This window comes from Streptomyces sp. NPDC088732, from assembly GCF_044751205.1.
Classification (GTDB): domain Bacteria; phylum Actinomycetota; class Actinomycetes; order Streptomycetales; family Streptomycetaceae; genus Actinacidiphila.
Map to the genome: position 1 here is coordinate 223,936 of NZ_JBIVLI010000012.1, position 55,243 is coordinate 279,178.

Genomic DNA, 55,243 nt, shown 5'->3' on the forward strand with positions numbered 1-55,243 from the left:
GGCGCGAGCCGGGACCCGGAGACGTACTTCCGGCAGTGGGGCGTGGACACCGGCTACGCGAACCGGGGCGGGCTGCGGGCTCCCGAGCGGCCGGCGCCGCCGCGCACCGTGCACCTGGTGCAGCGCAAGGCCGGCAAGGTCGGCGCGGGCCTGGGCAGGACCACCGGGTGGATCCACCGCACCGAGCTGAAGCACCGGGGCGTCACCATGGTCGCGGGAGCCGCCTACGACCGGATCGACGACGACGGGCTGCACATCACCGTCGGCGGCGAGCGCCGCACGCTGGCGGTCGACACCGTGGTCCTGTGCGCCGGGCAGGAACCGCGCCGCGACCTGTACGACGCCCTGCGCGCCGCCGGGTACGAGGTCCACCTCATCGGCGGCGCCGACGAGGCCGCCGAACTCGACGCGAAGCGGGCCGTCCGCCAGGGCACCGAACTGGCCGCGGCGCTGTGACCGCGGCCCGTCCGTAGGATGCGGGCATGTCGCTCCCGCACGCCATCCTCACCGCCCTCCTGGAGAAACCGTCCTCGGGGCTGGAGCTGGCGCGGCGCTTCGACCGTTCCATCCGCTACTTCTGGTCCGCGACGCACCAGCAGATCTACCGCGAACTCGGGCGGCTGGAGGAGGCGGGACTGATCCGCGCGCTGCCCGCGGCGCACCCCGCCCGGGGACAGAAGAAGGAGTACGAGGTGCTGCCCGCCGGGCGGCAGGAACTGGCGGGCTGGGTCGCCGCCGGTGACGAACCCCGGCCGATCCGCGACCCGCTGCTGCTGCGCATGCGCGCGGCGGCGGTGGTCGGGGGCCGCGGCCTGGCGGAGGAACTGCGCAGGCACCTGGCGCTGCACGAGGCCCAGTTGGCCGAGTACGCGGACATCGAGCGGCGCGACTTCCCGCCCGGCCTCGTGGCCGACGAGGACCGGCTGCGGCACCTCGTGCTGCGCGGGGGCATCGAACTGGAGACGTTCTGGACGCGGTGGCTCCGGGAGGCGCTGGCCGAGGTCGGGACGATGGACCTGGTCTGACGGGCCCGCCACGCGGCGCGGTCGGCGCGGGCGCCGCGTCGTCGCCGGGCCCGGTACCGGTCCAGGACGCGGTCGAGCAGCGTCTGCGGGTCCTGCGCGGGCATGTCCGCGACCCGCTCGGCCAGCAGATGGAAGAGGCCGCGCCGGTCGCGCGCTTCGCGGCCGACGAGGACCGGCTGCGGGACCTCGTGCTGCGCGGGGCCATCGAACCGGAGGCGTTCTGGACGCGGTGGCTCCGGGAGGCGCTGTCCGACCGACCCGCCACCCGGCGCGGTCAGCGCGGGCGCCGCAGGGCCAGCAGCGCCGCGTCGTCGCCGAGCCCGCCGCCCGTCCAGGCGTGGAGGTCGATCAGGACGCGGTCGAGCAGCGTCTGCGGGTCCTGCGCGGGCATGTCCGCGATCCGCTCGGCCAGCGGATAGAAGAGGCCGCGCCGGTCGCGCGCCTCGGACACACCATCGGTGTGGAGCAGCAGCAGGTCGCCCGGGCGGTAGGGCACGGACTGGGGACGGTAGCGGCCGCCGGTGAGCGGCAGCAGTCCGAGCGGCGCCGCGTACGCCTCCGGTACCACCTCCGCCACACCGCCGTCGTGGCACAGCAGCGGCGGAGGGTGGCCGCAGTTGACCAGGACGGCGGTGTCACCGGCGGGGGGTACGGTCAGCAGGACGGCGGTGACGAACTCCTCGGCTCCGCCGCGGCGCACCAGCGCGCCGTCCAGCCGGGTCGCCACCACGTCGAGGGCGGGTTCCGCGCGGGCGGCGTCGCGGAAGACGCCCAGCACGTCGGCGGCGGTCTTGACGGCGTCCAGGCCCTTGCCGCGCACGTCGCCGAGCAGGACCCGTACACCGAACCCGGTCTCCACGACCTCGTACAGATCCCCGCCGATCCGCGCCTCGGCCTCCGCCGCCACGTAGCGCACGGCCACCTGGAGTCCGCCCACCCGCGGCGGCGGGGGCCGCAGCAGCGCCCCCTGCGCGGCCTCGGCGACGCCGCGGACCTGCGCCAGTTCGCGTTCCCTGGCGGTGACGAGGACGACGGCCCCGGTGATGGTGAAGGTCACGGCCAGGACGGCGACCCCGGAGGTGACGTGCACCAGGGCGGGGACCCCTCTGTCGACCACGGCGAGGAGGAAGACCAGGCCGATCGCCACGACGCCCGCCAGCAGCGGCACGCGGGCCCGGCGGGACTTGACCCCGGCCAGCACCGGCAGTGCCGCCAGGACCGGTGACACGGTCGTCTCCGGACCGCTGATGATGTCGACGGCGACGCAGGCCGCGATGAGCGCGTACGAGGCGAAGAGGAACCACCAGGCCCACCGGGGCAGCGGCAAAGGGCGGGGGCGGGGGCGCGGGGTGCCGGGGCCGCGGGCCATGGGTGTCAGCCCTCCTGTCACCGCCGCCGACGGGTGCCGGCGGCGCCTGGTTCCATCTTCGCCGCAGCGGGCGGGGAGTGCGGGAATGAGCGGGGGGTGCCCCGCGTTGAGAGGGACATCCGATGGAAATGAAAACCATTGCGATGGCAGAAAGGACCCGCTCATGGCCCGCAGCGAGCAGCGCCCGGTGATCAGGCTCCGGTCGACCGCCGGTACCGGCACCACCTATGTGACCCGGAAGAACCGGCGCAACGACCCGGACCGCATGGTCCTCAGCAAGTACGACCCGGCCGTCGGCCGCCACGTGCCGTTCCGCGAGGAGCGCTGACCCAGCGCCGTCCCGGCAGAGCCCCACCGCCGTCCGTCCCACCACCGCACCTGACTGGAGGAGCGTCATGCAGCACGCGATCCACCCCGCCTACCGTCCGGTCGTCTTCCGCGACCGCAGCGCGGACCACGCCTTCCTCACCCGGTCCACGCTGACCAGCGACAAGACCGTCGTCTGGGAGGACGGCAACACCTACCCCGTGTTCGACGTGGAGATCTCCGCGGCGAGCCACCCGTTCTACACCGGCAATGCCCGGGTCATGGACACCGCCGGCCGCGTCGAGCGCTTCGAGCGCCGCTACGGACGCGCCGCCGCGCGCGGCTGACCCCGCCGCGGCCGGGAGCCGCGGGAACAGGGGAACAGGGGAACAGGGGAGCAGGGAGCACCGACGGCCGTCGCGGACCATCGCGGCGGCCGTCGCCGTGCCCGGGGCACCTCGGGGGATCAGCTCTTGCGGAAGCTGTACGCCTCCTGGGCCGCCGCCACGACGGCGTCCAGATCCCCACCGGCCGACGCCGTCACCACGGCGGCCACCGCGCCCTCCACGAAGGGCGCGTCCGCCAGGCGGGTGCGGGGCGGCAGACCGTCCTCCTCGGCCAGCAGGGTCTTGACCGTCAGCACGGCGCTCCCCAGGTCGGCGATGACCGCCACACCCTCGCCGCGGTCGACGGAGCGCGCCGCCGCGACGATCTTCTCCGCGTCGGTGCCCAGCCCGCCGTCGGGGGTACCGCCCGCGGCGGCCACCGGCACCTTCGCGCCGCCGCCGTTCAGCCCGGCGGCCATGTGAGCCACCGACTCCGCGACCGTCGCGCTGTGCGACACCAGCACCACGCCCACGGTCATTCCGCGCCCTCCCGCGACGTCATCGCGAGGACGCCGAGGAGCAGCGCCGAGGAGGTCGCCCCCGGGTCCTGGTGACCCGCGCTGCGCTCACCCAGATAGCTCGCCCGCCCCTTGCGCGCCACCAGAGGCGTGGTGGCGGTCGCGCCCTCGTCGGCGGCGATCGCGGCCGCCGACAGGGCCTCCGCCAGTCCCGCGCCCTTGTCGAGCGCGAAGGACAGCGCCTCCACGGCCGGGGCCAGCGCGTCCACCATCGTCTTGTCGCCCGGCGCGGCCCCGCCCAGCGTCGCGACCGCGTCGACCCCGTCGCGCAGCGCCTGGGCGAACTGCTCGGGGGTGACGTGCTCCGCGTCCCCGAGCGCCTTGCCGGCCTTGCGCAGAAGGGTGCCGTACAGCGGACCCGACGCGCCGCCGACCGTGCTGATCAGCTGCCGGCCGACCAGCACCAGGACGCCGCCGGGGGTGTCCGGCGGCTCCTTCTCGACGGCCGTGCGCGCCGCGATGAAGCCGCGCCGCATGTTGGCCCCGTGGTCGGCGTCACCGATGGGGGAGTCGAGCTCGGTGAGCCGGTCGGCCTCCCGCTCGATCACCGAGGCCGCTGAGACGAGCCAGCGGCGTATGAAAGCCGTGTCGATCGCCGCAGCCCCGGACGGTCCCTCGCTCATCTGTCGTGCTCCTCCTGCTTCTCAGGCGCCCCAGCACAGCGCCGGTGTGCTCACCGGCGCGTCCCACAGGCGCAGCAGTTCGTCGTCCACCTGGCACAGCGTCACCGAGGCGCCCGCCGCGTCCAGCGACGTGACGTAGTTGCCGACCAGCGTGCGGGCCACCGCGACGTGGCGGGCCGCCAGCACCCGGTGCACCTCGGCGTTGAATCCGTACAGTTCCAGCAGCGGCGTCGCGCCCATACCGTTGACCAGGAGCAGCACCGGCCCGTTCGGGCGCAGGTCGTCCAGGATCGCGTCGACCGCGAACTCCGCGATCTCCCCCGAGGTCATCATCGCCCGCCGCTCCCGGCCGGGTTCCCCGTGGATGCCGATGCCGAGTTCCAGCTCCCCGGCGGGCAGGTCGAACGTGGGGCTGCCCTTGGCGGGCGTGCTGACCGCGGTCAGCGCCACCCCGAAGCTCCGCGTCATCTCGTTCACCTGCCGTGCGACGGACTGCACGCGCTCCAGCGGCGCGCCCTCCTCGGCCAGCGCCCCGGCGATCTTCTCCACGAACAGCGTGCCGCCGGTGCCGCGGCGTCCGGCCGTGTAGAGGCTGTCGGTGACCGCCACGTCGTCGTTGACCAGGACTTTGGCGACCTGGATGCCCTCGTCCTCGGCCAGTTCCGCGGCCATGTCGAAGTTCAGCACGTCACCCGTGTAGTTCTTCACCACGAACAGTACGCCCGCGCCGCTGTCGACGGCCGCGGCCGCCCGCACCATCTGGTCGGGCACCGGTGAGGTGAAGACCTCCCCGGCACAGGCCCCGTCCAGCATCCCCCGCCCCACGAACCCCACGTGCAGCGGCTCGTGCCCCGACCCGCCCCCCGACACCAGACCGACCTTTCCGGCGACCGGCGCGTCCTTGCGGACCACCACCCGGTTCTCGATGTCGACCGTCAACTCCGGATGCGCGGCGGCGACTCCCCGCAGCGCATCGGCCACCACGGTCTCGGGGACATTGATCAGCATCTTCATTGGACGGTCCCTCCGGGGCACGGGATTCGTACACATGGCGAACAATCGCTGACATCAGCCTACGATCCACCGACTCCGGGGCAGGGCTGATTCCGCACAGAGTTCCGGATCGGCCACGTGGCCCGGCCGGGTTCCGCGGGGCCCGGACCGCGTGATCACGCCATTTGACGGCGGACGAGTTCGCGGAGCCGGCCCCCGGGGTCCGCGAGGAGGTCGGCGGGGCGTCCCTGCTCCACGACCCGGCCGTCGGACATGACGACGACGCGGTCCGCGTCCATGACCGTGGTGAGCCGGTGCGCGATGACGACGCGGCTGGCGCGCAGGGCGCGGGTGCTCTCGATGACGACCCGCTGCGTCTCGTTGTCGAGCGCGCTGGTGGCCTCGTCGAAGAAGAGGATGCGCGGGCGGCGGACGAGGGCCTGGGCGATCATGAGGCGCTGCCGCTGGCCTCCGGAGACCGTCGCGCCCCCGGAGATCATGGTGTGCAGCCCCATCGGCATCCGTTTGATGTCCTCCGCCAGGCCCGCCATCGCGGCCGCCTCCCACGCCTCCTCCTGTGTGAAGGCCTCGGCGCCGCAGATGCAGTCCAGGATGGAGCCGGTGAGCGGCTGGGCGTTCTGCAGGACGACGCCACACTGCCGGCGCACCGCGGCCTGGTCCAGGGCCGCGAGGTCCTGGCCGTCGTACAGCACGCTGCCGGCCGCGGGCCGGTCGAAGCCGATGAGCAGCCGCAGCAGGGTGGACTTGCCGCAGCCGCTGGGACCCACGATCGCCACGAACTCGCCGGGCCGCACCTCCAAGGACACGTCGTCCAGGACCAGGGGGCCGTCCGCGGACCAGCGAAAGGAGAGCCCCCGGGCCTCGATCGCCCCGGACAGCTCGCCGGGCTGGGTGCTGGCGCCCCGCACCTCGGGGAGCTGGTCGAGCACCGGCTTGATGTGCTCGTACATCGGCAGCGCGGCGGCGGCCGAGACCAGCGCCCCGGTGAGCTGGGTGACCGCGGTGAGCAGCATCGTCACGGCGGTGCTGAAGGTGAGGAAGCCGCTCGCGGACAGCGAGCCGCGGGCCGGTCCCGCCAGCAGCACGAACAGCAGCAGCGAGCACAGCGGGAGGTAGACCGCGTTGAGCACGCCCGTGAGGTTCCTGATCCGCCCGGTGCGCTGCTGGAGGTCCCGGCTGCGGGCGAACTCGCGGGCCCAGGCCGCGTAGGCGAAGCTCTCGGCGGCCGCGACGCGCAGCTTCGGCAGCCCGCGCAGGGTCTGGAACGCCTGGTTGTTGAGCTTGTTGCCCAGCTCGACCAGCTGCCGCTGCCACCGCAGTTGCCACAGCCCGAGGCCGAGGAAGACGGCGGCGATCACGATCAGCATGCCGATCGCGACCAGCGCCAGCGGGACGCTGAACACCAGCAGCAGGACGATGTTCATGGCGCCGACGGTGCCCGACTGGACGGCGACCGGGCCGACGCCGGCGAGGACGCGGCGGATGGCGCTGACGCCCATCGCGGCGCTCGCCAGTTCACCCGTCGAGCGCTCCGAGAAGAAGGACGTCGGCAGCCGCAGCAGCCGGTCCCAGACCGCGGGCTGCAAGGTGGCCTCGATGCGGCCCTCCACCCGCAGCAGCGTGAGGTTCTGCAGCAGCATGAAGGCCGCCGACACCACGCTGCTGACGATGATCGCGCACGAGACCTGCACGATCAGCCCGGTCTCCGCGCCGGGCACGTACCGGCCGAGCACCTGCCCGGTGGCGATCGGCACCAGCGCGCCGAGCAGCACGGTGATCAGCCCGCTGAGGATCAGGGCGCGCAGGTCGGAGCCGGTTCCGCGCAGGCTGAAACGCAGCAACCGCCAGGGGCGCAGGGGGTGTTCGGGCAGCGGCCGGTAGAACATCACCGCCTGCGGGGCGAACTCCGCGGCGTTGCCGGCCGTGACGCGGATGCGGCTGCCGCTGGCGGGGTTGACCGCGTCGTAGCCGCCCCGCCGCCACAGCAGCGCGACCGGCGTCCCCGACGCTGCCCGGTGCCCGACCAGCGGGCCGGCGTTCTCCCGCCACCACCGGCCGTCGAGCCGCACGGGGCGGGTGCGGATCCGCGACCCGACCGCGATGCGCTCGACCGGGTCGACGCGGTCGACCACGTCGACCCGGCCGACCCGGCCGACCCGGTCCCCGGCCGTTCCGCTCGCGGACGGGGACACGAGCGTGATCCCCGCGGCGCGGGCGACCACCCGGCAGACGGCCCAGGTCGTGTCGTCCGAGGCCGCCGAGGCACGGGACGGCGCCTTGCGGGAGCGGGCGATGGACGCGAGGAGCGCCTGGTCGGCCTGCTCGCGGACGGCCTCGCCGGCCCGGATGCCCGCGGCGGTGCGGTCCTCGTGGGCCTGCTCCAGCCGCTCGATCCAGCGGTCGAGCGTGGACAGCAGCCGGTACTGCTGGTTGACCATGCCCTGCCACATCGCGGCGTCGAGCAGCAGGTCGCCCGCCGCCTCGGTGCTGTAGGCCGCTCCGTACTGGACGCTGCCGGGGGCGACGGGGAGCCAGAGGATGTCGTCGTCCGCCACGGCCTCGTCCGCCGAGGTGCGGCCGTCCAGGGGGGCCTCGTACAGCACGCGCTGGCTGCGCCCCACACCGAGCGCGAACGCCTGCTCCAGCAGGCTCAGCGCCTGCTCCTGGGTGTCGTACGCCCAGGCGCCGTCGTACCCGGGGCGGTGCAGTTCGCGCAGCGGGACGCGGCGCAGGACGCAGGACGGCAGCGGGCGCCCGACGAGCGTGTGCTGCGGGCCCTCGACGGGTCCCAGCAGCAGGGTGCCCGCCTCCAGCCGGCCGAGGAAGTGCCAGTGCCCCTGCTGGGCCGCGTCGACGGCGAACAGGTCGAGGGAGCCCGCCACGACCAGCCACAGGACGTGCGGCCCCTCCAGGGGCAGGCTGCGCAGTCCCGCGCAGTCCACCGGCGTGCCGAGGCCGCCGAGGGCCGCGATCACCGGGTCGCCGGTGGTGCCGGCGGCGTCGGCAGCGTCGGCGGGTTGTACGGGGATCACGTCAGTGCTCCTTGACCAGGTGGGCGTAGGCCCCGCCTGCGGCGACGAGGTCCTCGTGCCGCCCGCGCTCCACGACGGAGCCGTGGTCGAGCACCACGATCTCGTCGCTGTCGCGCACGGTGCTGAGCCGGTGCGCGATCACCACGCAGGCGCAGCCGCGCCGCCGCAGGTTGTCGATGATGAGCTGCTCGGTCGTGGCGTCCAGGGCGCTGGTCACCTCGTCCAGCACCAGGATGCTGGGGCGGCGCACCAGCGCCCGCGCGATCTCCAGCCGCTGCCGCTGCCCGCCGGAGAAGTTGCGGCCGTCCTGCTCGACACGGCTGTGGATGCCGCCGGGACGGCGGGCGATCACGTCGTCGTACAGGGCGGCGTCGCGCAGGGCGGTCACCACGTCCTCGTCGGGGATGGACGGGTCCCACAGCGCCACGTTGTCGCGCACCGTTCCCTCGAAGAGGAAGACGTCCTGGTCGACGAAGGAGACGGAGGCGGCGAGCACACTGCGCGGGATGTCCTCCAGGCGCTGTCCGTCGATGCGGATCGCGCCCTTCCAGGGGCTGTACAGACCCGAGACGAGGCGCGAGACCGTCGACTTGCCGCTGCCGGAGCCGCCGACCAGCGCCACCTGCTGCCCGGGGGCGACCGAGAGCGAGAACCCCGTCAGCAGCGGCTTGTCGAGCGGGCTGTAGCCGAACGTGATCTCCTCCAGCGTCACGTGGCCCTTGAGCCGGCGGGTGCCGGCCTCGGCCTCGGGCCGCGAATAGAGCGCGTCCACGGGGAAGTTCTCCACGTCCTTGAGCCGGGCGACGTCCGCCGCGAAGTCCTGGATGCGTCCCGCGACACCGTTCAGCCGGGTCACGGGCGCGGTGAAGCGGGTGACCAGCGCCTGGAAGGCGACGAGCAGGCCGATGGAGATGTGGCCCTCCACCGCCCGCAGGCCGCCGATCCAGAGGATGAGCGCGCTGTTGAGCGTGGCGAGCGTGGGCGCGACCACCGACAGCCAGGCGCTCGGCACCCCCAGCCGCTGCTGCTCCTCCAGGGTGACCGCGTGCTGGCCCGCCCAGCGGCGGAAGTAGCCGTTCTCGCCGCCGGTGGCCTTCATGGTCTCGATCGACTGGAGGCCGGTGTAGGCGGTGTTGGTCAGCCGGGCGTTGTCGGCCCGCAGCTTCTGCGTCCGGGTCGCCCGCAGCCGGACCACGACCCGCATGGCGACGACGTTGAGCAGCGCGATCCCCACGCCCAGGACGGTCAGTTGCGGGTCGTAGCTCCACAGCAGCAGGGCGTAGAGGACGACCACGATCCCGTCCACCGCCGCGGAGGCCAGGTCGCGGGCCAGGGTCTCGGCGACGGCGTCGTTGGACTGCAGGCGCTGCACCAGGTCGGCGGGGCTGCGCTGGGTGAAGAAGGCGACCGGCAGCCGGAGCAGGTGGCGCAGGAAGCGGGCGCTGCCCAGCGTCGAGGAGATGACGCGGCCGCGCAGCAGGTTGGACTGCTGCACCGCGGTGAGGGCGGCGGTGAGCGCCACCATGGCGGCCATCCCCGCGAACAGCACACCGAGCAGCGAGGTCTGCTGCCCGATCAGGAACAGATCGATGTACGTGCGGCTGAGCGCGGGCAGCGCCGCGCCGACCCCGACCAGCAGCAGGCTGGCCAGCAGGGCCGTCAGCAGGGTGCCGCCGGTGCCGCGCAGGCGGGTGGGCAGTGCGGCGAGCACACCGGGTCTGCGGCCGCCGCGCTGGAAGTCCAGACCGGGTTCGAAGGTGAGGACGACACCGGTGAAGCTGGTGTCGAAGTCCTCCAGCGGCACGAAACGGCGGCCCTTGTCGGGGTCGTTGACGTGCACGCCGCGCCGGCCGAGGCGGCGGCCCGTGCCGTCGTAGACGACGTAGTGGTTGAACTCCCAGAACAGGATGGCCGGGGCGCGCACGCCGGTCAGCGCGGCCGTCTCCATCTGCATGCCCTTGGCGCGCAGCCCGTATCCGCGGGCCGCCTTGAGCAGGTTGCTGGCCCGGGAGCCGTCGCGGGAGACACCGCAGGCGATCCGCAGTTCCTCCAGCGCCACGTGGCGGCCGTAGTGGCCCAGCACCATGGCCAGGGAGGCGGCGCCGCACTCCACCGCCTCCATCTGGAGCACGGTGGGGGTGCGCACCGACGGGTAGCGGCGCGGTTTGCGGGACTTGGGCCGGGGGCGGGTGTCGCCCCGCCGGTGGCCGACCTGGGGCGGGGGAGCGGTCGCGGTCACGGGAGCAGCCAATCGAGCGGGCGCTGGGCGGCGAGGTGCACGGCGCCGTCGGCCAGGGTCATGGAGTCGAGGGCGTACGGCGGCCCGTCGGAGGACGACCACGCGTAGCCGGACGCGGTGCGGCGCGAGGTGTCCAGCCGCACCTGGACCGCGACGGGGCGCCCGGCGCGGGCGAAGGCCTGTGCGAGCTGGCCGTCCCCGAGGTAGGCGGTGATCTGCCGGGCCGTCTGCACGGTCCGCCCCACGGCCTGCACATGGCCGCGCAGCACGCCGTAGCGCTGCTGGGAGACCGATTCGACGGTCAGGTCGACGGCGGCGCCGACCGGCACGGTGGAGGCGCTGCCCGCGGGCACGTACAAGGTGGCGGTCAGCGGGTCGCCGGTGTGGGCGACGCGCTCCACGGCCGCCACGTCCGTACCGACGGTGACGACCGTGCCGATGGTGGCCGCCAGCGCGGTCACCCGGCCCGCGTCCACGGTGCGGATCAGGACGTCGCCGTCCGGGGTGCGCACTTTGAGCAGGGGCGCGTCGGCGGGCAGTCGCCCGCCTTCCTCGGCGAACACCCGGGTGACCTGTCCGGCCACCGGGCTTTGCAGCACATAACTGCCCTGGCCGTGTGTGAGAATTCCCGGGGCGTCCATTGTGGATGCGACGGAACCGGTGACCGCCCAGAATGCGGCGGCGGCCGTCGCGACAATCGCGACGGACATCACGAGGACGCCCCGCGGTTTTGCGAAACGCACCGGGAGATCGAGCTCCTCGGGCGATTGCAGCTTGGTGAGGGCTTTTTGTCGGAACTGCACTGGACTCTTCCCTCGGCCGTATTATTCGTTGTCGGTCGCCGGGGCCCTGTGCGTACAGCCCGCGGGCACGCCCGTGGGCCCCGGAAGGGAGGTTGCCGGGGCCCACGGTTGCGGTGCCGTCTCAGAGACCGGCGACGAGGCCGGTGGCCAGGCCGGTGACCGCGCCGGTGTTCAGGCCGGTGAGGCCCTCGACCGTGCCGACGACGCCGGCGACGGTGCCCGAGACCGGGGCGATGGAGTCGACGGTGCCGGTCACGTTGCTGACCAGGCCGCCCACCAGGCCACCGGAGACGTTGTCGAGGTCGGCGTCGGAAATCTCGCGGGTCTCGACCTGCGGGGTGAAGTTCATGATGGTGCTTCCCTTCGTGCTGACAGATATCGAGTGGCGAATCAGGGAGGACCTCCCGCCACCGCTGAGGATCCAAGCACGGGGTCGCGTGGCCCAGCCAATTGCCGGTGCGCGTGTTCGAATGTGGTTCGGATTGTCGACTTCACGTCGGGTCCCGAATTCCCACGGCTTGGTGCCAGGTTCTTCACGCGGAAGTGATGGACCGGCCCCGGCGGAACCGGGCACTCCGGATCAAAGGCCGCGCGGCGGAGGGTAGACCGGACGGCCGGTCGGGCGCGATATGTCGTCGGCGTGTGCGGTGTGCAGATTTACCGGAGGTAATGCGCCGGGCGGTAGCGTGGCACCCGGTGATCGACTCGGTTCGGGAGGTCTCGCATGCCCCACAGCGCACCGGTGGACGGATTCCGGCTCGCCTACGACCGCTGGGGTGCGGGCGCGCCGGTCGTGCTGCTCCACGGGTGGCCGGGCGACCGCGGCGACTACCGCGATCTGATCCCCCTGCTGGCGGGATTCTGCGACGTGGTCGTCCCCGACCTGCGCGGTTTCGGCGGCTCGGACAAGCACGCCGCCGAGCCCGCCGAGCAGTACGACTCCGCCGCCCAGGCGCGCAGCGTCCTCGGGCTGGTCCGCGAACTCGGCCTGCAGCGGCCGGTGCTGGCCGGCTACGACATCGGCAGCCGCGTCGCGCAGACCGTGGCGCGCGACCATCCGGACGAGGTGCGCGCGCTCGTCGTCGCCCCGCCGCTGCCGGGCATCGGGCGGCGCATGCTCGACCCGGGCGCACAGCGGGAGTTCTGGTACCAGTGGTTCCACCGGCTCCCGCTCTCCGAGGAGCTGATCGACGGGGACCCGGTGGCGGTGCGCACGTACCTGCGGCACTTCTGGACGCACTGGTCCGGGCCGTCCTTCACCCCCGACGAGGGGCGGCTGCTCCGCCTGGTCGGCTCCTACGGCCCGCCGGGCTCCTTCACCGCGTCCCTCGCCTGGTACCGGGCGGGCGCCGGCGCGGTGGCGAACGCGCTCGCGGAGACGGCACCGGCGGCGGAGGAGCGGATCACCGTGCCGACCGCGGTGCTCTGGCCCGAGTTCGATCCGCTCTTCCCCCGTGCGTGGTCCGACCGGCTGGCGGAGTTCTTCACCGACGTGACCCTCGAACTCGTCGACGGGGTGGGGCACTTCGCGCCCGTGGAGTACCCGGGGCCCTTCGCGGCGGCGATCCGCCGTGCGGTGGAGGGGGAGCCCTAGCCGATCTCCACCCCCGGTTCCACCCCTGGGTCCAGGTGCCGCGGGCCCCGCGTCGGCACGCTGGAGGGCATGACAGCAACCGAGTGGATCACGGACATCGCCCTCATCCTCGTCGTCTTCCGGCAGCTGCGGGAAGACCGCCTGCGCCCCCTGACGTTCCTCCTCCCGCTCGGGATCGTGGCCTTCGTGGCCCGCACGTATCTCGACACGGTCCCCACCGCCGGCAACGACCTGGTCCTGATCGGCACCCTGATCGGCGTCGGTGCCGTGCTGGGGGTCGCCGGCGGGGTCTACACCCGGGTCCGGGCCTCCGGCGAGCACATCCTGATCAAGGCCGGTGCGGTCTCGGCGGTCCTGTGGGTGCTCGGCATGGGCGCGCGGATGGGTTTCCAGATGTGGGTGGAGCACGGCGGCGGCGCGGACGACGTCGGCCGGTTCAGCGTGGCCCACCACATCACCAGCAGCCAGGCCTGGGTCGCGGCCTTCGTCCTCATGGCCCTCACCGAGGTGGTGACACGGCTGGCCACGATCTTCGTCCGGAGCCGGATGGTGGTCCGCACCCGGCGGACCGCGTCCGCCGCGCCCGCCCTCGACCACGTGGTGTGACCGTGACCTTGTCCGGAACACCGGTGGGCTATGGTCGGGCCATGCCCGCCGCCACGCCCCCCTCGCCCGGGCCGGCCCCGTCCCCGGGGGACGGCCCGCGGAAGGTTCCGGGGCGGGACCTGCGGGTGCAGTGGATCATCCCGGCCGCCGTCGTCGTCGCGGGGGCGCTGACCATCCGGCCGATGGGCCTCGGCGGCCAGGGCCTGGTGGTGCTCCTGCTCTTCCTGGTCAACTGCGCGGCGCTGCTGATCCGGACCCTGCCCGAGGCGAAGGTGCCCCAGCGGGCCGCCCTGGTCTGGTTCGCACTCGGCATCGTCGCGGCGGCCGCGCTGCTCGGCGCCGGCGACAGCGGGACGACCTACCTCTTCGCCTTCTTCATCAGCGGTCACCTCGGGTACCGGCTGGAGACCAGGTGGGCGCTGGGCCTCGCGCTGCTGTGCAGCGTGCTGTGCGGCGGCGTCCTGTACTACCGCCTGGGGCAGGGCCATGACGTACTGCCGTGGGCCCTCGGGCTCGCCGCGGGCGCCCCGGTGCTGGCGGGGATACTCAACCGCAGCCACCACGAGGCCGTGCGGGCCGCGCTCGCGGCGGCAGAGTCCGCCGAACGCGTCGCCCGGGCCGAGGCGCAGACGGCCGTGCTGACCGAGCGCAGCAGGATCGCCCGGGACGTGCACGACGTACTGGCGCACTCCCTCGCGGGGATCAACATGCAGCTGGAACTGGCCGACGCGCTGCTCGACACCGGGGACCTGGACAAGGTCCGCGAGGCCACCACCAAGGCGCACGGCATGGTCAAGGACAGCCTGAAGCAGGCGCAGTGGACCGTGCACGCGCTGCGCGAGGACGCCCTGCCGCTGGTCGAGAGCCTGTCCGCGATGGTCGAGTCGTCCGGCCATCGCGACGCGCTCGCCGTCACCGGCGCCGTCCGCGAGGTGCCGGCCCCGGTGACCCAGAACCTGCTGCGGATCGCCCAGGAGTCCTTGACCAATGCCGCCCGGCACGCCCCGGGCGGCGAGGTCCGCGTGGAGCTGGCGTTCGCCCCGTCCTCGACGGCGCTGACGATCCGCAACCGCCCCGCGACCCGTACCGTGACCACGGGCGCCGGGAGCGGGATGGGACTGATCGGGATGCGCGAACGCGTCGCCCTGCTGGGCGGGACCATCACCGCGGGTCCGGTCACCGAGGGACCGGACGAGGGCGGCTGGCAGGTGGAGGCAGTGATCCCCGATGAATGAGCAGACCGGGAACCGGACGCCGCTGCGGGTGGTCGTCGCCGACGACCAGGCCGCCGTCCGCGAGCCGCTCGCGGCCGTGCTCGCGCTGTCCGAGGACATCGACGTCGTCGCGGCCGCCGCGAACGGGGCCGAGGTGCTGGCCGCGGTCGCGGACGGGCCGGTGGACGTGGTGCTGATGGACCTGCGCATGCCCGTGATGGACGGGACCGAGGCGACCCGCAGGCTGAGCGAGGAGCACCCCGACGTGGCCGTGGTCGTGCTGACCACGTTCGCCGACGACGACTCGATCCTGGCCGCGCTGAGCGCCGGGGCCCGGGGCTATCTGACCAAGAACGCGGGCCGGCAGGACATCCTCCGCGCGATCGTGGCGGCCGCCGCGGGCCAGTCCGTGCTCGACCGCGAGGTGCAGAACCGGCTCCTCGCCACGGTGCGCCCCGGTCCGCAGGAGCCGGTGCGGCCGCTGCCCGCGGACATCACCCCGCGTGAGCGCGAGGTGCTCACGCTCATCGGCCGGGGGCTGCCGAACCGGGCCATCGCCGAGAAGCTGTTCATCAGCGAGGCCACGGTCAAGACGCACATCAACAACCTCTTCGCCAAGGCGGGGATCCGGGACCGGGCCGACGCCGTGCGCCGCGCCATAGCGGCGGGGCTGGCCTGATCTCCGCGCCGCGGCAGGCGCCCCGGACGGTCCAACGGAAAGTGTGTTCTGCCCTCTTGAGGGATCGTTGAACAATCCTTACATTGGTGGGCACGCCCGGTCCGCAGCACCGCCTGCCCCTGTGAGGTCGCCATGACAGCAACCCCGCGCCGCCCCCCGATCGTGAACGACGACCGTGCCCGCCGCTTCGTGCGCCGCGCTCACGTCAGGGCGACGGACTCCGAGTAGCGCCGTACGAGTTGCCGCTCCGCATCGTCCAGGTACGACGCGAGCAGCAGCTCGGCCTTGACCAGATCGGCGGCCCGCAGGGCGGTGAGCAGCTCGCGGTTGCGGCCGAGGTAGGGCTCGTGGAACTCGCGCGGATTGTCCATCGCGTGGAAGACCAGGCGGAGTTCGGCGAGGACGCCGGTCATCAGCTCGGTCAGCCGCCGGCTGTGCGCCAGGTCCACCACCGCGTGGTGGAAGTGGATGTTGGCTGTGCCGAGTGCTCGCCAGTCGTCCTCCCCGGCGGCGCGCTCGCCCTCCTCGACGGCGGCCTCCGCGGGCGTCAGGTCGTACGGCGGGGCGCCGAGATGGCGGACCACCGAGCACTCCACGAGGCGGCGCACGCGGTAGATGTCCACCACGTCCTGCACGGTCAGGACCCGTACGAAGACGCCCCGGTTGAGCTCGTGGACGAGCAGCTTCTCGTGCGTCAGCAACCGGAACGCCTCGCGCAGCGTGTTGCGCGAGACACCGAGGGCCGTGCCGATGGCGTCCTCGGAGAGCTTGGTCCCGGGGGACAGGAAGCCCTCGGAGATCCGGGTGCGCAGGATGTCCGCGACCCGGTCGGCGGTGCTGGAACGCCCCAGCAGGGCACGGTCGCCGGCCAGAACGGCCGGATCGAGCTCGGCTGCCATGTCACATCCCTCGTCTCACGGGCTCGCAGAGCCCCAGTCAATCGAAAACCCGGGGACGAGACAACAGGTTCCTTGTCGGATTGTTCAACGAGAATCTAGGGTGGCAACTGTGAAGGAATCCCTTCTGACCCCGTCGGCGGCCCGGACGATGTTCCGGGACGGCACCGCCCGGCCCACCACCGGCTGGTGCTCCGCCTACACGCAGGTCAACCTGATCGCCGTGCCCGCCGACTGGGCCCAGGACGTGGCCCTGTTCTGCCGGCGCAACCCCAAGCCGTGCCCGCTGCTGGACATCACCGAGCCCGGCGCCCGGAGCACCGCGCTCGCCCCCGGCGCCGACCTGCGCACCGACCTCCCGCGCTACCGGGTCTGGGAGAACGGGGTGCTGGTCGAGGAGCCCCAGGACGTCGTCCGCCACTGGCGCGACGACATGGTCTCCTTCCTCATCGGCTGCAGCTTCACCTTCGAGACCGCGCTGCGCGGTGCCGGGGTGCCGCTGCGCCACGTCGACCAGGGCCGCAACGTCGCGATGTACCGCACCAACCGCTACTGCCGCCCCGCCGGCCGGCTGTGGGGGCCTGTCGTGGTGTCGATGCGGCCGGTCCCGGCGGGGCTCGTCGGCACCGCGGTCCGGGTCACCGCGCGGATGCCCGGCGTCCACGGCGGCCCCGTCCACATCGGGAACCCGGCCGCCCTGGGCATAGCGGACCTGAACCGCCCCGACTACGGCGACCCCGTGCAGGCCGAGCCCGGCGACGTGCCCGTCTTCTGGGCCTGCGGGGTGACGCCGCAGGCCGCACTGATGGCCTCGCGCCCGCCGTTCGCCATCACGCACGCGCCGGGGTACATGTTCATCACCGACATCCGGGACGTCGACCAGCAGGTCGCGTGAGACGGCACCCGCAAGGTTGCGAGGAGAAGCGAGGAGAGCCGCACCACCCATGACCCACACCGTGATCGACCTCAACGCGGACCTCGGAGAAGGCTTCGGACGCTGGTCCCTGACCGACGACGAGGCCATGCTCTCCGTGGTGACCAGCGCCAACGTCGCGTGCGGTTTCCACGCGGGCGACCCCTCCATCATGCGGCGGGTGTGCGACCGCGCCGCGGCCGCCGGCATCCGGATCGGCGCCCAGGTCTCCTACCGGGACCTGGCCGGATTCGGGCGCCGGGCGATGGAGGTGCCCCCGGAGGAACTGGCCGACGAGATCAGCTACCAGATCGGCGCGCTGGAGGTGTTCGCCCGCGCCGCGGGCACGGGCGTCGCGTACGTCAAGCCGCACGGCGCCCTCTACAACCGCGTGGTCGCCGACGCCGGGCAGGCCCTCGCGGTCGCCCGGGGCACCCGGCTCGCCGGCCCCGCGCTCCCCGTGCTGTGCCTGCCGGGCTCCGCGCTGCACCAGGCGGCGGCCGAACTCGGGCTCCCCACCGTCGCGGAGGCCTTCGCGGACCGCGCCTACACCGCGGAGGGCACCCTCGTGCCGCGCCGCACACCGGGCGCGGTCCTCACCGATCCCGACCGGGTCGTCCGGCAGGCCGTCGCCCTCGCCCGCGACGGCCAGGTCACGGCGATCACCGGCGAGACCGTCACCGTCCGCGCCCGGTCCCTGTGCCTGCACGGGGACACCCCCGGCGCCGTGGGACTCGCCCGCCGGGTCCGCGCCGCCCTCGGCGAGGCCGGCCTGGAACTGGAGGCCTTCGCATGAGGCTGCTGCCGGTCGGCGAGGACGCGCTCCTGCTCGACCTCGACTCCTCCGAGCAGGCCCAGGCCTGCCACGCCGAACTCCTGCGCCGCCGCGACCGGGGCGCCCTCCCGGCGGTGCGCGAGATCGTGCCGGGGGACCGCACCGTACTGCTGGACGGCGTCCCCGATCTCCCCGCCGTGCGCGCCGTGCTGCGCGACTGGCCGGTGCCGTCGCTGCCGCCGGACAGCGGGCCCCTGGTGGACATCCCCGTCCGGTACGACGGCGCGGACCTCGGGGTCGTCGCCGAGACCTGGGGCGTGTCGCGGGACGAGGTCGTACGCCTGCACTCCGGCACCGAACACCGCGTCGCCTTCTGCGGGTTCGCACCCGGCTTCGCCTACATGACGGGCATGGACGAGCGGTACGCCGTCCCCCGGCGGGCCGAGCCCCGCACCTCGGTCCCCGCCGGCTCCGTCGCGCTCGCCGGGCACTACACCGGCATCTACCCGCGGGCGTCGCCCGGCGGCTGGCAGGTGATCGGCACGACCGATGCGCGGCTGTGGGACCTCGGCCGGGAGCCCGCGGCCCTGCTCGTACCGGGGACGCGCGTGCGCTTCACCCGGGTCGGGGACGCGGAGGGGGAGACGGACGCGTGAGCCACGGCACCCTCGTCGTCGTCCGCGCCGGGGCCCTCACCACCGTGCAGGACCTGGGCCGGTACGGGCACGCCGCGCTCGGCGTGGCCCGTTCCGGGGCCCTGGACGGGCCCGCGCACCGGCTGGCCAACCGCCTGGCCGGCAACCCCGCCGGAGCGGCCACTTTGGAGACCACGCTGACCGGGGTCGCCGTCCGGGCCGGCCGCGCCCTGACGGCCGTGGTCACCGGTGCCCCCGCGGCCGTCCGGGTGGACGGCCGCCCGGCGGCGTGGGCCGAGCCCGTGCACGTCCCGGCCGGTGCCGTCCTCGACATCGGCCCCGCCACGAGCGGCGTGCGCAGCTATATCGCCGTCTCCGGGGGCGTCGCCGTGCCGGAGGTGCTGGGCAGCCGCTCCGCGGACCTGCTGTCGGGACTCGGCCCCGCGCCGCTCGCGGACGGCGACGTGCTGCCGCTCGGCGCTCCCGCGGGTCCGCCCGTCCACACCGATCTGCCGCCCTGGCAGGGGCCGCCGGGCGAACTGGTGCTGCCGGTCCTCCTCGGCCCGCGCGACGACTGGTTCAACCGCGCCGCGCTGCGCACCCTCACCGCGGGGCACTGGACCGTCTCCCCGCACAGCAACCGCATCGCGCTGCGGACCGTCGGCCCCGCCCTGGAGCGGGCCGTGGCACGAGAACTGCCGAGTGAGGGCATGGTCGTCGGCGCGGTCCAGGTGCCCCCGGACGGCAGGCCCGTCCTGTTCCTCGCCGACTCCCCGACCACCGGCGGCTATCCCGTCATCGGCGTCGTCCCCGAACGCCACCTGGCGCCGGCGGCCCAGGCCGCACCGGGCCTGCCGGTGCGGTTCACCCTCCTGCGCTGAGCAGTGCGCGCGGTGCGGTTCATGTGGAGTAGAGCGTCTCCAGGTTGTCGTGGAGCTGGTGGGCCAGCGGCGGTGCGGCGTAGGTGTCGGTCATGACCTCGATGCAGCAGCCGGTGCCGGCCTTGTCCGCGGCGTCCATGGCCTGGTCGAGTTCGGCGAGGGTGGACACCCGGGCGGTGAACCAGTCGTCGCAGCCGAGGGCCTTCGGCAGTTCGGAGTACCGCCAGTTGGCCAGGTCGTTGTAGGCGACGTCCGGGTGCTTGCAGAGCATGCGCTCGATCAGGTAGCCGTGGTTGTTCAGGACGAACACCACCGGCCGCAGGCCGTACCGGCCGAACTGGCTGATCTCCTGCGCGGTGAGCTGGTGGGAGCCCTCGCCGGTGATCAGCACGACACGCCGGGAGCCCGCGGCGGCGACGGCCGCGCCGACCGCCGCGGGGGTGGCCCAGCCGATGGAGCCCCACAGGGTCTGGTTCTGGAACGTGGCGCCGCGGGGCAGCCGGGCGAAGGCCAGGCCCATCGAGACGGTCCCGGTCTCCGCGACGAGGATGTCGTCGGGCCTGAGGAAGCTCTCCCAACGGGGATACAGGTTCTCCGCGGTGATCGCGTCGCCGGCCTTGCCGCCCGCCGGGGTCATACGGCTCACCTCGGACGTCGGGCGCGGCCACTGCCTGCGGGGCAGCGCGCGGGCCAGAGCGCCGAGGAGGTCCTTCATCTCCACACTCTGGTAGGTCATGCCGTCGACACTGACGTGGTGGTGGCAGATGCTGATGGTGCGGCCGGGGTCGAGGTGGGCGGTGAACGCCCCGGAGTTGAAGTCGTGCATCAGCGCGCCGATCAGCACGACGACGTCCGCGTCCTCGACGAAGCGGCGGACGCTCTCGTTCATGAGCTTGCCGTCGTACATGCCGGCGTACGCGCTCTGGTCCTCGTCCAGGACGCCCTTGTCGGCCATCATCGTGGCGAAGGGCAGTCCGGTGGCGTCCAGGAACCCCTGGAGATCCGCGCCGAGGCCGGAGCGTTCGGTGAGGATGCCCGGCAGGGCGCAGGCGCTGTCCGCCTGGCCGAGCATGTCGGACACAGCCCGGACGGCCGCCTCCAGTTGCGCCGGGTCGCTGGCGGACGCGGGGATGGGGTGCGCCTCGCCGACCACGGGCATCTCCGCGAGGTCGGCGGGGAAGGCCATGTAGACCGGACGCCGGTGGTGGAGCGCCGCCGCGATCAGGCGCTCGGTCTCGGCCGCGGCGTTCTGCGGCGTCATGATGGCGCTCGCGCACACCACGGGCTCGGACATCTTCCGGAAGAGGTCGAACTCGCCGTTGCCCAGGGTGTGGTGGACGAGCGAGTGGTGCGCCTGGACGGGCATCTTGGGCATCCCGACCAGGTGGAAGAGCGGGAGGTGCTCGGTGTAGGCGCCGGCGATGCCGTTGATGGCGCTGAGCTCGCCGACGCCGTAGGTGGTGCAGACCGCGCCGATGCCGTGGATCCGGGCGTACCCGTCGGCGCTGTAGGCGGCGTTGAGCTCGTTGCAGCTGCCGATCCACTCGATGCCCGGATGCTGGGCGATGGCGTCGTTGACGGGGAACGCGTAGTCGCCGGGGACGCCGAAGACATGACGCACGCCGATGTCGTGCAGCCGGTTCAGGACGTGCTGGATCACGGTGGTGGGCATGGGGAGGTCTCTTTCCTTCTGGCGCCGCCGCCCCGGGGACCGTGACCGACGGCGGCGGGGAGCCCGCGTCGCGGCCCGGCAGGCGGATCGTCACGGAGAGTCGCTTATGGTGACATATAAGGACATACCTCGCACCATTCTCCCGGCTCCCGGGGGACCCGCAACCGGGAGAGCGGCGCGGCGGCGCGGCGGCGGCCCGGTGCGGGACCGCGCCGAACGGACCGCGCGGTCCTATGCTGGCCCCATCCGGAAGGGGGAGAGCGCCATGCGCGACACGGACCCCGGGCTCTTCGGGCCCGCATCGGTCACCTGGCAGATGCACGGGGACCCCATGATGTGGGTCGCCGGAGTCAGGGCACTGTATCTGCAGGCACTCCACCCCCGGGCCGTGCGGGGCGTCACGCAGAACTCCGACTTCCGGAAGGACGCCTGGGGCCGGCTGCTGAGGACCGCGGACTTCGTCGGCACCATCACCTACGGGACGACCCTGGAGGCCGAGCGGGCCGGCGCGCGCGTGCGCGGCATCCACCGCAGGCTCAGCGGGCGGGACCCGGACAGCGGCGCCCGGTTCGGGGTCGACGACCCGGAACTGCTGCTGTGGGTGCACTGCGCCGAGATCGACTCCTATCTGTCCGTCGCCCGTGGCTCCGGCTACCGGCTGAGCGACGCGCAGGCCGACGCCTACGTCGACGAACAGCGCCAGGCGGCGCGCCTGGTGGGCCTGGACCCGGCGGGCGTGCCGGCCGACACCGCCGAGCTGTCCGCGTACTTCGAGAAGATCCGGCCCCGACTGGCCCTCACGCCCGAGGCCCTGGAAGTCCACGCCTTCCTGCGCAGGCCCCCCGTGCCGGCGGCGCTGCTGCCCGTGCGCGAGGCCCTGTGGGGGCAGGCGGCCGCCCTGGCGTACGCCGCGCTGCCGCCCTTCGCCCACGAACTGTACGGGCGGCCCGCGCCGTCGGTGCCGGTGACGCTGCGGCGCCTGCGCGCCACGGGACGCGTACTGCGGGCGGTCCCGTCGTACCTGCGCTGGCAGTTGCCGCCCGGCCACATCCTCAAGGCGGTCGGCCGGCTGGGCCCCGGGACGCATCCCTCGGCGTACCGGCTGCGCGAGCGGGCACGCTCCGGGAGCTGACCGGCCCCACGGCGATACGCCCTGCGGCGATATGCCCATCGGCTGCCCTCACGGCCATACTGGGGGAGGGGAGAGTCGGGGAACGACGGGGGCGGCGCGCGGCATGAAGGCGGTACACGAAGGCGACACCGTGCTGCAGGGACGGTACCGGCTGCTGGAACGCATCGGCCGCGGCGGCATGGGCGAGGTCTGGCGGGCGGAGGACGAGGCGCTGGGGCGGGAGGTCGCCGTCAAGTGCCTGAAGCAGCTCAGCCCGGCGATGGACCCGTCGATGGGCCGGGTGCTGCAGGAGCGGTTCCGCCGCGAGGCCCGGGTCGCCGCGGCGCTGCCGCACCGCGGGATCACCGTCGTGCACGACTTCGGCGAGTACGAGGGCGTGCTCTTCCTCGTCATGGAGCTGCTGGAGGGGCGGGATCTGCGCCGGCTGCTCGAGGACAACGGCGGCGAGCCGCTGCCCCTGCCGGACATCACCGACATCGCCCTGCAGATCGCCGACGCCCTCGCGTACACGCACGCCCGGGGCATCGTGCACCGCGACCTGAAGCCGGCGAACGTCGTCCGGCTCACCGACGGCGCCGTCAAGATCTGCGACTTCGGCATCGCGCGGCTGGGCCACGACATCGGGTTCACCTCCCGGCTGACCGGGACCGGCGTCGCCATGGGCACCCCGCACTACATGTCGCCGGAGCAGATCGGCGCCGACGAGTCAATCGACCACCGCAGCGACCTGTACTCGCTCGGCTGCGTGCTCTACGAACTGGCCACCGGCGCACCGCCGTTCGACCTCGACGACGCCTGGGCCGTACTGGTCGGCCACCGCGACACGGCGCCCGTGCCGCCGCGCGAGCACCGCCGCGACCTCCCCGCCGGGCTGGACCGGCTCATCCTCGACCTGCTCGCCAAGGAGCCCGGGAACCGGCCGCAGAGCGCGGCGGACGTGGCGGGGCGCCTGGCGCCGCTGCGGGACGCTCCCGCTCCTGTGCCCGTCGCCGTCACGGAGGCCCGGGCGGAACTTCCCCCGTGGGCGCGGCAGGTCGGGTTGCGGCCGGGCCCGCGCGTCCCGCGGGCGGCGGCGGACCGGCCGCCGGCGAGCGCCGCCGAGGCGCTGCGCACCTACGAGGACGTCGCCGCCGCGCGCGCCGGCAGCCTCGGCCCGGACCACCCCGACACGCTGGCCGCGCTCCAGGAGGCGGCGTACACCCTCGGCCGGCTCGGCCGCCACACCGAGGCGCACGCCGCGTACACCACCGTGCTGGCCGCCCGCGAACGGCGGCAGGGCGCCGACCACCCCGACACGCTGCACTGCCGGCACAACCTCGCCGTCACGCTGGGCCGCCTGGGCCGCACCGCCGACGCCCACACTCTGGCGGCCGAGGTCGCCGCCTCCCGCGCCCGCGTACTGGGCCCGGACCACCCCGACACGCTCACCACGTGCGGCGAGACCGCGCACCTTCTCGACCTGCTGGGCCGCTGGTCGGAGGCCCGCCTGGAGTACGACCGCATCGCCGCCACGCGTGCCCGCGCGCTCGGCCCGGAGCACCCCGAGACCCTGGCCGCGCGGCACGAACTGGGCGCCTGCCTCGGCCGGATGGGCATGTACGCCGAGGCGTGCGCGCTCTACACCGACCTGGCGGGGATCCGCGCCCGGGTCGGCGGCCCGGACCACCCCGAGACCCTGCGCGCCCGGCACGGCCTCGGCCTCAACCTGGGCCGCCTCGGGCGCTGGCAGGACGCGCTGACCGAGGCCCGCGCGGTCGCGGAAGCCCGTGCGCGGGTGCTGGGCGCCGACCACCGGGACACCCTCGTCAGCCGCCGCGAGGCCGCCGTCGCACTCGGCTGGCTCGGGCGGTGGGAGGAGGCCCTGGCCCTGCACGGCGAGGTCGCGGCGGCACGCGAACGCGTCCTGGGCTCCGCCCACCCCGACACGCAGGCCAGCCGCGCCGACGAGCAGCAGTGCCGCGAGCGGCTCGACCGCCCCGCACGAGCGGCGGCCGAGGCCGCGGCCGGCCGGGTCGGCTGACTGCCCGTCAGAAGACCGCCTCTTTGTGCCTGTCCGGGGCCGGTGTGCTGCGTGGTCGGGCGGGGGCGTGTGGGCGTCGACGCCCGCGGTGCGGCGGGGAGCGAGTCCCCCCGCCCGGGGCGGTCCCGGCCCGCCTCGCACGGCCCTCGGTCGCGGCCGCGGGGCGCGTCATTGGTGCCCCTGCATCCGTCCGGCGCCGGCGCGTGAACGTCCTTGGCGCAGGCCGGCCGCGTCGACGAGGAGCCGTGCCGGGAGCGGCTCGGGCGCCCCCGCGCGGGCAGCCTCAGGGGCCGCACCCCACTCCTCGTAGGCCGGCGTCGAGCACCACGGGCGAGGTGGAGGAAGACGCCCTGCAGTGCACTGCCGAGCGCGGTCGCGTGGCGGGGCGACCGACCGAACTGGCTGACTGTTCGTCAGAAAGCTGCCTCCTTGCGCCTGTCCGAGTCCGGCGCGCCGCGCGGTCGGCAGGGGCACCCGGCGCGGCGACGCCCGCAGTGCTGTGGCGGTGCGCACGCTCCGGCGAGCGGGTCCCCACGGAGCAAGGCCCCGGGCCGCCGTACGCACGGAGGGGCCCGGAGCCGCGTCCTGGCCGGGACGCGGTCCGGGCCTCGACGGCAGCCGCGGGGGGCGTCGTCGGCGCCATCGGTTCCCCCCGCCGCGCCGCGAGCCCCGGCGACCTGACCGGGCGGTCGCCGGAGCGCCTCGCGGGGCGGGGGCGCCTACTGTGGGGGTGGGTGGAGGGAGGCGCGTCCGATGATCCGACCCGTGACCGTGGGCCTGGACAGGTCGCCGGAGAGCCGTGCGGCGGTGCGCTGGGCGGCGTGCGAGGCGGTGCGCCGGAACGTGCCGCTGCGGGTGGTGCATGCGGGCGGCCATCCGTACGGGGACGGGATGCTGCGCGAGGCCGCGGAGGAGCTGGCGGCCACCCACCCCGGGCTGACGGTGACCACGGACGTGGCGGACGCACCGCCCGCGGAGCTGCTGGTGGCGGAGGCCGGGCGGAGCGAGCTGCTGGCGCTGGGTTCGCAGGGGCTGAGCGGGCTGTCCGGCTACGTGGTGGGGACGGTCGGCCAGGCCACCCTGGCGCGGGCGACCCGCCCCGTCGTCGTGGTCCGCGACGGCGGTGCCCCCGAGGTGCTGGACCCCCGGCCGGTGGTGCTGGGACTGGCCCTGCGGCAGGGCGCCGCCGACGTGACGGCCTTCGCCGTGGAGGCCGCGCAGCGCGGGGGCACGCCGCTGCGGGCGGTCCACACCTGGTCGTACCCGCCGATCTACCGGTACGCCCCCGCGGCGATGGACCCGGCCTGCGGCGCGGAGATCGCGGCGGGTGAGAAGCACGCCGTGGCGGCCGCGATGGAGCCCTGGCGGGAGAAGGCGCCGGGCGTGGAGATCACGGAGGAGGTCGTCGCGGGCAACGCCGCGCAGGCCCTCGTCGACGCCGCCGCGGGCGCGAGCCTGCTGGTCGTCGGCCGCCGCAGCCACCAGCCTGCCTGCCTCGGGCCGACCGCGCACGCCGCGCTGCACCACGCGCCCTGCCCGGTGGCCGTGGTCCCGTACGAATGACGCCCGCGGGCCCGGGGTAGCGTCGGGCGCGTGGACGATCTCCGTACGGCACACGTGAACGGCGTCCGGCTGGCCTACCGCACCTGGGGCGAGCCCGGGGCCCCGCCCCTGGTCCTGCTGCACGGGCGCGGGTCGGACGGCGCGGACTGGGCGCCGGTCGTGCCCGGGCTGGCACGGACCCACCGGGTGTACGCGCCCGACCTGCGCGGGCACGGCGGCAGCGAGTGGCCCGGGGAGTACGCCTTCGAGGCGATGCGTGACGACGTCGCCGCGCTCCTCGACTCGCTCGGCCCCGGACCGGTGGCCCTGGCCGGGCACTCCATGGGCGCCGTCGTGGCCTACCTGCTGGCCGCCGCCCACCCGGAGCGGCTGACGGCGCTCGTCCTGGAGGAACCCGTGCCGCCGGACCCCGCGGTGCCGCCGCGGGCGGTGCCCACCGGCCCGGAGGGCGGGGAGACCTTCGACTGGCGGGTCGTCGCGGCCGTCAACCGGTGGATCAACGCGCCCGATCCCGGCTGGTGGGACCTGCTGGGCGGCATCGCCTGCCGCACGCTCGTGATCGCCGGCGGCCCGGGCAGTCATGTCTCCCAGGACGGGATCGGGCGGATCGCCGCGCGCATCCCCGGCGCGCGGCTGGTGGCGACCGGTGCAGGGCACCTGGTCCACGAGACCGACCCGGAGCGCTTCCTCGCCGAGGTCAGTCCGTTCCTGGCGGGTTCTCGCCGCCCCTGACCGGCAGGCCCGCGGCCCGCCAGGCCTGGAAGCCGCCTTCGAGGTCGGTGGCGCGCGGCAGCCCGATGTCGTGGAGGGAGGCGGCCGCGAGGCTGGAGGTGTAGCCCTCGGAGCAGGCCACGATCCAGCGCACCTCGTGCCCGGTCGCCTCGGGGATGCGTGCGTCGCTGAGCGGGTCGAGCCGCCACTCCAGCACATTGCGCTCGATGACCAGCGCCTCCGCGAACTCGCCCTCCCGGGCCCGCTGCGCGGCCGGCCGGATGTCGACGAGCAGCGCCTCGCCGGCGGCGAGTTCGGCCGCCGCCTCCCGGGGCCCGATCCTGCGCAGGCGCTCCCGGGCGCGGGCGAGCATCCGGTCGATGCCGGAGGGGACAGGGGTTTCTTCGGGCCCGGTCATCGGACGGCCTCCCGGAGGACTGCGGACGGGGTCGGGAGCGGTGCGGGCACGACCGCCGGTTCCGGCGCGTCGGTCAGCACCGTACGGGTACGGCGCAGCGAGCCGGTGTCGTCGACCGCGTAGTAGGCCATCGCCGTCAGCGGCGGCGAGTAGGCGTGCACGCTCACCGCGGGCGCCGCGGACGCGTTGACGACGTCGTGCACATGCCCGAGGGGGAAGCCCGCGCCGCGTCCCGCCGCCAGTTCGCGGCCGGTGATCCGGCCACGGCCCTCGCGGTCGTACGTCCAGCGGTGCTCGGTCAGCACACCGCTGACCACGGTGAGCGCGCCGAGCGACCCCGCATGGTCGTGGAGTTCGGTGGAGGTGTCGCGCGGCCAGGTGATCAGCCAGACGTCGACGTACGGGTCCTGGTGCAGCCGCGTGTACCAGCGGCCGTCCAGCAGGTGGACGGGCTGGTGCGCGCCGTCCTCGACGGCTTGCGCGTAGCCGCCCACAAGGGCGCGCAACTGGGGGAGGACGAGCGGCGTGGGACCGCTCGCCCTGTCGTGCAGGGCCATGGGAATCGCTCCGGAGCAGTGGTCGCCCGACGCCCCGCACGCGGCGGGAAGGTGTCGCGGGGGTCGGTGTGGACGGGGCGGACGTCAGCCCCGGCGACAGCTCTGGTCGAAATGGTGCGCACGACGGCCCGGCCACAGCGGCCCCAGGTTCCAGATGTTCGTGCGCATGAGCCCATGAAACCACAGGACGCGCCCCGCGTCGCGCCCCTTGCCGCACTCGTCACAGGGGCACGACGCGACCGGCGATCGTGCGCGCGCAGTCGATGGACTCCGTGTGTGTCGTGTCCACTTCGAGGTCGTAGATCACTCCGCGGTGCACCAGGCCGGCCTGCGCGACGGCCATCCCCGGCACGCGGTCGCCGCGCGCGGTCTCGCGCCCCGCGGCCACCTCCGGTGCGCAGCGGACCCCGACCCACAGGACGTCCAGTCCGTCCAGCGCCCGCCGCCAGCGGTCCTGCGACGACGCGCCACCGAGGAACACCTCGTCCACGACCACCCGGGCCCCCGCCCGTGCCATCTCGCCGATGCCCCGCGCCCATGCCTCGTCCAGCGCCCGGAACCCCGGTCCGATCGTGACCTCGCCGTCCGTGCCGAAGGCGATGCCGAGGCCGGAGTCCGAGGCGCGCAGCGCCGCCGGCATTCCCTCGATCAGGGTGTCGACGCCGAAGGTGAGCCAGGTGTCCGGCAGGAGCAGCGCCTGAAGGCAGCGCGCGATGCCGGACTTGCCGGAACTGGAGCCGCCGTTGAGCACGATCACGCGGGGAGCCATGGAGTCAGGCTAGGCGCCGCCGGCCGCGGGCGGCACCTCAATTGCCGCCCGGCGTCCGGCGGGAGAGCCGGCGCAGCCGTTCGGCCTCCTCCGGCCGCAGGTTGGGGTCGCCGAGCCTCGCGGCGACCGCCTCGGCCAGGCGCGGCGCCGGGTCCACCGCACAGTCCCGGAGGAATCCGCGCAGCAGCACCCGGACCCCGGCGCGCTGCATCCCGCCGAGCACGACCCCGCGCAGCACGGCCACGGTCAGCGCCGCGTCGGCGGCCGGATCGCCGGCCGCGGCGCTCCGCCAGTCGATGACCACCGGCCCACCGGGCGTGAGGACCACGTTCTCGGGGTGCAGGTCGAGATGGAGGACGCGGTCCTCGCCCGCACGTCCGGTGGGGAAGCGCCGCGGCAGCCGGCCGGGGGGCGGGACGCGGTGCAGCGCGGCCTGCAGGCGGCCGAGCGTGCGCCCGTGTGCATAGGCGCGCCACGGGTGGCGCCCGAGGTCCTGCGCCATGGTGGGGCCGGTGAGCCGGTCCATGACCATGTCGGCGCCGCTCACGTCGTGGACGCGCGGCACGGGGCAGCCCTGCTCGGCCAGGTACGCCATGAGGCGCGCCTCCTCGCGCGCCGGTCCGCCGTCCCGGTAGCGGCGCAGCACCCGGGAGGCGTCCAGGGCGAAGACGTCCGCGTCCCGGCCGCGGCCGATCAGTTCCACAGCGCGGCGGCGAGCTCCGCGGCGGTGGCGACCTTCCCGAAGCGCGGCAGGTCCTGGGTGACGGCGGCGCTGTGCTCCTCGGCGGTCAGCGCGGCCATCGCGTCCTCGGCGAAGTGGAGTTCGTAGTCGTGGTCGGAGGCGGCCCGCGCGGTGGACTCCACGCCCATGTTGGTCGCGATGCCGCACAGCACCAGGGTGTCGATGCCCTGCCCGCGCAGCAGTTCGTCCAGGCCGGTGCGGTGGAACGCGCCGACCGAGCGCTTGACCACCACGGTGTCGCCGTCCTCGGCGAGGCCCGCCACCAGGTCGCTGCCGGGCGGCTGCTCGTCGACGCCGGGGCGTTCGACCCGTACGAGGAAGACCGGTGCCCCCGCCTTGCGGAACGCGGCGGCCAGCGCCGAGGACGCGGCGACGACCTCCTGCCCGGAGTACGGGGCCAACGGCAGCCCCACGATGCGGTCCATCAGGTCGATCACGACAAGTGCCGTGCGCTGCGGGTCGAGACGCGTCATGGGCACACCCTAGGCACCAGTGCCGCGACCTGACCCGGTGAACCGGAAATCGGCTGGCGGAGGCACGTATTCCGTGGTGACGGGCCCGCGGCCCGGGCGGCGTACGCCCATCCGCGCGCGGGGTGGAGGGACGGGTTCCACGCCACGCGCGGGGCGGCGGAGCCCCTCCCCGGCGCGGGCGACCCGTCGGATCAGGCCACCCCGGAGGGTGACGCGGGCATGAACCCGTACCGGGGCCGGGCAGGTTCTCCCATGACCTGTCCGGGCCCCGGCACCCTCGCTAGGCTGGCCCGGACGACGCAGTCGGGAGGAGCACGGACGTGGCCGAGAGCACGATCGGATCGCCGTTGTCGGGTGGTACGAAGCCGCAGCTGGATCTGGCGAAAGCCGAGTGGCAGTCGAGCAGCCAGGGGACGGGCGATGTCCAGATCGCCTTCGTCGAGGGCTACATCGCGATGCGGGACGGCCGCAACCCCGAGGGGCCGTCCCTGGTCTTCACGCCCGCGGAGTGGCGCGCCTTCGTCCTCGGCGCCCGTGACGGCGAGTTCGACCTGACCTGACGGTCCCGCGGCGCACGCGCCGCGCCCGTACGCCCCCCGGGGATCCGCTCCGGACCCCCGCATGCGCACACCACCGTCCGGGCCGGCGCGCCGCGGGCCCGGACGGTGCGCCGTTCTTGACGGACCGTCATGTCGATGGATACGCTCACAACGTGGCGTTCTTTCCGAACTGCCGCCGTGCGACGCGCACTTGGGTGTCGCGTCATGCCGCCCGCCCGCCCGCACGCTCCCGGACGGAGCCGATCGCGGCGCGAACGTTTGCGAACAGGCAGCACCAGTTCGCATGTATCCACTCACCCAGCGTCCCCGTGGGCGTACGCTGAGACGTCACCGGACAGGCGTCCGGACGTCAGCGGCGCGCTCCGGCGCGCGCCGGGCCAGGGCCATCAGGGCCAGGGGGTGCACACATGACTCAGCGCACGCCGAAGTCCCGGCGGCCACTGCTGGAACGCGAAGCGGAACTTGTGGCCGTCGACGAGGCGCTGGCCGAACTCACCGGGATCAGGGCCGGCGCCGACGAGCCGGGGCGGCAGCACGCCGGCCCGCGCCGCGGCGGGCTGCTCGCCTTCGCCGCCCCCGCCGGACTCGGCAAGACCACCCTGCTCACCGAGACCCGCCGCCGGGCCTCCGAGCTCGGCTGCACCGTGCTCTTCGCGCGCGGCGGCGACCAGGAGCAGGGCGTCGCCTTCCACGTCGCCCGCCAGCTGCTGCAGCCCCAGCTCGCCGGCGCCGGCGAGCCGGAACTCCGCAGCACCCTGGGCAGTTGGTACGGCATCGTCGGCCCCGCGCTCGGCCTGTGCACCGCCGAGGGCGGCGCGACCCCCGACCCCCAGGGCATCGGCGACGGACTCGACTGGGTCCTCACCCACATAGCGGTGCGGCGCGCCCCCGTGGTCCTCGTCCTGGACGACGCCCATTGGGCCGACCCCGAGTCCCTGCGCTGGCTGGCCTCCTTCGCGCCCCGCGCCGAGGAACTCCCCATGCTCGTCGTCGTCGCCTACCGGCCCGACGAACTGCCCGCCACCGCCGAGGCGTTCCGCGGTCTGCCGGACCGCTCCGGGAGCCGTCCGATCGGCCTGGAGCCGCTGAGCGCCGCGGCCATCGGGCAGTTGGTGCGGGCCACCGTCGGCGACCACGCCGACGACGCGTTCTGCCGCGAGTGCTGGGCCGTCACCGCCGGCAACCCCTTCGAGGCCGTGGAGCTCACCGCCAAGGTCGTCGACCGGCGGCTGAACCCGGAGGAGTCCAGCGCCCACCTGCTGCGCGACCTGGCCGCCGCCGCCAAGGGCAGCGGGCTCATCTCCCGGCTGGAACGGCTCGGCGCCTCCACCGTGCGCATGGCCTGGGCCGCCGCCGTCCTGGGAACGTCCATCTCCCCGGCGATCGCCGCCGGCGTGGCCGGCCTCGGCGGCGAGGAGGCCGCCGACGCGGCGGACCGGCTGCGCAAGGCCCGCATCCTCACCGGCGGCGACACCCTGGAGTTCGTCCACCCGCTGATCGCCACCGCCGTCTACCGGGCGATCCCCGACGCGATCCGCGTCGCCCTGCACGGGCAGGCCGCGTGGGCGGTCGTCGACGCCGGCCTCGGGCCCTCCGCCGCCGCACGGCACCTGCTGGAGACCCACCCCGAGGGCGACCCCTGGGTCGTCGCGCAGCTCCGCCAGGCCGCCCGCGACACCACGCGCGCCGGTGCCCCGGACGCCGCCCGCCGCTACCTGGCCCGCGCCCTGCGGGAACCCCCTGCCTACGACGACCGGGCCGCGGTCCTCTTCGAACTCGGCTGCTCCTCCCTGCTGAGCGAGCCCGCCACCACCGTCAACCACCTCCGCGCGGCGCTGGAGGAGCCCATCGCCGACGCCGGGCTGCGCGACGCGATCATCTACCGGCTCTCCCAGGCCCTCGCCCACTCCGACCGGCTGGGCGAGGCCGCCGACACCGTCGGGCAGGCCGCCCGCACGGCCGGCAACGCCCGGACCCGCCTGCGCATGCAGGAAGAGCAGTTCATGTGGGACGCCTTCCGCAGCGACGAGCAGGACTCGCCCGCGCGCTCCCGCCGGCTGGCCCGCCTCGCTGACCGGCTCACCGGACGCGACCTCACCGAGCGGTACATCATCGGCCTGCGCGCCTGGGACGCCACCTTGCGCGGCGAGCCCGCCGAGACCGCCCTCGCCCATTCCGACCGCGCGCTGACCGGCAGCCTGCCCTGGGCCAGCGAGGACTTCGGGTTCGAGGTCCCCGTCCTGGTCGCGATGACCTACATGTACGCCGACCGGCCGGGCCGGGCGGAGGAACTCTTCGCCGTCGGCATCGGCGACTACGAGCGCCAGGGCTGGCGCGGCGCCCACCTCGCCTTCGGCTACTCCCTGCTGGGCTACGTCCGCTACCGCCGCGGACGCCTCGCGGAGGCCGAGGACTTCGCCCGCGACGGCCTGCGCCTGGCCGACCGCGTCGGCCGGGGCACTCCCGTGCTCTGGTACAGCGTCGCCATCCTCATCACGATCCTGGTGGCCCGCGGCCGGGTGACGGAGGCCACCGCCCTCGCGGCGGAGTACGAGTTCGGCGAGCCGTTCCCGGCGGCCGTCACCTTCCCCGACGCCCAGACCGTTTACGGCGAGCTGCTGCTCGCCCGCGGCCTGGTCAGGGACGCCATCACCCAGCTGAGCACCGTCGGCCGGCGCCTCGACCCGCGCGGCATGCGCAATCCCGCGTGGAGCCCCTGGCAACTGCACCTCGCCGTGGCCGAGGCCCACGACACCCCCGACCGGGCCCGCGCCACCGCCGCCGAAGCCGTCGAACGCGCCCGCCAGTACGGCACCGCCTCCGCCATCGGCCAAGCGCTGCGGGTGGCCGCCGAGGTCGCGCCCCAGCCCGAACGGCTCAAGCTGCTCCACGAGGCCGTCAGCCATCTGGAGCGTTCCCCCGCCGGCTACGAACTGGCCAGGGCCCTGGTCGACCACGGCGCCGCCCTGCGCCGCGAGGCCCACCTCCAGGAGGCGGCCGAGCAGCTGTACCGCGGACTGGAGACGGCCGTCCACTGCGGCGCCGACGCCCTCGCCGAGCGCGCCCGCGACGAACTGGCCGCCGCCGGGCTGCGACCGCGCCGGCTGCGCGCCACGGAGACCGACGCCCTGACCGCGCAGGAACGGGCGGCCGCCGCCCACGCCGCCCGCGGCATGGACGAGGACGGCGTCGCGGCGGCACTCGGTGTCGACGGCGAGACCGTCACCCGCCTGCTCTCCGCGGTGTACCGCAAGATCGGCACCGACCTGGCGGGCCTGCCGCGGGCCTTGTCGGTGTAGGTCGGCGGCCCCGGGCACGTACGGGGCCCGGTGACCGTACGATGGGCGCATGTCGTTCCTCCGCCGCCGCAGTGCCGCAACGCCCACAGGGCCGGAATTCGACGTCCTGGCCATGGACCCGGGCGACTGGCCGGGCGAACTGGGCGCCGGGCTGCTGCCCGGGGAGGACGGCACCTGCCAGGGCATCTTCCTGCGCTACGACCTGTTCGGCGGCCGCGGTCCCGCCATGCTGATCGGCAACCTCCCCGAGGGCTCGCCGGCCCGCGACCTCGAAGAGGGCCAGCCTCCCTTCGAGGTGGCCCAGCTGCTCGACGCGCTCGGCAACGAGGAGCCGGTCGAGGTCGTCGGGACCGAGGACACCCCGGTCATGCACGGCGACAATCTGCTGATCGTCCGCAGGATCAAGCTCTCCGAGGGGCGCGTGTCCTGCACCCAGTTCGACCGCAGCGACGGTGTGCTCGTCACCATCGCCACCTGGGACCGGCCGATCACCGACGACCTCTACCAGCTGCTCAAGCCCCTGCCGGCGGAGATGTTCCAGCAGGGCTGAGCCCCGCCTCGGACGGCAGCACGGTCACGTCCTCGGCCTTCACATAGGCCACCCGGTGGCCGAACTGGATCTCGTAGAAGAGCTGTCGGCCGCGCACCACGACGTGCTGCGCGATGTCGAAGGTCGTCGTACGGAAGAACTCGCCGCGCGTCGTCCCGCCGACCACGTACCGCTGCCCCGCGAGGAGTGTGTACGGCAGCGGTGAGTCGGGTTGCACCGGCACGCCTGCCGGATAGGCGGCGGCCTCCGGATAGGCACGTCCGTACACCGGGACCTCGGTGCGCCCGGCCTTCGGGGTGATCACCCAGCCGCGGCCGTCGAAGGCGGTCGGCTCGGTGCGCGGGTTGCGGAACCACGCCTCCTGCCCCAGGTACCAGATCGCCGTCCAGTCGCCGCGGCGCCCGGCGACGGCGTACTGCTGGCCGGTGGACGCCCGGGCGCCGGTGTCGTTGACCCCGGTCGTGGTGTCGCCGGCCGGGTGCAGGCCGATGTCCTTCACCAAGGGGGCGTCCTCGCGCGGCTCGGTGTACAGCCGCACGGCCTCGGAGCCGCGGACGGGGCACGCGCCGCCCGCGGTCGCGCAGCCGGTGTAGGCCGGGCGGTTGGTGTCGTAGTCGGGGGCGATCGTCACCAGGCCGCCCGTGGGGCCCGCGGTGGCGTGGAACGGTGCGCCGATCAGCCAGAAGTAGTGCGCCCAGTCCCAGTACGGACCGGGGTCGGTGTGCATCCCGGCGACGGAGCCGGCCGTGGCGCCGGGGACGTTGTCGTGCCCGAGGATGTGCTGCCGGTCCAGGGGGATGTCGTAGCGGTGCGCGAGATACCGCACGAGGCGGGCCGACGCCCGGTACATCGCCTCGGTGTACCAGGTGCCGGGCTCGGTCAGGAAGCCCTCGTGCTCGATGCCGATCGACTTGGCGTTGACGTACCAGTTGCCGGCGTGCCAGCCGACGTCCTTGGTCCGCACGTGCTGGGCGATGCGGCCGTCCGCCGAGCGGACGGTGTAGTGCCAGGCCAGGTAGTCGGGCTTGCGCACCAGTTGGAGCGAGGTGTCCCAGGTGGCCTCGGTGTCGTGGACGACGATGTAGTCGATCGACTGGTCGTGGGGGCGGTCGGCGAGGTCGTGGTTGCCGTAGTTCTTGTCGCCGTACTCGGTGTAGGGCGCGGGCAGCCATGTGCACGCCACCGTCAGCGGGCACTCGGCGCCGTCCCGGTCGACGTCGTGCCCTGCGGGCGTGTGGACCTGGGCGCCGTCCGGGGCGAGTCCGGGGTGCGCCTCCAGGGCCATCCGCTGGCCGTCGTCGGTCGTGCGCCGGGCACCGTCCCGGATCAGCTCGAAGACCTCGTCGGCGAAGGCCGCCGCGGACGGGGTGTCGTCGGTGCCCACGTAGCGGGCGATCGCCCCGTACCACTGTGCGGGGTCCCGACTCAGCGGCGCGCCCAGGGACTTCTGTGCCTGGGCGAGCAGGGCCGCGCCGCCCTCGACATTGGCCGCGGCGCGTTCGCGCAGATCGGCGGCGCGCAGGCCGGTGAGCCGGGCCGCGCGGTCGAGCGTGGTGAGCGCCGCGGGCAGCGGACGCGTCGCCGGGGCCGGCAGGCCGACGTCGTGGAGCGGTCGCTGCTCGTCGCCGCGCGGGTCCTCCCCGCCGTCACCTCGCCGAGGGAGGCCGGCGAGTGCTGTGCGGGCGTCGGTCAGGTGCATGGGCCCGTAGCCCGCGCTGACGCTGGGCAGCCCCTGATGGCTGTCCCAGCGCGACTCCAGGTAGGAGACGCCCAGGAGCACGCTCTCGGGCACGTGGTAGCGCTCGGCCGCCGTCGCGAAGGCCTGTTGCAGCGGGGACCGTGCCTCCGCGGGTGCCGCCCTTGCGGCGGGCGCGGGGGAGAGCGCCGACAATGCCGACACCAAGGCGCCCACGGTGACACGCGCCGTAGCCGCGGTGACGGCCTTCCGGTGCCGGCGTCTCGCGGGGTGGGGGGTGACTCCTCGCACTGAAGCCTCCTGTGTGACGCACGGAGCGGATCGGGAACCACAGCGGTGTCCCGCGTCCGATCATCCGTCAACTACCGGAGGAGAAGTGCGTTTGTGCATGTCAGCGCCCGTGTCGACGTCCTCGCTGACACGGGCGCCGTGGCCTGCGGTGCGCCGGCGGAGTGGTCCGCCGCTGCCCGTTCGGTCCCGGCTGACGGGCCGTGTGCCCCCGTCCCGCGATGGCACACAGCCACCGGGCGGGGGCGGAACGGCCCCGAACCGCCCCGCAGATCACCTCGTACCGACGGCGGCCCGTACGGCCCTCCGGGCGAGCCCGGCGTCGTCGTGCAGCCGGCGCAGCAGCAGCCGCTGCTCCTCACCGGCCTCCGCCGCGCCCGGACCGGCCGGGACGGTGCTGCGCATGGTGCGCTGCATGGCGGTCTCGTAGGTGCGGATCTCGCGCGTGATCACCAGCATGAGATTCACCAGGAACGCGTCACGCGCGATCGGTCCCGCGGCCTGCGCCATCTGGCTGATCTGACGCCGGGTCATCGGGTCGTCGCCCAGTATCATCCACAGCACCGCGAGGTCGTAGCCGGGCAGGTACCAGCCCGCGTGCTCCCAGTCGACCAGCACCGGGCCCGCCGGGGAGAGCAGCACGTTCGACAGCAGCGCGTCGCCGTGGTTGAACTGCCCCTGGACGTGGGCCAGGCCGTGCAGCATCTTCTGCAGGTCGCCCATGTCGCGGTCGGTGAGCAGCCCCAGCTCGTGGTAGCGGGACAGCCGGGCCGCGTAGTCGACGGGGGCGTCGAAGACACCGGCCGGCGGCCGCCACATGTTGAGGCGGGAGATCGCGCCGAGCGCCATCCGCACGTCGGCGCGCGGGGGCGCCTCGGAGGGGTGCCGCTGGAGGGCGGCGACGCGTCCGGGCATGCGCTCCAGGACCAGCGTGCAGCTCTCGGGGTCGGCGGCGATCAGCCGGGGCACCCGGACCGGCGGGCGGTGCCGCACGAACGCCCGGTACGCGGCGATCTCGTGCCGGTACCGCTCCACCCAGCCGGGGGAGTGGTCGAGCAGGCACTTGGCCACGGCGGGCGCCCGCCCGGAGGTGCCCACGAGCAGCACCGAGCGGCTGCTGCGGCGCAGCATCTGGACGGGGGTGAACTCAGGGGCGATGCGCTGCACAGAGGCGATGGCCGAGCGCAGCTGCGCGCCCTGTGGGCCGGTCAAGTCGAGCCTCCCGCTGAGCGGATGGGAGACACCGCCCGGGGCGCCCCGTCGGGGGGCGGGAAGCACGGGTCGCGGACGTACGGCGGTCCCTGTCCCGGCGAACCCCGGGAACTGAGTCGGCCGGGGCGGTGCGGACACGGAGGACGATGCTGAATACATGAGGGGGAGACAGATCCCTTCGTGTGCCAACGAGCTCTTGACGAGGTGGTGGGCCGGCGCGTGGGGCGGATCGGTTCCGGGCCGGGGCCGTTCCCGCATCCTGGGGAATGCGGGTCCGGGCCGGCGGTCCGTTCCTTCCACGCGCCGTGCCCCCTCGCGGACAAGTACGCACCGGCATCTCAAGGTGTTCAACGCTGATCGGCGTTTTTCGAAAGATGCTCGATTGCGACCGTTCGCGAGCCGGCGGGTGCCGGGCCGGGTGGCGCGTTCTTACTTGACCACTGATTGCGGGTGGCAGACCATCTGGCGAACCCTGGCGAACCCTGGCGAATGCTCGCGGCGGCCGTGACCGGCCATTAGTGTCAAGAGTGCCGAGGAACCTGGGGGCTTGAATGGACAAGGAAGCCAACACACGGCTCGCGGACCTGTTCGCACTCACCGGATGGTCCAAAGGGGAGCTCGCGCGATTGGTCAACCGGCAGGCGGCGGCCATGGGCCACCCGCAGCTGGCGACCGACACATCGCGCGTGCGCCGTTGGATCGAGACCGGGGAATCCCCGCGCGAACCCGTCCCGAGCGTGCTGGCCGCACTGTTCACCGAGCGCCTCGGCCGTGTCGTAACCATCGAGGATCTCGGGTTCGGCCGGCACCGGCGTACGGGAAAGAAGGAGTCCGTCAGCGCCGACGGACTGCCCTGGCCACCGGAGCGAACAGCCGCGGTCCTCACCGAATTCACGGGAATGGACCTCATGCTCAACCGACGCGGTCTGGTGGGCGCGGGCGCCGCGCTCGCCGCGGGCTCCGCAATCAGCAACGCCATGTACGACTGGCTCCACACCGATCCGGCGCCCGGCGCCGGAGCACGGACCAGCGGTGACCCCTTCGCCGCCGACGCCGCCTCCTACGACCGGTACGAGGCGGCCCCCATCGGCTCCCAGGAGATCGAGGCGCTGGAGCGCTCGGTCGAGGTGTTCCGCGCCTGGGACGCGGCCCGCGGCGGCGGGCTGCAGCGCAAGGCGGTCGTGGGCCAGCTCAACGAGGTGGGCGGCATGCTCGCCTACCACCACCCCACGCACCTCACACGCCGCTTGTGGGGCGTGGCCGCCAACCTGGCGGTGCTGGCCGGGTGGATGTCGCACGACGTGGGCCTGGAGCCCACCGCCCAGAAGTACTTCGTGATCGCGGCGCACGCCGCCCGCGAGGGGGGCGACCGGCCGCGGGCCGGCGAGGCGCTGTCCCGTGCCGCCCGGCAGATGGTGCACCTGGGCCGTCCCGACGACGCGCTGGACCTGATGAAGCTGGCGCAGTCGGGCTCGGGGGAGCAGACCCTGCCCCGCACCCGCGCCATGCTCTGCACCATCGAGGCCTGGGCGCAGGCGTCCATGGGCCGGGGCCAGGCGATGCGCCGCACCCTCGGCGAGGCGGAGGACCTGTTCGCCTCCGACCGGGGCGACGTCCCGCCGCCCAGCTGGATGCAGATGTTCGACGAGGCCGACCTGCACGGCATGCAGGCGCTCGCGTACCGCACGCTCGCCGAGTACGAGCCGCTCGCGGCCCGGCAGGCGCAGCTGCACGCGGGCCGGGCACTGGAGTTGCGCGGCAAGGGCCGGGAGCGCTCCAACATCTTCGACTACATCTCGCTCGCCTCGGCCTGCTTCATCGCCGACGACCCGGAGCAGGCGGACCGTTACGCACGGCTCGCACTGCTCACCATCCAGCAGAACTCCTCGGTGCGCACCTGGGACCGGCTGCGGGAGATGTACCGGCTCACGGCGCGCTACGCCGACTTCACCAAGATCCAGGATCTGCGCGAGGAGATCGAGAACTCACTGCCCACCCCGAAGCGCCGTGGCACCGCCATCTGATCAGGCCGTGCCGCCCGCACCGTCCGACCGGGTGCCCCGCACCGGGACCAGCCGACTCGACGCCGAACGAGCCGGCTCTCCCGAGCGCTTCGGACATCCCTGAGGAACGGGCCGCAGGGCCATGTGAGGTGGAAGCGGTGACGCATACCGTGACCGTCCGCTGCCGCACGGCCGCGTCGGTCAGTGGAACTTGGCGATGAGCACGCAGGCGTCGTCCTCGCGCTCGGGGGCGCCGAGTTCCTCCACCACGATCCGCACGCACTCCTGAGGAGTACGGGCCCGGGCGAACCTCGGGCCGAGCTCCAGCAGCCGGCGCACCCCGACGGGGACGTCCGTGGCCGACCCGCGACCCGGGCGGCGCGGCGTGAGCCCGTCGGTGTGCAGCACCAGCACATCGCCGGGCATCACCCGCAGGCTCGCCTGGCCGTACTGCGCGCCCGCGGTGGCGCCGAGGAGCACACCCTCCGGCGCCTCCAACTGCCGCCCCGTCCCGTCGCGGAAGAGCAACGGGGCGGGGTGGCCCGCCTGCGACCACAGCAGGCTGCGGTCGGCGGGGTCGTAGCGGCAGCACAGCGCGCTGCCCAGGGCGGGCTGGGCGGAGCTGTCCAGCATCTGGTTGAGCCACCCCATCAGCGGGCCGGGCTCCAGGCCGGCCACGGCCATGCCGCGCAGCGCACCGAGCAGCATCGCCATACCGGACGTCGCGGACACCCCGTGCCCGGTGAGATCGCCGACGGTCAGCAGCGCGGAGCCGTTGGGCAGTTGCAGCGCGTCGTACCAGTCGCCGCCGATGAGGGCGCTGGTCGCGGAGGGCAGATAGTGCGCGGCCAGGTCGACCGCGGGCGGGCCGCCGTCCTGCGGGAACCGCAGGGAGCCGCGCCACGGCGGCAGCACGGCCTCTTGAAGCTCGACCGCCAGCCGGTGCTCGGTCCGCGCGATCTGCCGCTCGCGCTGCAGCGAGTCACGGGTCTCCCGCAGCGTCCGCTGGCTGCGGCGCAGTTCACTGACGTCGCGGAGCACCGCCCACATCGAGGCGGTGGCGCCGGCGGCGTCGAGCACCGGCTCGCCCACCATGTGCACGGTGCGCACCGCGCCGTCCGGGCGGACGATGCGGAACTCGCAGTCGATCGGCCGGGCGTCCACCAGGCAGCCGGTGACGGCGGCGCTGAGGACCGCCTGGTCCTCGGCGAAGAGGAAGGTGGGCAGCTCGTCCAGGGTGAGCGGACCTTCGTGCCGCCCGCGCCCGAAGATGCGGTACAGCTCCTCGGACCACTCGACACCGTCCGTGACCAGATCCCACTCCGCGCTGCCGGCCCGGCCGAGGGCCTGCACGGCGGCGCGCCCGGGAGCGGGGACGGAGAGGAAGGTCTCGGGTGGCGCGGCGGCCGCGGCGCCGGGCTCCGTGCCGGGTCCGGCCGCGGCGTCGGAGCCGGATTCGGGGAACCCCTCGCGGAGCTGGCCGAGGTGCTCGCCGAGGTCGTCCAGCTGGTGGACGGCCAGGTCGCACAGCGCGCGCTGCCAGCGCTGACGCGGGTCCTCCGTGTCGTCGGCCGCGTCGCGGCGCACCGCGTCGACCTTGCCACGCAACTGACGTGCCTGGGAGATGAGCGCGTCCACGGCACCGGGCTCCGGTTGCGTGGTGGCACGATCCTCATGCAGATGGGGCGGCATGACGCTCTCCGAACATGTCTCCGATGCGGACGCCGGCCGAACTGGGGCCGTACGGATGGTCCGGTCACGACTGTTGCACAAGGCGTGAGGGCCCGTAAGGGTTTCGGCGATACCCGATCCGGTGGTGCTTCCGGCATATGCCGGGAGCCTTGCGGTCCGTGACGTGTTCACCCTCCGCGGAATCGCCCGGTCCGGGTAAGCTGCCGCCCGTCGACCGCGGGGGCCGCGCGGGCCGCCCCGGGCCTGGGTGAAGGGTTTGAACCCGGGACGATCTGCGAAGATACCTCGCAGCCGGCAACGGAAAATCCCGTTGCCAACCTACCCCCCGCACCGGATGCTGACCTCATGTTCGACCCCGACATAGCGCCCAGCGGTACCCTTCTCGGCCTCCTCCAGCGAGGACGCGGAGACGGGACCCTGCATGCCCTCGCGGCGCAGCGAGCCGACGCGCTCGCCGCGCTGGAGCAGTGCGTCCTGCGCGACCCCCGCCACGACTGGCGCGTGGAGTCGCGCTCCCTTTATTACGCGCGCCTGTACTCCGAGCTCGAGGGTCCGCTCGACGGCATCGAACAGCATCTTTTCGCCCCGGAAGACCTCGTCGGGGCCGACGGGACCGACGCGACCGTCGGGACCGGCACTCCCGACGAGCACCGCTGCGGCCTCGCCCTGTCCGTGCTCGGCCACCTCGCCGGCTACGGCCGCCGCGACGCCGTGCTGCTGCTCCGCCGCTACGCCGCCTCCGGCGGCAACTGGGAATGGGCCCTGGACGAGCTCGCGGTGCGTGACGACGACGAGGCGCTGCGGGCGCTCGGCCCCGCCGTCCTCGCCCGCTTCCCGCGCACCCCCGAGGGGGACGCGCGACTGGCCGCCGCGCTGCGCGAGGCGTACGAGCCGCGGCCGTGGCGGCTGTGGGCCGAGGACGCGGACCCCGAGGTCTCGGAACGCGTGCGCAAGGCCTCGGAGCAGACCGCCTTCGACCGATGGCAGCGCCAGCTGCGGCCGGCCGGCCCCACCCCGGGGTGGAGCGTGCGCGCCGTGCTCGACTGGGCCGAGGAGGGCCTGGCCGAGAACCCGCCGCAACACCGCGACGCGCCCGCCGCCCGCTGTCTCGCCGCCGTCGCGGGACCCGAGGACCGCGACGAACTCCTCGAAGCCGCCCGCAGCGGTCCCGACGCGGCCCGCGCCGCCGCCCTCAGGCATCTCGCCGACCGCCAGGACCGCGCCGCTCTCGATCTCGTCGAGGCGGCCGCCGCCGGACCCTCCGAGATCGTCGCCCGCGCCGCGCTCGAGTCGTTCGCCCGCATGCGCAGCGTCGCCGCCGTCACCCGCGCCCGCGCCTGGTCCGCCCGTGAGGACGCGCTCGGTGCCGCCGCCGCCCGGATGCTCGCCTGCCGCGGCGGCGCGGAGGACGCCGACCGCGTCCTCGGCGCTCTGCGCCGCCTCGTCCAGCACGAGGGGGCCGACGCCGACGGACTGGCCGAACTCGTCGAGGGCACCGGCCGCTTGAGGATCGACTGCGCCGCCCCCGTACTGCGCCACATCTACCGCGAGACCTCCTCCTCCCAGCTGCGCGGCGTCGCCGCCCACGCCCTCGCGTCCACCGACCCCTGCTTCGGCGCCGGCCTGGCCGTCGAGTGCCTCTGGGACTGCGAGGAGACCACCCGCGAACTCGCCGCGCGTGCGGCCACCACCGCGGACGTCCGCGTGCTCGCCCAGCTCCGCCGGCTCGCCGCCGACCCGGCGGAGGAGGCGGAGGTCCAGACCGCCGTCCGCGGCCGCCTCAGCTCGGGCGAACCCGCCCGCTGACAGGCTCCCTGGGGCGCGGCCCCGGGGGTGAGCGCCGTCCTTCGTCGCGGACGGCCCGGCGACCGGCTGCGAGCAGTCCGCCCGCGAACTCGCCGCGCGTGCGGCTCGCCCAGCTCCGCCGGCTCGCCGCCGACCCGGCGGAGGAGGCGGAGGTCCGGACGGCCGTCGCCTTGTCGCGGACGGCCCGGCAACGGACGTGGCATGCACCGGTTTTCGGACACATTCGCGAGGTGCGGGAACTCGCCGGGAACCGGCGGCGTTCTCCCAGCACGGACGGCACTCGCACCGCCGCATGACAGCCGCAGGACGGCACCTTTCGGGGCAGTCGATCAATTGGGCCCGGTTCGCCCGGGGACCGGCGCTTCGGGCGGAAGGCCCAGTGAGGGGCCAACGCTCACGGCCCGTTCCCCAAGGTGAAAGATCCACGTGGCCGGGAACACGCCCAGAGAGCCGACAACGTCCGTATGCGAGTAGCCATCGTCACCGAGTCCTTCCCTCCCGACGTCAACGGAGTGGCCCACTGCGCCCTGCGTACGGCCGAGCACCTGGTCCGCAAGGGCCATGAACCGCTGGTGATCGCGCCAGCAGGACCGCACGACGTACCACCCGGGGACGACCCGTGTCCCGTCGTCCGGGTGCCGTCGCTGCCGCTGCCCGGCTACCCGCAGGTCCGGGTGGCGCTGCCGAGCCGCCGGACCGCCGCGGCGATCGCCGCGCACCGCGCGGAACTGGTCCACCTGGCCAGCCCGTTCATCCTGGGCGTGCGCGGCATGGCCGCCGCCACCCGGCAGCACCTCCCGGCCGTGGCGGTCTACCAGACGGACCTGGCGGGCTACGCGCGCACGTACCTGAGCCTCGGCGAGAGCACCGCGTGGCGCCGCATCCGCGCCGTGCACTCCGCCGCGGACCGCACGCTGGCGCCGTCGAGCGCGTCGCTGCGCGACCTGGAGGAGCACGGGGTGCCGCGGGTCCACCTGTGGCCGCGCGGTGTGGACTCCTCGCGCTTCGACCCCGGGCACCGCGACGAGGAGCTGCGCCGTGAGCTCGCCCCGAACGGCGAGGTGCTGGTGGGCTACATCGGCCGCCTCGCCCAGGAGAAGCACGTGGAGCTGCTCGCCGGCGCGTGCCGGCTGCCCGGCGTGAAGGTGATCGTCGTCGGCGACGGGCCGAGCGCCCCGAGCCTGCGCGAGGCACTGCCCGGCGCGGTCTTCCTCGGCCGGCGCACCGGCCACGACCTGGCGCGCATCTACGCGTCGCTGGACGTCTTCGCCCACACCGGCCCGTTCGAGACCTTCTGCCAGACGGTGCAGGAGGCCATGGCATCCGGCCTGCCGGTCGTCGCCCCCGCCGTGGGCGGTCCGCTGGACCTGGTGACGCACGGCCGCACGGGCCTGCTCGTGCCGCCCCGCGACATGGACGCGCTCACCGAGGCCGTACGGGCGCTCGCCTCCGCGCCCGCGATGCGCGACCAGTTCGGCGCCGCCGGCCGGGCCGACGTCGCCGCCCGCACCTGGGAGGCCGTCGGAGACCTGCTGCTCGACCACTACGCCCAGGTGATCGACGCCCGTGCGGCGGTGGCCGCGTGAACCGCCCCCTGCGCATCGTCCGGCTGGCCAACTTCGTCACCCCCACCTCGGGCGGCCTGCGCACCGCGCTGCGCCACCTCGGCGAGGGCTACGTCGCCGCCGGCCACGAATCCGTCCTGATCGTCCCCGGGGCCACCGGCTCCGACGAGATGACCTCCCAGGGCCGCGTCATCACCCTCCCCGGCCCGCTCGTCGCCGGCACCGGCGGCTACCGCGTGCTGACCGGACGGCCGCGCCTGGAGCAGCTCCTGGACTCGCTGCGCCCGGACCGCCTGGAGGTCTCCGACCGTACGACGCTGCGCTGGACCGGCGAGTGGGCCCGCCGCCGCCGGGTGCGCGCCGTCATGGTGAGCCACGAGAGCGTCGACGGTGTTCTGCGCACCTGGGGCATGCCCAGCGCCATGGCACAGAACGCCGCCGACCGCATCAACCGGCGCAGCGCGCACCACTACTCGCGCATCGTGTGCACGACGGGCTGGGCCGCCGCCGAGTTCGAGCGGATCGGCGCCCGCAATGTGGTGCGCGCACCGCTCGGCGTCGACCTGGAGAACTGCCACCCCTCGCACCACGACCCGGAGTTGCGGGCCCGGTACGCGGGCGGTGCGGAGATCCTGATGGTGATGTGCTCGCGGCTGTCGCCGGAGAAGCGTCCCGGCCGCGCGCTGGAGGCGCTGGCGTACATGCGCCGCCAGGGCATCGACGCGGTGCTCGTCGTCGCCGGCGAGGGCCCGATGCGGGAACGGCTGGAGGCGCGCGCCCGCGAGGCCCGGCTGCCGGTCTCCTTCCTCGGGCACGTCTCGGGCCGGCACTCGCTGTCCGCGCTCCAGGCCACCGCCGACGTGGTCCTGGCGCCCGGCCCCGTGGAGACCTTCGGGCTGTCCGCCCTGGAGGCCCTGGCCTGCGGCACCCCGGTCGTCGCCAGCGCCCTGTCCGCGCTGCCCGACATCCTCGGCCCGGCCGGTGCCGCCGCCACGGACGACGGCCCCGCCTTCGCCGACGCGGTCAGCCACCTGCTGTCCCGGCCCGAGCACATCCGGCGCGCCGTCGCCCGTGCCCAGGCCGAGCGGTACGGCTGGCCCACTGCGGTCAACGCCTTCCTCGCCGCCCACGACGCCGCTCCGGTGTACAGCCCGGAGGTCGCGACATGACCGCGGCGGGCACCGACACACCGGTCGCCGCCGAGCTGCCCGGACCCGCGGCCCCCGTGGCCGCTGTGGCGTCCGTGACGGCCGCGCCGGTCGCACAGACAGTGCAGGTAGTGCCGGTCGCTCCGGTCGCTCCGGTCGTCCCGGCGGCCCTGCCGGTCACGCCTGCCGTCCCGGCCGACCCCGTCGCGCCGCCCGCGCGGACGTCCGTACCGTCCATGGTGTCGAAGCTCGGCACACGCGAGGTGCGTTTCGTCGCGCTCGGCGACTCCCTCACCGCCGGGCTCGGCGACCCCGTCCCCGGTGGATGGCGCGGCTGGGCCGCGCTGCTGGCCACGAGTCTCGCGGCGGAGCCCTCGGACGTACGGATGATCAACTGCTCGCGCAGCGGCGCCCTCACCAAGGACGTCGCCGAGGAGCAGCTGAAGGAGGCGCTCAGCCACCGTCCGCACATCGCGTCCGTGGTGGTCGGCGCCAACGACACCCTCCGCGGCTCCTTCGACATCGGCACCGTCGCCCGGCGGCTCGACGTGGTCGTGAGCCAACTGCGCGCCCACGGCGCGGTCGTGCTCACCGCCTGCCTGCCCGATCCCGGCCGCATGCTGGGGCTGCCGTGGCCGCTGGCCCGCCCGCTGGGGCGGCGCATGGCCGAACTGAACGCGGTCGTGCACGCCCTGTCGGAGCGGTACGGAGCGGTGCATCTGCACGCCGCCCGCCACTCGTGGGTCGCCGACCGCACGTCGTGGAGCGCGGACAAGCTGCACCCCAGTGAGCTCGGACACCGCCTGCTGGCCCGCGAGTTCCACAAACTGCTGGTCGCGGAGGGACTGCCGGTCGGCGAGCCGCCGTCCACGGTCCCCGGGGGTCCCGGGCCCAGCACCGCGGCGAGCGTGCTGTGGATGGCCACCAAAGGCACGCGCTGGGTGGTGGCCCGCTGCACGGACCTGCTGCCCGACCTCATGCGGCTGGCCGGCCAGGAGGCCCGGCACCGCCTCGCGGGCACCGACGGCCTGCTGGACGTGCGGTCCCGGCACGCCACCGAGCTGGCGCTCGCACGCCTTTCGGGCGTGACGCCGACGACGACGTGACCCGGGACCGCGCCCCCGTCCGGGTGGGCGCGGGCCGGTCCGCGGGCTCCCGCGGCGAGCACGAGAGGCGCGGCCACGGGGAGGGACGGGGGGAGACCACGGGGACGGGGTGAGGAGCACAGGGGACAAGGCGGACGGCAGCGGGACGGACCGGCCGGACCGCGTCGTTTCGGCCGATGTCGGTGGGACCGCCTAGTCTGTCGTCGTGACCACCACCGTTCCGCACCAGTTCAGCGGCGGTGTCCGGCCCGCGCCGGGACCCGCCGCCGACGAGGGCCTGGCCCGTCGGCTCAAGGCCCTGGCCTGCACCGCGCCGCTGCACGATCTCGACGTCCGCAAGGCCAACCTCGCGGGCGAGTACTCGGTGTACGCGATGGCGGAGGTCGCCCTGGCCGCCATCGACCTGGTCACCCTCAACATGGACTTCGACACCGGGGCCGACCACGACCAGATAATCTCCCGGCTGCTGCCCCGCGTCGCCGCCCAGGCACCCGGCCGTTCCGCCGCCGAGCACGAGCGGGTGGCCCGCTGGGTGCTGGAGAACCTGATCAACGTCGGCAGCGTCGACCGCGGTTTCCGTGCCGTTTACGGCACTTTCGCCCCCGACGGGGTCTATGTCCGCAGGGATTACGACTTCAAGCTCGTCGAGGAGGTACCCGGCCGCGACGGCACGGTCTACCTGCGCACCACGGACGAGGCCGTCAACGTCCTTGTCGGCGCCCTCGACACCGACGTCACCAGCGCCCAGATCGCCGCCGAGGTCAAGCTCGAGGTGCTGGTCAACCGCGGCCGCCTCGCCGACGCCCAGCTCGCCGCCGAGCAGGCCCGCTACCGCACGGTGCAGTACGCCGAATCGCTGCGCCGTGCCCTGGACGCCACCCGGCGCAACGTCCGCGCCGTCGACTGGCTGCGCACCGTGCCCGACATGATCGACGAGGCGCTGGCCCACGTCGCCGACCGCTACCGGCACGAGAACGCGATCCTCACCAACATCCGCAAGGCCCGCGACGAGGCCGAGGACCCGGAGAACAAGCGCCGCGCCGCCGAACTCGTCGACATCGTCAAGGACTGCATCCGCCGCCACACCCAGCTCCAGTCACGGCTGCTGGAGGCCGGCCCCATCTTCCGCGCCGAGCAGGACCGCCAGGCCTTCGCCGCCCCGCGCGGCAGCGCCCTCGTCGGAGTGCTCGACCTGTACGGGCAGCTGGTCGCCCCCGTCCTCCCGCTCCCCGTGGAACGGGCGCTGCGCGTCACGGACGCCTGGTTCGCCCGGGGCACCGGCTTCCGCACGGCGTCCTGCGTGCGCGTCACCGACCTCGTGGACGCGCTGCTCACCCCGCCGCTGGAACGTGAGCACCTGGGCGCCGAGATGCCCGAGCCCGACCTCATCGCCACCCCGGACGACAGCCGCTTCAGCGACGAGCAGCTGGAGTCCGCCCTCGATCTGCTCGACCTGCCGCACGACGCCCCGCGCCGGCTGTCCGGCCTGCTGGCCGAGGCCCGCCGCCGCGATCCCGAACTGCCCTATCTGGTCGCCCTGCTGGCCGTGCACGCCGCCAGCCCGCCGGTCGGTACCGCCTACCGCCAGGGCGAGGAGCGCCTGCTGTTCGCCGTCGACGACGGCACGCGGCTGGAGGACCCCGAGTTCGGCGGCGCCGACCTCATCGTCGGCACCGCCCGGCTGGACGCGGCCGGGATGGCGGCGGACCGCTCGGAGGTGGCGTGACGACCGGCATCCCCCCGCGCCGCACCGGCGCCCGAACGACCGCACACCGCACCACCGTCCGTCCCCAGGAGACCACCCCGTGAGCGACCACCGCGAAGGCGAGAGCGCGCCCCAGCCCGCACCCTCCGCCGGCACGGCGGGCGTCACCCCCGCCGACGCCGCGGACGCCGCCCGCCTGGTGGCCTTCGGGCTCCAGCCGAAGCTGCTGCCCGCCCGCGACGCCGAGTACGCCGAGCTGATCCGCCGCTACCGCGAGGACCCTTCCTTCGCCCGGCTCGCCGACGCCGTCGCCACCGGGCTCGGTCTCGTCGTGCTCGAGGTATCGCCCCGCGCGGGCATGGCGATGGCCGCCGGTGAGGACTCGGTCTTCGCCGTCCGCATAGGGGACTACTCGCGCCGAGCCGCGTCCGACGCCGGGGACCGCTTCCTGCACGGCCTGGCCCATCTGGCCACCGCCGCCATGGCGTTCCCCCGTCCGGAGGACCTGGCCGACGACGCCTACATCGGCCGGGTCACCGTCAACGGCATCGACGGCTTCCTGCGCCAGGCCTGCCGCCGGCTGGAGCAGCGCGCCGAGGAGCTCGGCGAGAACACCGACCCGGCCAGCGACGCCCCCGGCCTGGAGGCCGCCTGGCGCGTCTATGTGCGCCGCAGCTCGACCGGCGCGACCAAGGACGCCCGCCGGCTCGCCGGTTCCACGACCGGCATCGTCGGCAAGGCGGTGGCGTTCCTCGTCGACTCCGGCTTCCTGCAGCGCACGGGCGACGAGTCCGGCGGCACCTTCCGCACGACCGCCCGCTACCAGTTGCAGGTCCGCGACATGGCCGGGAGCGCGGCGATGGCGGAGCTCCTGGACCTGGGCATCGTCCCGGTGGCCGACGGCTCCGCCGCGCTGCTGCCGCCCGAGGACGACGAGGACCTGGACCTCGTCGCCGGTGCGGGCCTGCCCTTCCACTCCTGAGCCCCGCCCCCGACCCCGCCCTGTCCCGCACACCGACCCCCGTCGCCCCCGTCCCCGATCCCTGACCACCACCACGAGAGTCCGCCATGTACGAGCTGTCCCGGGTCCGCCTCTACTCGATCGGGCCTGCCGGCGCACGCTACGCCGACACCGTGCTGGATCTGCGCGGCGTGGGCGAGCCCGTGCCCCAGCCCGCCCCCGCCCAGGCGGAGTTCTTCGAGGAGGAGCCGGCCGGGCCGCCTCGCCGACCGGCGCCCGCGGGCGTGCTCTTCCTGGAGAACGGCGGCGGCAAGTCGGTCCTGCTGAAGCTGATCTTCTCGGTCATGCTGCCGGGCCACCGCAACACCCTGGGCGGCGCCAGCTCGGGCGTGCTCCGCAAGTTCCTGCTCGCGGACGACTGCGGGCATGTCGCGCTGGAGTGGCAGCACACCGTCACCGGCGAACTGGTCGTGGTCGGCAAGGTCAGCGAGTGGCGGGGCCGCCAGGTCTCCTCCGACCCGCGGCGGTTCGCCGAGGCCTGGTACTCCTTCCGCCCCGGTCCCGGTCTGAGCCTGGACTCGCTGCCCTTCGCCGAGTCCACCGCGGTGCGGCCGTCCGCCGAGGGCACCTCGGGTGCCCGGGGCCGCCGCCGGACGATGAAGGGCTTCCGCGACGCCCTCACCGACGCCGGCCGCTTCTACCCGCACCTGGACGTGGTGTGGGAGGAGATCCACGACCGCTGGAACGAGCACCTGGGGCTGCTCGGCCTCGACCCGGAACTCTTCCGCTACCAGCGGGAGATGAACGCGGACGAGGGCGAGGCGGCCGGTCTGTTCGCGGTCAAGAAGGACTCCGACTTCACCGATCTGCTGCTGCGGGCCGTCACCGACACCCGCGACACCGACGGGCTCGCCGACCTCGTGCACGGCTTCGCCGGGAAGCTCGGCCGCCGCGCCGAACTCACCGCGGAACGCGACTTCACCGCGGGTTCCCTGGAACTCCTCGGCCGCATCGTGGACGCCGCGGCCGCCCGCGACCGGGCCCGCGCCGTGCACGCCCAGTCCGAGCGCCGTACGCGGAGCCTGGCCCGGCGGCTGTCGGCCCGCGCCCACGAGGAACGCGGCCGGGCCGCCGACCTCGCCCAGGAGACGGCCCAGGCCGCGCACACCGTCACCGACGCCGACGCCGCCCGGGGCCGCGGCTCCCTGATCGCCGCCGAACTCGCCTACCGGCACGCCTCGCTGGCGCTCGCCGTCGGCGAGAAGAGCGCCGCGGCACTGCGCCGTGAACTGGGCGACGCCCGCACGCTCCAGTCCGCCTGGCAGGCCGCCGAGATCGTGCTGCGGCACCGCGCCGCCGCCGACCGCCTCGCACGCGTCACCGCCGCCATCCGCGAGGCCGAACGCGACGCCGCGCCCGCGCTCGCCGCCCGGACCAAGGCCGCGGGCGACCTGGTGCGGGCCCTGCACGCGGCCGCCGACACCGCCGACGAGCGCGCCGACGCGGAGGAGGAGCGGTCCGCGGAGTTGCAGGCGCGCTCCGAGGCGGCGCATCGCGACGCCACCGACGCGGCGACCGCCGCCCAGCGTGCCCGCAGCGAGTCCGGTCACCTGGCGCAGCGCCTCGCCGAGGTGGAGCAGGAGACGACCGAGGCAGTCCGTGCCGGATGGCTCGACGACTCCGCCCCCGACGCCGACCCGGCGCGCGCCGCGCTGGAGGCCTCCGACGCCGAGAAGGCCGCCGCGGGCGCCGCCGAGGCGGCCCGTGAGGCCGCTCGCCGTACCGGGGACCTCGCCCGGGTGGCCGCCGCCGCGGAGTCCCGTGCCGAACTCGCCGCCGCCCGCGCCGCGGACGCCCTCGCGGCCGCCGAGACGGCCCTCGCCGCCGAGACGCGGGTCGCCGACGCCCTGGCCGCCGAGCCGCGTCTCGTGGAACTGCTGAGCCTGCCGCCGGCCGCGGACGGCGGCCGTTCCGCCGGTGAACCGGCCGCCGCGATCCCCTCGCAGGCCACCGGCGCACGCCGCCCCGCCCCGGAGGACTCCGTACCGCGCGACCCCGCGGACGGCCCGCTGAGCGCCGCCGAACTCGACGGCTTCGCCGAGTCGTTGCGGGAGATGCTGGAGGGCGCCGTCGCGTCCGCCGAGCGCCAGCTGTTCGACCTGCGCACCGCCGCCGCCGACGACGCCCGCATCCTGGCCGCCCTCGGCGACGGCGGTCTGCTGCCGCCCAGCGCGGACGTGCTGGCCACCGTCGAGTACCTGGGGGAGCACGGCATCCCCGCCCTCCCGGGCTGGCGCTACCTCGCCCAGGCCGTCGACCCGGTGGACCACGCCGCGGTGCTCGCCGCCCGGCCGGAGCTGGTGGACGGCGTCGTCGTCACGGACCCGGGCACCCACGCACGCGCCCGCGAGGTGCTGGGGCAGGCGGCACTGCTGCCCCGCTCCACGGTGGCGGTCGGCACCTCCGCCGCGCTCCTCGCGCCGCCCGCCCCCGCCGGTCCCGAGCCGGAGGTCTTCCTCGTGCCGCCCAACCCGGCGATGCACGACGAGCTGGCCGCCGACGGCGAGCGCCGGACGCTGCGCGCGCGGGCCGGCGCCCGCGAGGAGGACATCCGGGGCCTGGCCGCCCGGCTGGCCGAGGACCGTACCCTCGCCGCCCGGCTGTCGTCGTGGCGGGACGGCTGCCCGCCGGGCCGACTCGGCGAACTCGCCGAGTCGGTGGAGACCGCCCGGACGACCGCGGGGACCGCCCGCGACGACCTCACCGAGGCCCGCGGCCGGCGCGTGGAGGCCGACGAGGCCGCCGCCGAGGCGACCCGGCTGCGCGACGAGCGGCAGGAGGCGGCCCAGCTGGCCCGCCGCGCGGCCGACGCCCTGGCCGGCCTGGCGTTCCGGCTGCGCGAACGCGCCACCTGGCAGCGCCGGACCCGCGAACTGGCCGAGGACGCCGCCGAGGCGGAGACCCGCGCCGAGGCGTGCCTGCAGCGGGCCCGCGCCGCCGACGAGGACCGCCGCGCCGCCCAGCGCGCCGCGGACGACGCCCGCCGCACCGCCCGCGTCCTGCGCGCCGAGCGCGCCGAGATCACCGGCGCCCCCGACGAGGCGGCCGCGGACGGCGAACGGGACGCCGAGGGCCCGGCCGGGGCGCTGCCCGCGCTGCGCGAGGCGTACCGCGCGGCCTCGCAGCTGTACGAGAAGGTCGGCGTCGGCGCGGACCTGCGCGCGGAGCAGGCACGGGCCGAGAGCAGCGAGCAGTCGGCCCTCACCGAGCTGGAGCGCCTGAGCAACAAGGTCCGCACCCGCGCCGCCCAGTTGCTGGAGGGACCGGACGGCGCCGACGGCCCGTCCCGGCAGGCCGCCGCCGCCCGTGCCGAACAGCTCGTCGGCACCCTGGACTCGCGGGCCGCCACCGCCAGCGAACAACTGGGCCGGCTGCGCGGCGAGGCGGAGCGGCACGCCCCCGCGGACGGCGAGGCGCACACCGGGCTGCCCGGGGAACTGGAGCCCCGCGACGCCGAGCACGCCCAGGAACTGCTGCGCGGCGCCAACGTCGAACTCGCCGCGCGCACCGAGGCGCTGGAGGTGGCCCGTGCCGCCCACGGCGACCTCGTCCGCGCGCACCGCGGCGCCGAGGACGCGGCGAGTGGCTTCGACGAACTGGCCGCGCTCCTGCGCGACCTGCTCCGCGACGGCGACCGCTCGGCGGACGAGGAGGACGACGAGCCCGAGCCGTACTCCGGCTCCCTGGAGGAGGCCAGGATTGCCGCCGCCGAGGCTCGCCGCGGTCTGCGCGGCTGCGCCGCCGACCTGTCCGGCGCCGAGGCGCAGTTGCGCGAGGCGGGCGACGTCCTCGTACGGCACGCCAACGCGGCCCGCTACGAGCAGGTCAGGACCCCCGCCCGGCAGCAGATCCGGGAACTGCCGGCCTCGGCGCTGCCGGAGCACGCGGCGGCGTGGCACACGGCGTTCGAGCCGCGGCTGCGCGTACTGACCGACGAGCTGGAGCAGTTGGAGCGCAACCGCGACAGCATCGTGGACCGGCTGCGGGGCCTTGTGGAGTCCTCGCTGGCGACCCTGCGCTCCGCGCAGCGGCTGTCCCGGCTGCCGGAGGGCCTGGGGGAGTGGTCGGGGCAGGAGTTCCTGCGCATCCGCTTCGAGGACCCGGACCACGCCGTGCTGGGCGAGCGGCTCGGCGCGGTGATCGACGAGGCCACCCGCGCCGCCGTCCGCAAGAACTCCGATCTGCGGCGTGACGGGATGTCCCTGCTGCTGAGCGCGGTCGCCGCGGCGCTGGAGCCCAAGGGCGTGGCCGTGGAGATCCTCAAGCCGGACGCCGTGCTGCGCGCCGAGCGCGTGCCTGTCGGGCAGATGGGCGACGTCTTCTCCGGCGGCCAGCTGCTCACCGCGGCCATCGCGCTCTACTGCACCATGGCGGCCCTGCGGAGCAACGACCGCGGCCGCGACCGGCACCGGCACGCGGGCACGCTCTTCCTGGACAACCCCATCGGCCGCGCCAACGCCACGTACCTGCTGGAGTTGCAGCGCGCCGTCGCCGACGCGCTCGGGGTCCAGCTGATCTACACCACCGGCCTGTTCGACACCACCGCGCTCGCGGAGTTCCCGCTGGTGGTCCGGCTGCGCAATGACGCCGACCTGCGGGCGGGCCTGAAGTACATCAGCGTCGAGGAGCACCTGCGCCCCGGACTGCCGCAGCAGGACCCGGAGTCCGAGCCGGTGCACGGCGAGATCACCGCGACGCGGATGTTCCGCCGCCCCGCGGAGCAGCCCGCCGCGCAGGACGCAGGCTGACCGGGCCGGCGTTCGCCCGGGTCAGGGCCTAGGTGTATTGGCCCGGAGCGTTGTTGACGCGGCTGATCGGGGGCTTGCCTCCGAGTGCGGTGTGGCAGCGATGGTGGTTGTAGGTGTGGAGGAAGTCTGCCAGGGCTTTGGTGCGCTCTGCGTTTGAGGTGTAGGGCCGCAGGTAGGCCCAGTCGTCGAGCAGGGTGCGGTTGAAGCGTTCGACCTTGCCGTTCGTTTGTGGCCGGTAGGGCCGGATCTTCTTGTGCACGATGCCGGTGGCGGTGAGGTTCTGGGAGAAGAGCTTGGACTTGTAGCAGGCGCCGTTGTCGGTCAGGACCCGTTCGACGGTGATGCCGTGTGTCTGGAAGAACGCGTTCGCCCGTTGCCAGAAGGCGATGGCGGTGTGCTGGCCCTCGTCGGGCAGGACCTCGCTGTAGGCCAGGCGGGAGTGGTCGTCGACGGCGGAGTGGATGTAGCTGTAGCCGATCACCGGCTTGCAGTTCTGCCGCTGGTTGGTGGTGGCTTGCCGGTTCCGGTCCCCCGCGGTCCTGCCCACGGTGCGCCAGCCGCCCCCGTCCGGGATGTTGCCCAGCTTCTTGATGTCGACATGGACCAGCTCGCCCGGCCGGGTCCGTTCATAGCGGCGGATCGGCTCGCCGGTGGGTCGGTCCATCCAGGCCAGCCGGTGCATGCCGTGCCGGGTCAGGATCCGGTGCACCGTCGAGGCCGGCATCCCGAGAATCGGCCCGATCCGTGCCGGACCGAGCTTGCGAGTGGTCCGCAGGTGACAGACCCGGGCCTCCATAGCGGCCGGTGTGCGGTGCGGGACGGTGTGAGGCCTGCTCGTACGGTCGTACAGGCCGGCATCGCCCTCGGCCCGCCAGCGCCGGACCCACTTGTGAGCCGTTGCGCGCGATATACCCATCTCGGCCGCGACATGAGCGACCGGTCGGCCCGAGCAGACCCGTTCAACCAGCAGCCGCCTGCCGTGCACGGTCAGGCGGGCATTACGGTGGGACACGAAGACCTCCGGTGCGGTGCAGTCCTAGACAGCTCCACCACACCGGAGGTCTTCGCCGTGATCAAGACCCCGCAGATGTCAACAACGCTCGTGATCAATACACCTAGGGCGTGTTTCGAAAGTCTCGCCTGTCCCGCGACGCTCCCCCAGCTTCGCTGGGAGGTGCCCCCAGGCACGGCACCTCGCTGCGTTGTCGAATCGTCCGAGTAGCCCACTACGAGGACGACTCTCCGCCTTGCGATGCACCGCACCTGGGGGTACCCCCAG

At 74.4% G+C, this 55,243-nt stretch carries 46 protein-coding genes and 1 pseudogene (1 of these 47 cut by a window edge); 28 read left to right on the top strand and 19 right to left on the bottom strand.

Going from position 1 to position 55,243, the window contains the following annotated elements:
* The 3 genes and pseudogenes from ACIP9H_RS21845 to ACIP9H_RS21855 all read left to right on the top strand — a co-directional run.
* Nucleotides 1-456 carry the end of an FAD-dependent oxidoreductase gene (locus ACIP9H_RS21845; RefSeq protein ID WP_401593822.1) on the top strand. 1,572 nt of this gene lie to the left of the window's left edge, so 456 of the gene's 2,028 nt are visible here — the last part of the coding sequence; its start codon lies beyond the left edge, outside the window; it ends in the stop codon at nt 454-456.
* Between the two features lie 26 nt (nt 457-482).
* The gene (locus ACIP9H_RS21850) at nt 483-1,025 is read left to right on the top strand and encodes a PadR family transcriptional regulator (protein ID WP_401593819.1); all 543 of its coding nucleotides are present in this window, start codon (nt 483-485) and stop codon (nt 1,023-1,025) included.
* A pseudogene (locus ACIP9H_RS21855) lies at nt 977-1,264 on the top strand (hypothetical protein); the annotation flags it as partial. The gene ACIP9H_RS21850 and the pseudogene ACIP9H_RS21855, both read left to right, overlap by 49 nt.
* 35 nt (nt 1,265-1,299) lie before the next feature.
* Here ACIP9H_RS21855 and ACIP9H_RS21860 read toward each other — a convergent pair.
* Nucleotides 1,300-2,394, bottom strand: coding sequence for a PP2C family protein-serine/threonine phosphatase (locus ACIP9H_RS21860; protein ID WP_401593816.1), 1,095 nt, complete (start codon nt 2,392-2,394; stop codon nt 1,300-1,302).
* Between the two features lie 163 nt (nt 2,395-2,557).
* On the opposite strand from ACIP9H_RS21860, the gene rpmG reads away from it, so the two are divergent.
* Nucleotides 2,558-2,722, top strand: coding sequence for a 50S ribosomal protein L33 (gene rpmG, locus ACIP9H_RS21865; RefSeq protein WP_319664230.1), 165 nt, complete (start codon nt 2,558-2,560; stop codon nt 2,720-2,722).
* 67 nt (nt 2,723-2,789) lie between these two features.
* Nucleotides 2,790-3,047, top strand: coding sequence for a type B 50S ribosomal protein L31 (locus ACIP9H_RS21870; RefSeq protein WP_401593812.1), 258 nt, complete (start codon nt 2,790-2,792; stop codon nt 3,045-3,047).
* Nucleotides 3,048-3,166: 119 nt separating this feature from the next.
* Here ACIP9H_RS21870 and dhaM read toward each other — a convergent pair whose 3' ends face one another.
* The 7 genes from dhaM to ACIP9H_RS21905 form a co-directional block, all read right to left on the bottom strand.
* Nucleotides 3,167-3,565 carry a dihydroxyacetone kinase phosphoryl donor subunit DhaM gene (gene dhaM, locus ACIP9H_RS21875; protein WP_401593809.1) on the bottom strand — a complete coding sequence of 133 codons (399 nt, stop codon included), beginning with the start codon at nt 3,563-3,565 and terminating at the stop codon, nt 3,167-3,169.
* Nucleotides 3,562-4,227, bottom strand: coding sequence for a dihydroxyacetone kinase subunit DhaL (gene dhaL / locus ACIP9H_RS21880; protein ID WP_401593806.1), 666 nt, complete (start codon nt 4,225-4,227; stop codon nt 3,562-3,564). Before dhaL ends, dhaM begins: the two co-directional genes overlap by 4 nt.
* Nucleotides 4,228-4,248: 21 nt before the next feature.
* Entirely contained in the window at nt 4,249-5,241 is a 993-nt protein-coding gene (gene dhaK, locus ACIP9H_RS21885; RefSeq protein WP_401593803.1) for a dihydroxyacetone kinase subunit DhaK, read from the bottom strand.
* Between the two features lie 155 nt (nt 5,242-5,396).
* Nucleotides 5,397-8,273, bottom strand: a complete 2,877-nt coding sequence (locus ACIP9H_RS21890; RefSeq protein WP_401593800.1) for an NHLP bacteriocin export ABC transporter permease/ATPase subunit — start codon at nt 8,271-8,273, stop codon at nt 5,397-5,399.
* Nucleotide 8,274: 1 nt separating this feature from the next.
* Nucleotides 8,275-10,395 carry an NHLP family bacteriocin export ABC transporter peptidase/permease/ATPase subunit gene (locus ACIP9H_RS21895; protein ID WP_401594026.1) on the bottom strand — a complete coding sequence of 707 codons (2,121 nt, stop codon included), beginning with the start codon at nt 10,393-10,395 and terminating at the stop codon, nt 8,275-8,277.
* A 113-nt stretch (nt 10,396-10,508) separates the two neighbouring features.
* Nucleotides 10,509-11,315 carry an HlyD family efflux transporter periplasmic adaptor subunit gene (locus ACIP9H_RS21900; protein ID WP_401593797.1) on the bottom strand — a complete coding sequence of 269 codons (807 nt, stop codon included), beginning with the start codon at nt 11,313-11,315 and terminating at the stop codon, nt 10,509-10,511.
* A gap of 121 nt (nt 11,316-11,436) precedes the next feature.
* Nucleotides 11,437-11,664 carry a type A2 lantipeptide gene (locus ACIP9H_RS21905; protein ID WP_360911726.1) on the bottom strand — a complete coding sequence of 76 codons (228 nt, stop codon included), beginning with the start codon at nt 11,662-11,664 and terminating at the stop codon, nt 11,437-11,439.
* A 375-nt stretch (nt 11,665-12,039) separates the two neighbouring features.
* On the opposite strand from ACIP9H_RS21905, the gene ACIP9H_RS21910 reads away from it, so the two are divergent.
* From ACIP9H_RS21910 to ACIP9H_RS21925, 4 genes are all read left to right on the top strand, one after another.
* A complete protein-coding gene (locus tag ACIP9H_RS21910; RefSeq protein WP_401593794.1) occupies nt 12,040-12,909 on the top strand; it encodes an alpha/beta fold hydrolase in 870 nt (289 codons plus the stop codon).
* A 69-nt stretch (nt 12,910-12,978) separates the two neighbouring features.
* Nucleotides 12,979-13,515 carry a hypothetical protein gene (locus tag ACIP9H_RS21915; RefSeq protein ID WP_401593791.1) on the top strand — a complete coding sequence of 179 codons (537 nt, stop codon included), beginning with the start codon at nt 12,979-12,981 and terminating at the stop codon, nt 13,513-13,515.
* A 41-nt stretch (nt 13,516-13,556) separates the two neighbouring features.
* Complete coding sequence (locus ACIP9H_RS21920) at nt 13,557-14,750, top strand: sensor histidine kinase (protein WP_401960260.1); 1,194 nt, start codon at nt 13,557-13,559, stop codon at nt 14,748-14,750.
* Nucleotides 14,743-15,408, top strand: a complete 666-nt coding sequence (locus tag ACIP9H_RS21925) for a response regulator (RefSeq protein WP_401593785.1) — start codon at nt 14,743-14,745, stop codon at nt 15,406-15,408. The genes ACIP9H_RS21920 and ACIP9H_RS21925 overlap by 8 nt, the downstream gene beginning before the upstream one ends.
* Nucleotides 15,409-15,608: 200 nt before the next feature.
* Here ACIP9H_RS21925 and ACIP9H_RS21930 read toward each other — a convergent pair whose 3' ends face one another.
* Nucleotides 15,609-16,307, bottom strand: coding sequence for a GntR family transcriptional regulator (locus ACIP9H_RS21930; protein WP_401593783.1), 699 nt, complete (start codon nt 16,305-16,307; stop codon nt 15,609-15,611).
* 109 nt (nt 16,308-16,416) lie between these two features.
* On the opposite strand from ACIP9H_RS21930, the gene ACIP9H_RS21935 reads away from it, so the two are divergent.
* The 4 genes from ACIP9H_RS21935 to ACIP9H_RS21950 are packed head-to-tail and all read left to right on the top strand — an operon-like array spanning nt 16,417 to nt 19,508.
* Complete coding sequence (locus ACIP9H_RS21935) at nt 16,417-17,199, top strand: putative hydro-lyase (protein ID WP_401593780.1); 783 nt, start codon at nt 16,417-16,419, stop codon at nt 17,197-17,199.
* Nucleotides 17,200-17,248: 49 nt separating this feature from the next.
* Nucleotides 17,249-18,013, top strand: a complete 765-nt coding sequence (locus tag ACIP9H_RS21940) for a LamB/YcsF family protein (RefSeq protein WP_401593778.1) — start codon at nt 17,249-17,251, stop codon at nt 18,011-18,013.
* Nucleotides 18,010-18,648 (top strand): allophanate hydrolase subunit 1, encoded by a 639-nt coding sequence (locus ACIP9H_RS21945; protein ID WP_401593775.1) that lies wholly within the window; start codon nt 18,010-18,012, stop codon nt 18,646-18,648. Before ACIP9H_RS21940 ends, ACIP9H_RS21945 begins: the two co-directional genes overlap by 4 nt.
* Entirely contained in the window at nt 18,645-19,508 is an 864-nt protein-coding gene (locus ACIP9H_RS21950) for a biotin-dependent carboxyltransferase family protein (protein ID WP_401593773.1), read from the top strand. The genes ACIP9H_RS21945 and ACIP9H_RS21950 overlap by 4 nt, the downstream gene beginning before the upstream one ends.
* A gap of 19 nt (nt 19,509-19,527) precedes the next feature.
* Here ACIP9H_RS21950 and ACIP9H_RS21955 read toward each other — a convergent pair whose 3' ends face one another.
* Complete coding sequence (locus ACIP9H_RS21955; protein WP_401593771.1) at nt 19,528-21,180, bottom strand: alpha-keto acid decarboxylase family protein; 1,653 nt, start codon at nt 21,178-21,180, stop codon at nt 19,528-19,530.
* Between the two features lie 265 nt (nt 21,181-21,445).
* On the opposite strand from ACIP9H_RS21955, the gene ACIP9H_RS21960 reads away from it, so the two are divergent.
* The 4 genes from ACIP9H_RS21960 (at nt 21,446) to ACIP9H_RS21975 (ending at nt 26,627) form a co-directional block, all read left to right on the top strand.
* A complete protein-coding gene (locus ACIP9H_RS21960) occupies nt 21,446-22,312 on the top strand; it encodes an oxygenase MpaB family protein (protein ID WP_401593768.1) in 867 nt (288 codons plus the stop codon).
* A 103-nt stretch (nt 22,313-22,415) separates the two neighbouring features.
* Nucleotides 22,416-24,332, top strand: coding sequence for a tetratricopeptide repeat protein (locus tag ACIP9H_RS21965; RefSeq protein ID WP_401960266.1), 1,917 nt, complete (start codon nt 22,416-22,418; stop codon nt 24,330-24,332).
* Nucleotides 24,333-25,085: 753 nt separating this feature from the next.
* The gene (locus ACIP9H_RS21970) at nt 25,086-25,895 is read left to right on the top strand and encodes a universal stress protein (RefSeq protein ID WP_401593763.1); all 810 of its coding nucleotides are present in this window, start codon (nt 25,086-25,088) and stop codon (nt 25,893-25,895) included.
* Nucleotides 25,896-25,925: 30 nt separating this feature from the next.
* The gene (locus ACIP9H_RS21975) at nt 25,926-26,627 is read left to right on the top strand and encodes an alpha/beta fold hydrolase (protein WP_401593760.1); all 702 of its coding nucleotides are present in this window, start codon (nt 25,926-25,928) and stop codon (nt 26,625-26,627) included.
* On the opposite strand, the gene ACIP9H_RS21980 is transcribed toward ACIP9H_RS21975, so the two are convergent.
* From ACIP9H_RS21980 to ACIP9H_RS22000, 5 genes are all read right to left on the bottom strand, one after another.
* Complete coding sequence (locus tag ACIP9H_RS21980; RefSeq protein WP_401593757.1) at nt 26,593-27,024, bottom strand: rhodanese-like domain-containing protein; 432 nt, start codon at nt 27,022-27,024, stop codon at nt 26,593-26,595. The genes ACIP9H_RS21975 and ACIP9H_RS21980 overlap by 35 nt on opposite strands.
* On the bottom strand, nt 27,021-27,581 hold the full coding sequence (locus ACIP9H_RS21985) for a cysteine dioxygenase (RefSeq protein ID WP_401960271.1): 561 nt from the start codon (nt 27,579-27,581) through the stop codon (nt 27,021-27,023). Before ACIP9H_RS21985 ends, ACIP9H_RS21980 begins: the two co-directional genes overlap by 4 nt.
* Before the next feature lie 220 nt (nt 27,582-27,801).
* Complete coding sequence (gene cpt / locus ACIP9H_RS21990) at nt 27,802-28,350, bottom strand: chloramphenicol phosphotransferase CPT (RefSeq protein WP_401593752.1); 549 nt, start codon at nt 28,348-28,350, stop codon at nt 27,802-27,804.
* Between the two features lie 37 nt (nt 28,351-28,387).
* Entirely contained in the window at nt 28,388-29,053 is a 666-nt protein-coding gene (locus tag ACIP9H_RS21995; protein WP_401593750.1) for a phosphotransferase, read from the bottom strand.
* The gene (locus ACIP9H_RS22000) at nt 29,044-29,565 is read right to left on the bottom strand and encodes an isochorismatase family protein (protein WP_401593747.1); all 522 of its coding nucleotides are present in this window, start codon (nt 29,563-29,565) and stop codon (nt 29,044-29,046) included. Before ACIP9H_RS22000 ends, ACIP9H_RS21995 begins: the two co-directional genes overlap by 10 nt.
* 320 nt (nt 29,566-29,885) lie before the next feature.
* On the opposite strand from ACIP9H_RS22000, the gene ACIP9H_RS22005 reads away from it, so the two are divergent.
* The 3 genes from ACIP9H_RS22005 (at nt 29,886) to ACIP9H_RS22015 (ending at nt 33,974) form a co-directional block, all read left to right on the top strand.
* On the top strand, nt 29,886-30,125 hold the full coding sequence (locus ACIP9H_RS22005; protein WP_401593744.1) for a DUF397 domain-containing protein: 240 nt from the start codon (nt 29,886-29,888) through the stop codon (nt 30,123-30,125).
* A 407-nt stretch (nt 30,126-30,532) separates the two neighbouring features.
* Nucleotides 30,533-33,424: an ATP-binding protein gene (locus ACIP9H_RS22010; protein ID WP_401593742.1), complete on the top strand. Its 2,892-nt coding sequence runs from the start codon at nt 30,533-30,535 to the stop codon at nt 33,422-33,424.
* 49 nt (nt 33,425-33,473) lie between these two features.
* Entirely contained in the window at nt 33,474-33,974 is a 501-nt protein-coding gene (locus ACIP9H_RS22015) for a hypothetical protein (RefSeq protein ID WP_401593739.1), read from the top strand.
* Here the strand turns inward: ACIP9H_RS22015 and ACIP9H_RS22020 are convergent.
* Nucleotides 33,937-35,961: an N-acetylmuramoyl-L-alanine amidase gene (locus ACIP9H_RS22020; RefSeq protein WP_401593736.1), complete on the bottom strand. Its 2,025-nt coding sequence runs from the start codon at nt 35,959-35,961 to the stop codon at nt 33,937-33,939. The genes ACIP9H_RS22015 and ACIP9H_RS22020 overlap by 38 nt on opposite strands.
* A 270-nt stretch (nt 35,962-36,231) precedes the next feature.
* Nucleotides 36,232-37,329 carry an aminoglycoside phosphotransferase family protein gene (locus tag ACIP9H_RS22025; protein ID WP_401593734.1) on the bottom strand — a complete coding sequence of 366 codons (1,098 nt, stop codon included), beginning with the start codon at nt 37,327-37,329 and terminating at the stop codon, nt 36,232-36,234.
* Between the two features lie 392 nt (nt 37,330-37,721).
* On the opposite strand from ACIP9H_RS22025, the gene ACIP9H_RS22030 reads away from it, so the two are divergent.
* A complete protein-coding gene (locus ACIP9H_RS22030) occupies nt 37,722-39,194 on the top strand; it encodes a hypothetical protein (RefSeq protein WP_401593731.1) in 1,473 nt (490 codons plus the stop codon).
* 180 nt (nt 39,195-39,374) lie between these two features.
* Here the strand turns inward: ACIP9H_RS22030 and ACIP9H_RS22035 are convergent, their stop codons facing one another.
* Nucleotides 39,375-40,865 carry a PP2C family protein-serine/threonine phosphatase gene (locus tag ACIP9H_RS22035; protein WP_401593729.1) on the bottom strand — a complete coding sequence of 497 codons (1,491 nt, stop codon included), beginning with the start codon at nt 40,863-40,865 and terminating at the stop codon, nt 39,375-39,377.
* Nucleotides 40,866-41,210: 345 nt separating this feature from the next.
* Here ACIP9H_RS22035 and ACIP9H_RS22040 point away from each other — a divergent pair, with 345 nt between their 5' ends.
* The 7 genes from ACIP9H_RS22040 (at nt 41,211) to ACIP9H_RS22070 (ending at nt 53,964) form a co-directional block, all read left to right on the top strand.
* The gene (locus tag ACIP9H_RS22040) at nt 41,211-42,671 is read left to right on the top strand and encodes a HEAT repeat domain-containing protein (RefSeq protein ID WP_401593726.1); all 1,461 of its coding nucleotides are present in this window, start codon (nt 41,211-41,213) and stop codon (nt 42,669-42,671) included.
* Nucleotides 42,672-43,135: 464 nt separating this feature from the next.
* Nucleotides 43,136-44,257 carry a glycosyltransferase family 4 protein gene (locus ACIP9H_RS22045; RefSeq protein WP_401593723.1) on the top strand — a complete coding sequence of 374 codons (1,122 nt, stop codon included), beginning with the start codon at nt 43,136-43,138 and terminating at the stop codon, nt 44,255-44,257.
* The gene (locus tag ACIP9H_RS22050) at nt 44,254-45,405 is read left to right on the top strand and encodes a glycosyltransferase (RefSeq protein ID WP_401593720.1); all 1,152 of its coding nucleotides are present in this window, start codon (nt 44,254-44,256) and stop codon (nt 45,403-45,405) included. The genes ACIP9H_RS22045 and ACIP9H_RS22050 overlap by 4 nt, the downstream gene beginning before the upstream one ends.
* Nucleotides 45,402-46,490, top strand: coding sequence for an SGNH/GDSL hydrolase family protein (locus tag ACIP9H_RS22055; RefSeq protein ID WP_401593718.1), 1,089 nt, complete (start codon nt 45,402-45,404; stop codon nt 46,488-46,490). The genes ACIP9H_RS22050 and ACIP9H_RS22055 overlap by 4 nt, the downstream gene beginning before the upstream one ends.
* Before the next feature lie 205 nt (nt 46,491-46,695).
* Nucleotides 46,696-48,216: a hypothetical protein gene (locus ACIP9H_RS22060; protein ID WP_401593715.1), complete on the top strand. Its 1,521-nt coding sequence runs from the start codon at nt 46,696-46,698 to the stop codon at nt 48,214-48,216.
* Nucleotides 48,217-48,295: 79 nt separating this feature from the next.
* Complete coding sequence (locus tag ACIP9H_RS22065; RefSeq protein WP_401593712.1) at nt 48,296-49,177, top strand: hypothetical protein; 882 nt, start codon at nt 48,296-48,298, stop codon at nt 49,175-49,177.
* An 86-nt stretch (nt 49,178-49,263) separates the two neighbouring features.
* Complete coding sequence (locus tag ACIP9H_RS22070; protein WP_401960279.1) at nt 49,264-53,964, top strand: hypothetical protein; 4,701 nt, start codon at nt 49,264-49,266, stop codon at nt 53,962-53,964.
* A gap of 28 nt (nt 53,965-53,992) precedes the next feature.
* Here the strand turns inward: ACIP9H_RS22070 and ACIP9H_RS22075 are convergent, their stop codons facing one another.
* On the bottom strand, nt 53,993-54,976 hold the full coding sequence (locus ACIP9H_RS22075; RefSeq protein ID WP_401960280.1) for an IS481 family transposase: 984 nt from the start codon (nt 54,974-54,976) through the stop codon (nt 53,993-53,995).
* Between the last annotated feature and the right edge of the window lie 267 nt (nt 54,977-55,243).

Bases quoted from the DNA above. Each gene is read 5' to 3' on its own strand.
- ACIP9H_RS21850 (WP_401593819.1), top strand. From the start codon at position 483: ATGTCGCTCCCGCACGCCATCCTCACCGCCCTCCTGGAGAAACCGTCC.
- ACIP9H_RS21860 (WP_401593816.1), bottom strand. From the start codon at position 2,394: ATGGCCCGCGGCCCCGGCACCCCGCGCCCCCGCCCCCGCCCTTTGCCG.
- rpmG (WP_319664230.1), top strand. From the start codon at position 2,558: ATGGCCCGCAGCGAGCAGCGCCCGGTGATCAGGCTCCGGTCGACCGCC.
- ACIP9H_RS21870 (WP_401593812.1), top strand. From the start codon at position 2,790: ATGCAGCACGCGATCCACCCCGCCTACCGTCCGGTCGTCTTCCGCGAC.
- dhaM (WP_401593809.1), bottom strand. From the start codon at position 3,565: ATGACCGTGGGCGTGGTGCTGGTGTCGCACAGCGCGACGGTCGCGGAG.
- dhaL (WP_401593806.1), bottom strand. From the start codon at position 4,227: ATGAGCGAGGGACCGTCCGGGGCTGCGGCGATCGACACGGCTTTCATA.
- dhaK (WP_401593803.1), bottom strand. From the start codon at position 5,241: ATGAAGATGCTGATCAATGTCCCCGAGACCGTGGTGGCCGATGCGCTG.
- ACIP9H_RS21895 (WP_401594026.1), bottom strand. From the start codon at position 10,395: ATGGAGGCGGTGGAGTGCGGCGCCGCCTCCCTGGCCATGGTGCTGGGC.
- ACIP9H_RS21905 (WP_360911726.1), bottom strand. From the start codon at position 11,664: ATGAACTTCACCCCGCAGGTCGAGACCCGCGAGATTTCCGACGCCGAC.
- ACIP9H_RS21910 (WP_401593794.1), top strand. From the start codon at position 12,040: ATGCCCCACAGCGCACCGGTGGACGGATTCCGGCTCGCCTACGACCGC.
- ACIP9H_RS21915 (WP_401593791.1), top strand. From the start codon at position 12,979: ATGACAGCAACCGAGTGGATCACGGACATCGCCCTCATCCTCGTCGTC.
- ACIP9H_RS21920 (WP_401960260.1), top strand. From the start codon at position 13,557: ATGCCCGCCGCCACGCCCCCCTCGCCCGGGCCGGCCCCGTCCCCGGGG.
- ACIP9H_RS21925 (WP_401593785.1), top strand. From the start codon at position 14,743: ATGAATGAGCAGACCGGGAACCGGACGCCGCTGCGGGTGGTCGTCGCC.
- ACIP9H_RS21930 (WP_401593783.1), bottom strand. From the start codon at position 16,307: ATGGCAGCCGAGCTCGATCCGGCCGTTCTGGCCGGCGACCGTGCCCTG.
- ACIP9H_RS21940 (WP_401593778.1), top strand. From the start codon at position 17,249: ATGACCCACACCGTGATCGACCTCAACGCGGACCTCGGAGAAGGCTTC.
- ACIP9H_RS21945 (WP_401593775.1), top strand. From the start codon at position 18,010: ATGAGGCTGCTGCCGGTCGGCGAGGACGCGCTCCTGCTCGACCTCGAC.
- ACIP9H_RS21955 (WP_401593771.1), bottom strand. From the start codon at position 21,180: ATGCCCACCACCGTGATCCAGCACGTCCTGAACCGGCTGCACGACATC.
- ACIP9H_RS21960 (WP_401593768.1), top strand. From the start codon at position 21,446: ATGCGCGACACGGACCCCGGGCTCTTCGGGCCCGCATCGGTCACCTGG.
- ACIP9H_RS21965 (WP_401960266.1), top strand. From the start codon at position 22,416: ATGAAGGCGGTACACGAAGGCGACACCGTGCTGCAGGGACGGTACCGG.
- ACIP9H_RS21970 (WP_401593763.1), top strand. From the start codon at position 25,086: ATGATCCGACCCGTGACCGTGGGCCTGGACAGGTCGCCGGAGAGCCGT.
- ACIP9H_RS21980 (WP_401593757.1), bottom strand. From the start codon at position 27,024: ATGACCGGGCCCGAAGAAACCCCTGTCCCCTCCGGCATCGACCGGATG.
- ACIP9H_RS21985 (WP_401960271.1), bottom strand. From the start codon at position 27,581: ATGGCCCTGCACGACAGGGCGAGCGGTCCCACGCCGCTCGTCCTCCCC.
- cpt (WP_401593752.1), bottom strand. From the start codon at position 28,350: ATGGCTCCCCGCGTGATCGTGCTCAACGGCGGCTCCAGTTCCGGCAAG.
- ACIP9H_RS22000 (WP_401593747.1), bottom strand. From the start codon at position 29,565: ATGACGCGTCTCGACCCGCAGCGCACGGCACTTGTCGTGATCGACCTG.
- ACIP9H_RS22010 (WP_401593742.1), top strand. From the start codon at position 30,533: ATGACTCAGCGCACGCCGAAGTCCCGGCGGCCACTGCTGGAACGCGAA.
- ACIP9H_RS22015 (WP_401593739.1), top strand. From the start codon at position 33,474: ATGTCGTTCCTCCGCCGCCGCAGTGCCGCAACGCCCACAGGGCCGGAA.
- ACIP9H_RS22025 (WP_401593734.1), bottom strand. From the start codon at position 37,329: ATGTATTCAGCATCGTCCTCCGTGTCCGCACCGCCCCGGCCGACTCAG.
- ACIP9H_RS22030 (WP_401593731.1), top strand. From the start codon at position 37,722: ATGGACAAGGAAGCCAACACACGGCTCGCGGACCTGTTCGCACTCACC.
- ACIP9H_RS22035 (WP_401593729.1), bottom strand. From the start codon at position 40,865: ATGCCGCCCCATCTGCATGAGGATCGTGCCACCACGCAACCGGAGCCC.
- ACIP9H_RS22040 (WP_401593726.1), top strand. From the start codon at position 41,211: ATGTTCGACCCCGACATAGCGCCCAGCGGTACCCTTCTCGGCCTCCTC.
- ACIP9H_RS22045 (WP_401593723.1), top strand. From the start codon at position 43,136: ATGCGAGTAGCCATCGTCACCGAGTCCTTCCCTCCCGACGTCAACGGA.
- ACIP9H_RS22055 (WP_401593718.1), top strand. From the start codon at position 45,402: ATGACCGCGGCGGGCACCGACACACCGGTCGCCGCCGAGCTGCCCGGA.
- ACIP9H_RS22070 (WP_401960279.1), top strand. From the start codon at position 49,264: ATGTACGAGCTGTCCCGGGTCCGCCTCTACTCGATCGGGCCTGCCGGC.